The following is a 57,671-nucleotide window of genomic DNA, read 5'->3' as shown; positions in this document are numbered from 1 at the left end:
CCTCAAGTCCGAGACCATTGGGCTGGGCGTCTCGCTCGAGCTCCCCCTCGTCATCGTCGACGTGCAGCGCGGCGGCCCCTCGACGGGTCTGCCGACCAAGACCGAGCAGTCCGACCTGCTTCAGGCGATGTTCGGCCGCAACGGCGAGTCGCCGGTGCCGATCATCGCCCCGAAGTCGCCGGCGGACTGCTTCGACGCAGCCGTCGAGGCGGTGCGCATCGCGACGGCCTACCGCACCCCGGTCTTCCTGCTGTCCGACGGCTACCTCGCCAACGGTTCCGAGCCGTGGTCGATCCCCTCGGTGGCCGAGCTCCCCGACCTGACCGTCGAGTTCGCCACGGAGCCCAACGACACCGACGACTCGGGTCAGCCGGTCTTCCACCCGTTCCTGCGCGACGAGGCGACCCTCGCCCGGCCGTGGGCGGTCCCCGGCACTCCCGGTCTCGAGCACCGCATCGGGGGCATCGAGAAGGCCAACATCACCGGCAACATCTCCTACGACCCCGACAACCACGACCTGATGACCCGGCTGCGGGCCGCCAAGGTCGAACGCATCGCCGACACCATCGGCGACCTCGAGGTCGACGACCCGAGCGGCGCGGCACGGGTGCTCGTCCTCGGCTGGGGCTCGACCTACGGCCCGATCGCCGCTGCGGCCCGCAACGTCCGCAACTCCGGCACCGACGTCGCCACCGCCCACCTGCGGCACCTCAACCCGTTCCCGGCCAACACCGGCGAGGTGCTGCGGCGCTATGACAAGGTCCTTGTCCCCGAGATGAACATGGGCCAGCTCGCCCTGCTGCTGCGCGCCAAGTTCCTCGTCGACGTGCACTCCTTCACCCAGGTGCGTGGCCTGCCGTTCACCACCGTCGAGCTCGCCGACGCCATCGTGTCGCTCGCCGCCGGCGACGATCACCCAGCCCCCGACGCGGTGGCTGTCAAGGGAGGTCACGCATGACCACCGAACTCGGTATGCCGTCCATCGGCGTCCGCAGCGGCACCGCCGGGGTGCCGCGCCTCGCCGACGACGACCCCAAGCAGACGAAGAAGGAGTTCACCTCCGACCAGGAGGTGCGCTGGTGCCCGGGCTGCGGCGACTACGCGATCCTCGCCGCCGTGCAGGGCTTCCTGCCCGAGCTCGGCCTCAAGCGCGAGAACACCGTGTTCGTCTCCGGGATCGGCTGCTCGTCACGCTTCCCCTACTACCTCGACACCTACGGCCTGCACTCGATCCACGGCCGCGCCCCCGCGATCGCCACCGGGCTCGCGACGAGCCGTCCGGACCTGTCGGTGTGGGTCGTGACCGGCGACGGCGACGCCCTGTCGATCGGTGGCAACCACCTCATCCACGCGCTGCGCCGCAACGTCAACCTCACGATCCTGTTGTTCAACAACCAGATCTATGGACTGACCAAGGGGCAGTACTCGCCCACCTCCGAGGTCGGCAAGATCACCAAGTCCACCCCGATGGGTTCGGTCGACCACCCCTTCAACCCGGTGTCACTGGCCCTGGGAGCCGAGGCCAGCTTCGTCGCCCGGACGACCGACACGGACCGCAAGCACCTCACCGGGATCCTGCGCGCGGCAGCCGAGCACCGCGGCACCTCCCTCGTCGAGATCTACCAGAACTGCCCGATCTTCAACGACGGCGCGTTCGACCTGATCAAGGACCGCTCCGAGCAGGAGGCCCGCATCGTCCACCTGGTCGACGGCGAGCCCGTGGCCCTCGGACCCGAGGACGACCGGCAGGTGCTGGTCCGCGGCGAGGGCGGCGCGATGGAGTTCGTGCCGCGGGCGGAGTCCTCGGGCCGTGACGTGGTCGTGCACGACGCCGGCGCGGCCGACCCCACCCAGGCTTTCGCGCTCTCGCGGCTCGACTCCCCCCAGATGACGCACGTCCCGATGGGCATCTTCCGCAGCGTCAACCGGCCGACCTACGACGACCTCGTCCGGGCTCAGGTGGACGCCGCGATCGACACCGCGGGCGGCCGCCCCACCGACGCCGACATCGACCAGCTCATCCACGGCCGAGACACCTGGACCGTGGCGTGATGACCCGGCCGGTTCAACCGGCAGTCGAGTGGGCGCGACACGCTGGCGAATCGGCTGCGGCGCCAGCGTGTCGCGCTCTCTCGACTTCTCCCTGCCCTGCCACCGCCTGAGGTGCCGCGGGACGACGAACAGCGCGGCGCGGCATACGGCCTGCTCGCCTATGCCATCTGGGGGATCTTCCCGCTCTACTTCGCGGCGCTGAAACCAGCCGGCGCCTGGGAGATCCTGTCGCACCGCATCCTGTGGACGCTGCTGCTCTGCGCCCTGGTCCTGGTCGTGCGCCGCGACCTCGGCTGGACCCGGCAGCTGTGGCAGCGACCTCGGCTGGGTCTTGGCGTCACGGCGGCCGCGCTGCTCATCGCCGCGAACTGGGTGATCTACGTGGCGGCGGTGCTGGGCGGCAGGACGACCGAGGCCGCGCTGGGCTACTTCCTCAACCCGATCGTCACGGTGGCGCTGGGCGTCGTCGTCCTGCGCGAACGGCTGCGCCCCCTGCAGTGGGTGGCCGTCGCCATCGGGGCGATCGCCGGCATCTACCTGAGCATCGCCGCGGGCGCGGTTCCGGTCGTCGCCGTCAGCCTCGCGATGTCGTTCGGGCTCTATGGCTTGGTGAAGAAGAAGGTCGGCGCGTCCCTGGAGGCCATGCACTCCCTCGCCGCCGAGACGGCGGTGCTCGGACCAGTCGCCGTGGTGATGCTGGTGGTGCTCACTGCCCGGGGAGACACCACCTTCACGACCGACGGCGGCTGGCACACCACGCTGCTCGTCGCGGCCGGTGTCGCGACGGCCACGCCGCTGCTGCTCTTCGCCGCCGCCGCACGCCGGGTGCCCTTGGTCACGATCGGGCTGCTGCAGTTCATCACGCCGGTGCTCCAGCTCCTCTGCGGGGTGCTGCTCCTCGACGAGCACATGTCCGGCACCCGCTGGATCGGCTTCGGCATCGTCTGGATTGCGTTGGCAGTGCTGAGTTTTGACTCGCTGCGCAACCTCCCGGGCCGCGGTCGCCCGGACGTCGAGGCCATCCTTCCCTGAGCGCCCCCTGACGAGGAGTCGACCTCGCGAGCGAGGGGTCCTCAGTCGGTGAAGACGTCGGCAAGGCCACCAGCCCACGCCTGAGCCCGCGCATAGACGGGGACGACGTCGATCGGCACTGCTCGGTCGACGACCTGGCCGCCGCTGACCGCCCCACCCGTCCACACGTCGACCCAGTCACCCTCGGGGAGGTAGGTCGCCCAGGAGTCGTGCCCGGGCTCGGTCACGGGGTTGACCAACAGGTCGGCCCCGAGCATCCACTGGCGCGGGTGCTGCCAGACGTACGAGTCGTCAGGGTGGTCGAAGAACAGCGGGCGCATCAGCGGCCGGTCCGTCGCGACCGTCACTGCGGCCTGCGCCGCGAGGTAGGAGACCAGGCGTTCCCGGAGCTTGGCGAAACGGCGGAAGACCGGCACGACGCGCTCGTCACCGGTCACGTCGGCGACGTGCCAGGGAGTGCGGTCGCGCAGCGGGAGCTGGTGGTGGTTGAACTCGGAGTGGTACTGCATGATCGGCATGAACGTCGACGCGCCCGCTGCCCGCAGGTAGAGCTCGGCATCGGGCACCGGTCCGGAGAAGCCTGCGAGGTCCCAGCCCCAGTAGACGATCCCGCACGATGCGGCCGTGAGCCCTGCGGTGATGGAGTTGCCGAAGGCCTCCCACGTCGAATCCTCGTCGCCCGCCCAGAACACGCCGTGCGCCTGCGATCCGGTGAACCCGCTGCGCGAGAACGTCACCGGCGCCTTGCCGTGCTTGCGCAGGAGGTCGCCGAAAGCCTTGGCGTAGTGCACCGGATACAGGTTGTTGCCCTCGTCGCCCCGGCGCCCGTCGGCGTACTCGAGGTCGTGGCCCCAGGCGTGCTCGCCGCCATCGGTCTTGAACCCGTCGATCCCCAGTCCCTCGACGAGGTAGTCCCGCTTCGCGGTCCACCAGTCGCGGGTGCGCTGGGTCGACAGGTCCGGCATCAGCGACTGGGGGAACCACCAGCCCCGGTTGAGGTATGCCGTGCCGTCGGCTTCGCGGACCGCGTGCCCGCCGTCGACCATCGCGACCCCCTCCGCGAGCACCTGCTCGTGCAGGCCCTCCTCGGAGCGCGCCGTCTTGAGCAGGGGGATCTGCCAGAGCAGCACCTTGACGTCCCGGCTGTGGAGCTCGTCCACCATCGCCTTGGGATCCGACCACGCACCACCCTCCGGGTAGGTGAAATCCGTTGCTGCGAAGGGTGTCCCGTCGGGACGAACGTCGTACGTCGCATCGCGGGGGATCATGATCCCCTCCTCGTCGCTCCACGCCTCGATCACCACGGCACCGACCGGGATGTCGAGCTCGCGATGCGTGTCCATCCGCGCCATGACGAGCTCCTGGGTGTTCCACTCGTTGCCTGAGGCCCAGAGCCGGAAGACCCAGTCGGGGAGCTCCTCGGCTCGGCCCGCCTCGTCCAGGAAGGCCGACAGCACCTCGGTCGGCGCCCCGTCATAGGTGGCCAGGTCGACCTGGGCCACGGGGCCGCCCCCCACCTCGACCTCGACGCGCAGCTCGTCCGGCGCACTGGCCCCGACGTCGTACCAGGAGCGACGGGTGGTGCGGAGGTGGAAGCCCCATCCCCCGCCATCCGTCCCGACCACGTGCGCGAAGGGCATGGGCAGGTAGGTGCGCCCATGAGCACCCTGCGATTTGTACTGCTCGAAGACGACGGCGTCGAGGCGACGGCCCTGCTGGTCGAGGTGGTCGAACCGCTCGCCGAACCCGACGACGTGGTCGCCTGGGGCCAGCGCCAGGGCGAACCTGGCCCGATGCACGCCGGTGGTCGTGACCAGCCACTCGACCGAGTCGGCCACCAGTCGCGTGCCGCCGCCCGAGAACCTCGCCTCGAGCCCATCGGGAAGCGTGCGGGTCCAGTGGGCCGGCCGCACCTCGAACCAGTCAGTGGCAACGGCTTCGTCACCCACCGCCGTGAAGCGGTAGGTGTAGCCCGCGTCGTCGTCGACGGTCGGGCTCTGGACCGCCCACCCGCCGTCGCCTCCCAGCGACGCGGCCTGGGCTTCGGCCAGGTGTCCCTCGCCGCCCGCAAGCGCCGCAGCCGAGGCTGCATCAGCGCGGCGCGGGGTCAGCGGCAGACTGGTGACGTGACCGGTCGCGTCCCGCCACTCACAGGTGACGCTGACGATGCGGGGATCGGCGACGACGCCGAGGAGCACGCTCTGGCCGGCCTCCGGAAGCACAGGGATGCGCTGGTCGAGCGTGGTTGCGTAGGGGTGCTCGATGCCGTGGGGTCGGTGCGTGAGCAGCGGATCTGAGCTTGTCACGGGTGAAGTCCTTCGAGGAGGCCGAGCTCGTCGGCGAGGATCAGGTACATGCCGTGGGACCACAGCAGCGGGGTCGCGACCGGGCCCCAGCGGTCGAGCCACTCCTGGCGAGCGTCCGGGTGCCGCAGGTCCTCAGGGACCTGCTCGGGGAAATCGCCCTCGGCGGTGGCGTGGCCGGCGATCCACCGCAGGTGATGCCAGGCGCCGGCGAGGTCTCCGGCGCTGGCCTTGTTCCAGCCGAGCAGGGCACTGAGCAGGAGCCACTGCCCGCCGCCGTAGAAGACGTCGTCGCGGAACCGGTGGACGCCACCGTCGACGTCGAGGTCGGTCCCGACTGCCGCGATGGTCGCGACAGCGATCGGGTCGTCGACTGCGACGACCCCGAACGGCACGATGCAGGCCGGCAGCGACCCGTCGACCGCGGCCGAGCCGAGCCACTTCGACAGCTGGCCGTCGACGACGCCCTCGCCCAGGATGAGGGCCCGTGCCTGCGCGGCCGTTTCGCGCGCCGCCACGGCGCGGTCCGGGTCGAGGACGTCCGAGTCGGCGATCGCAACGAGGCCGCCGTGGATGGCTCCCAAGGTCGAGGTGTGTCGGTGCTCGACGTGCTCCTCCCACCAGTCGTAGCAGGGGAGGCCCCAGAACGCAGCGGTGAAGTCGAGGGCGACCTCGATGCCGGGGAGCCACCGACCCAGGTCGCGCCCGTGCCGCTGAGCGTGCGTGACCACCGACCAGAGCCACATGCCGTAGCCGTCGGTCTGGAAGTCCCACCAGGGGTCCGACCCGTCCTTGCCCGCGAAGGTGAACCGCGTGGGCAGCATCCGGTCCAGCGGGACTGCGGCGCCGGAGGCCTTGAGCGCGAGCAGGTCGTCCACCTGGCCACGACGGCCGGCGAGCACCCGGCATACCCAGTCGTGGAACGCCTCGGCGGAGGCGACGTCGCCGAAGCGCGAGATTCCTTCGGCCGTAAAGGATCCGTCACGCAACCACGCATAGCCGCGATAGGCGGAGAAGGTCGGCGATGCCGGATAGGCGCCGCCCTCGTCCTGGTGCGCCGTGATGACGGCGTGGCTGTGGCGTGCCAGGTCCTGCAGGCGAGTGCGCTCACCGGGCGCCGGGAGCGCAGCGGTGTCGTGGAGAAGAGTCATGGGTCTCTCGTGGTCGAGGGGCTGCCGGGACCTCGTAGGGGGCCGAGGCCCCGGCAGCGACGGACGGGCTACTTGAGCAGCGCGTCGACGGCCTTCTGGGCGTCGGCCAGCGCCGCAGACACGTCCTTGCGCCCGGCAGCGGCCGCGGTGAGCTCCTTGTTGACCGCGTCCTGCATCTCCTGCTGCCGCTCGATGACGGGCGGGAGCGCGGTGGCCTCGAGCGAGTCGAAGACCGCCTTGCGGTTGGCCGGCTTGCCTGCATCGAGGTAGCTCGACAGCTTGGCCTGGTCGGCGACCGGCGGCAGCTCCCAGCTGGTCGCGAGACGTGCGGAGACCATGTCGTCGGACGACGTCAGGAAGGTGACCCACTTCTGCGCCGCGGCCTGGTTCTTGCTCTTGGCCGAGACGACCGCCCCGTTGGTGAACATCGCGGAGGCCTTGGTGGTGTTGCCCGGCTCGACCGCGATGTCCCAGGCGAACTTGGCATCGGCCATGCCGGAGAACATCCAGATCCCCGAGTGCCACATGGCCAGCTTGCCGTCMTTGAACAACTTCGAGTCGAAGTCGGGCGTGCCGGCGCCCTGGGCCTCGGTCGGCATCGTGGTGCCCGACTTGGCGACCAGGAAGGTCGCGGCCTGCTTGCCGGCGTCGGAGTTGAAGGTCGCGGCCTTCTTGTCAGCAGAGAGGAACTCGCCACCGGACTGCGCCAGCGCCTTGTAGAACTCGAAGAAGGACACCGGCTGGTAGTCGCCCCAGACACCCTTGGCCTTGTTGGTCAGCTTCTTGGCCGCGGCCTGCTCGTCAGCCCAGGTCCACGACGACGTGGGCTCGGCAACCCCGGCCGCCTTGAAGAGGTCCTTGTTGTAGAACAGGACGACGTTGGAGAACGACTCCGGCAACCCGTACTGCTTGCCGTCCGCGCTGAACGCGTCGAGCAGGGACTTCTTGTACGCCGCGCCCTTGACGCCCTTGAGCTCCGCGAGCGAGCCGTTGGAGGAGTACGTCACGAAGTTCTCGTAGTTGAGCTCGAAGGCGTCGCCCGCCGTCCCGCCCGCCACGGCGGTCTGAAGCTTGGTGAAGTAGGCGTCGTAGGGGGTGGTCTCGATCTGCACGGTGATGTCGGGGTTGGCCTTCTCGAAGGCTGCCTTGATCGCGTCGAGGTCCTTCTCGTGTCCGCCGTTGGCGGAGAAGTTCATGTAGCGGATGGTGGTCTTTCCACCGGACGCCGCGGCGTCGACCGACTTGGTGGCCGACCCCTGCGCGCAGGCGCCGAGCGCCAGCACCAGACCGGCAGCGATGACAGGCGCGACGCTGCGCCTGGCGATGTTCCTCATGGTGTTTCCTTTCGGGCCTGCCGCGTTCCGGGTGGCGCGCGGTCGGGACTGCTTGGGGGTGCGGGTGACTACTTGATGCCGGTGTGCGCGACGCCGGCGATGATGTGCCGCTGGGCCAGGAGATAGACCACGGCGATGGGGAGGATGGAGAAGACCGAGCCAGCCATGACGACGTCCCACTGCGTCGTGAACTGGCCCTGCAGGGTCGCCAGCCCGAGCGGCAGGGTCATGAACTCGGGAGAGCGGATGACGACCAGGGGCCACAGGAAGCTGTTCCAGCTGCCCATGAAGGCGAACACCGCGACCGTTGCCAGAGCGGGTCGGATGAGCGGCAGGATGATCGTGACGAAGATGCGCAGGTGTCCGGCACCGTCGATCGTGGCTGCCTCGTCGAGCTCACGCGGCACGGACTCCACTGCCTGCCGCAGCAGGAAGACCCCGAACGCCGAGGCGATCGACGGCGCGAGCAGCGCCATGTAGGTGTCCTGCAGGTTGAGCGACTTCATCTCGATGAACAGCGGCACGACCAGGACCTGCATCGGCACCATCAGCGTGGCGAGGTACAGCGCGAAGACGACGCCCTTGCCGCGGAACTTGAGCCGCGCGAAGCCATAGGCCGCCATCGACCCGGTCACGAGCTGCAGCAGCGTCGACACCACCGCGACCCACAGCGAGTTGGCGACGATGCGCCACATCGGCAGGGCGTCCAGGAGCGTCCGGTATGCCGCCAGCGTCGGGTTCTCGACGAACAGCTTGGGCCCACCGGCGAGACTTCCCGCCGGCGTGATCGAGGTGACGACGGTCCACAGGAACGGGAAGAGCATGACGACCGCGCCGGCCAGCACCGCGGCATACCGAAGGACGGTCCAGGCCGACAGCGGTCGGCGCGGTCGCGATGGCGGGGTGACCTGGGTGGCAGGCGGGGCCAACGGCGTCAGCGTGTCAGGCATAGTTCACCCACCGGCGCTGGCCGCGGATCTGGACCACGGTGATGAGCAGGATGACCGCGAACAGGATCCACGAGAGCGCGCTCGCCTCGCCGGCCCGGCCATAGCGGAAGGTGAGGTCGTAGACCTGGCCGACGACGACCTGGCTCGACCCGGACGGGCCCCCGCCCGTCATGACGTAGACCTGGTCGAAGACCTGGAAACCGTTGATCAGCGAGATGACCACGACGAAGAACGTCGACGGGGACAGCAACGGCAGGGTGATCCGCCAGAAGCGCTGCCACGAGTTGGCGCCGTCCGCCCAGGCCGCCTCGAGGACGTCCTGGGGGATCGCCTGCAGCCCGGCCAGCATGATGACCATGACGAAGCCCAGGTCCTTCCACGCCGAGGAGAGGATGACGGCGGGCAGCGCCCAGTTCGGGTCGGTCCACCACCCGGGCTGCGGCGCGCCGACGGCTCCGAGCAGCGTGTTGACCAGGCCGTTGGTGGGGTTGAGCAGCCACTTCCAGACCAGCGCCACGACCACCCAGCTCGTCACGACGGGCAGGAAGTAGGCCGCGCGGAAGAACGACCGTCCCGCGAGCTTCTGGTTGAGCGCGAGGGCGAGCGCCAGTCCGCCGGTGAACACCAGCGGCAGGTAGCCGGCGCAGTAGATCAACGTGTGCAGGAAGACGCTGCGCGTGCCGGGGTCGGTCAGCAGGCCGCGGTAGTTGTCGAGGCCCACCCAGCGCATCGGGGAGATGAGGTTCCACTCGTGCAGGCTGACCCAGATCGAGGAGGCCATCGGGGTCGCGGTGAACAGGACGAGGGGGATGGCGCTCGGCGCGAGGAAGAACACGACCCAGCCCAGGTTGCGCCACCGGGCCCGGCCGGTCACGAGACACCGCCCACGGCAGCCGTCTGCATGCGCTCGCGCACCAGCTCGCCCTGCGCCCCGGCCGTCTCGGCGTCGAATGGTGCTGCGAGGACGAGCGATGCGGCGCCGACCGCCCACTGGTCCTCGGTCCAGGACTCGACGGCACAACGGATTCCGCGACGAGTCGGCATCAGGCAGGCGCGGAAGGAGTCCTCGAAACCGTTCTCCCAGAACTCCCACTCGGTCATGCCCTCGCCCATGAGGAGGACCAACTCGGGATCGAGGACGTTCACGACGCCGGCGAGCGCGCTGCCGAGCATCCGGCCCGCCTCGCGATAGACGGCAAGGGCATCGGCGTTGCCTCCGCGGGCCTCGCGGACGAGGTCCTTGATGGTGTCACCGGCGTGGATCACACGACGCTCCGTGGCAGCGGCGACCAGCCCGGACTCGCCGATGTGCGCCTCGAGGCAGCCGGTGTTTCCGCAGCCGCACACGGGGCCGTCGACGGTCACGGGGATGTGGCCGATCTCGCCGGCTCCACCGTGGGCCCCCCGGCTGACCGATCCCTGCTGGACGATGCCGAGCCCGACCCCGAAACCGATCGTCACGACGAGGTAGGACTCGTGTGAGCGCCCGATCCCGTAGACGCTCTCCGCCGCCGCGAGCGTGTTCACGTCGTTGTCCACGAGGACGGGCACTCCGAGCGCCTCCCGCAGTCGAGGACCCACCGGCGCCCGGTCCCATCCGAGCGTGGGGGCGTCGACGATGCCCGATGCCTGGGAGTCGACCGCGCCGGGCAACCCGACGCCGACCCCGAGCAGTCGACCCTCGTGCTGCGCCACTGCCTCGCGCAGGATGTCCGCCAAGGCGTCCAGCGCGGCCGGTCGGGCGGCGTCGAACGGCACCGCCCTGGAGGAACGCACCGTGCCGTCGAGGTCGATGGACACGAGCGCGACGTGGTTCGGGGTGACCTTGGCGCCGATGGCACCGCCGGCACTGCGCACCAGTCCCAGGAGCGTGGCCGGACGACCGCCCTGGCTCGGCACCGACTCGAGCTCGGTCACGAGCTCGCGGGCGAGGAGCTCCTTGATCGTCTGGGTCACGGTCGCCGGGCTGACCCCCAGCACTCGGGCGATGTCGGCACGGGACGAGGGACCACGGGTGCCGAGGAGGCCGAGGACGGCGGCACGCACGAGGTTGCCACGTGCGGCAACTGGTCCGGTCGGAGACATCTTTGGCTCACCCTTTGTTTGATACTAAATTTAGGGTGAACCTAAGTCGCGATCACGCTGCTGTCAACCCCCTCGACGAAATTGCCGCAGGGGCGCAGGGTCAGCTCGGCACGTGGTGGCCGGTGCCGCCGTCGATCAGCTCGCGCAGGATGTCGGCGTGACCGGCATGGCGGACGGTGTCCTCGATCATGTGCACGAGCACCCAGCGCAGGCTCACCGTCCGACCGGTGTAGGCCGTGCCGGTGTGGTCGAGCGACAGCTCGTGGATCGCGGCGTCTGCGGCTGCCCAGGCCCGTCGGTAGAAGGCCACGATCTCCTCGGTGGCCTCGCCCTCAGCCGCCCGCATGTCGGCCTCGGGGTCGTCGGAGATGTCCGTGAGCGGCTCGGCGGCGCGCCCGAACGTCTCGCAGAACCAGCCGTACTCGGCGTTGGCGAGGTGCTTGACCAGCCCCACGAGGTTGGTGCCGCTGGGCACCATGGGTCGGCGGATGTCCTGGTCCGACAGGCCCTCCAGCTTCCACACCATCACGTCGCGGTGGCTCTGCAGCGCAGCGAGCAGGACGGCCTTCTCGTCGGCGACGAACGGAGAGGTCTCGGCGGAATCTGGCGTCATCACCCGAGGCTAGCGACGGTTGGTGTCACCCGAGCCGGCGACGGCTGCTGTCGCCCGAGCCGAGCCAGGCGATCGCAGACAGGACCCGACGGTTGGCGAACTGGTCGTCCGGCAGCTGCAGCTTGGCGAAGACGTGCTGGGCGTGCACCTCGACGGTGCGCTCACTGATGTCGAGTCGTCGGGCGATGCCAGCGTTGGTCATGCCCTCGGCAATCAGGCCGAGGACCTCGCGCTCACGATCCGTGAGCCCGCTCGGCCCTTGGTCCGGCCCGCCCGGCAACAGGTCGGCGACGATCGAGGGGTCGACGACGCACTCGCCGGCGGCGATGCGCCTCAGCGCGTCGACCAGGGTGCTCGCCTCGAGCACCCGGTCCTTGAGGAGGTAGCCCACCCCGCCGGACGCACCCTCGAGCAGGGGTAGGACGAACTCCACCTCGACGTGCTGGGACAGGACGAGCACCCCCGTCGAGGGGTACAGCGAACGGATCGTGGCAGCGGCCCGAAGTCCCTCGTCGGTGAACGTCGGGGGCAACCGGATGTCGAGCAGGGCCACGTCCGGCCGGTCCACCGCCACGACGGCCATCAGGCCCTCGAGGTCACCCACCTCGGCCACCACGTCGACGCCCGCACGCTCGAGGGTGCGCACGATCCCCTCGCGTGTCAGCAGCTGGTCCTCGACGACTACGACGCGCACGGCAGCACCACGGTCAGCACCCCGTCAGCACGGCCGACCCGTCCACCGAGCGCCTCCACCATGTCGGGGAGCACCCCGGCGAGGTCCGGGGGACCCCCCGCGACGCGCAGGGTCATCGCCGTGGCACCAACCCGCGCTTCGCTCGCCAGCTCCACGGCCCCTGCGAAAGTCACCTCGACCTCCACGGTGACCCCGCCGGGATCCCCCCGTGAGACCGAGTCGGACACCACGGCATACGCGGCACGCTCGACTGGCGCTGGGAGGCGTCCGTGGGGCAGCCCCTCGGGCACTGTGCCGACCACGAGCGGCACGGCCGACCGGCGGGCCAGGCTGCGCAGCGCGGGGCCCAGCCCGCTGGTGGCCAGCAGCGGGGGGTACAGCCCGTGCGACAGCTCGCGCAGGTCCTCCAGTGCCTGCTTGGCCTGACCCAGGCAGCTCTCGAGGACTGGTCGTTCGGGATGCCCGGGCGGCAGGTCCGCGAGCGCGCCGCGCAGATCGAGGCCGAGGGCGAGGAGCTGTTGCTGGACCCCGTCGTGAAGGTCCCGCTCGAGGCGGCGGCGCTCGCGGTCGCCCAGCTCGACCACCAGCGAGCGGGACCTCGACACCCGGCGGACGCGCGCTGCCAGCGCCGCGGACAGCCGCTCGTTGTCCAGGGTGAGCCGAGCAGGCACGTCGAGTGCGTGCTCGAGATCGGGGAGGGCATCGCGCGAACCCTGTTCGACGGCTGCGGTGACCGCGCCGGCCCAGCGCAACCGCGTCGCCCCCGGGGTCGGCGGGCGCCGGGCCACCCCCGCCGGCGTGACCCAGCCACCCTCGTCGGGCACCCAGTAGGACACCTCGACGTCGTCGTCGCCCCACGCCTCGCGAAGGACGTCCGCAAAGGGGCGCCCTGAGCGAAGGGTGTCCACGAGGCGCCTCAGCCGCCGCTGGGCGATCGCGCCGCGATAGTCCTCCACGGCGACCACGCCGGTGGCTGCCACGAGGGCAATGGCGCCCCCGACCTCGGCGCTACCGAGGGCGGCAACCAGGCCCGCGGCTACGAGGCCGGCTCCCGCCGACGATCCCCTCTGCCACCTCCTGGCCCACGCTCCCGTCCATGCTCCGGCCCGTCCCCCGGCCCACCTTCCGGCCCACCTTCCTGCCAGGTCTGGTCTCGCGGCGTGGACCCCCAGGGCAACGACCCCCAGCACCGGACCGACGGCCGACAACCATTCCGCCACGACCGGGTGTGGTGCGAGGACGACTCCGCTGGGACGGCAGTCGACACAGCCCAGCTGCAGGAAGGGGTCGTAGACGAGCGCGCGCACGGGTCCAGCGAGCAGGGCCCCCGACAGGGCGACCCACGCGCCCCGCCGCGGCACGAGCACGGCAGTCGCCCCCAACAGCCCCGCCATCGGGCCCAGGGCGATGCCGAGGTCACGCGCCCGCAGGGCCGTCGTGGGGTCGTCGACCGCCGAAAACGCAACGAGGGCAACGCCACCCACGACGAGGACGGCATACCGGCGCCGCTGTCGTCCGACCACGAGGCCGAGGGCGCCGGCCACCACGACGGCCACGCCCAGTCCCACGGTCATCGCGAAGTCAGCCATCAGCCACGTCCGGCGAGGGCTGGCCACGGTCGACCAGCCGAGCGGTTGGACCCGTGGTCGATGGCGCTACGGGGTGACACGGTGCATCCCTCCGGCGAAGAACGCCTGGTCGAGCGCGACGTCGTAGAACCTCTCGGCCAGCCACGTGAACGACACGACGTCTCCGTCACGGTGGTAGGTGCCGGCCATCAAGCCGTAGCACTCGGTGTTGCCGTCGACCCCGAAGTGCAGGGTCACCTTGTCACCCGCGGTGACGAACACGGCGGTGCAGTCGGCGCCATGGGGCTGGTCGACGGCCACCTGGCCGTTGCGGACCACGAAGGTCCACACCCCGGCGTTGCTGACGGCTTCGGCGTCCGAAACCCCAGCGGCCCGGAGGACCGCGATGTCGGCGTCGACCCGCCAGGTGCCGTCTAACAACGTCTGAGACCCTTGCGGCGCAAGGGAGTAGACGTCGGTGCCAGCAGCATGGAGGTTGTCGCAGGTGGCTCCCACCGGTGCGGGTTCCGATCCTCGGAGGGCCACGATCCGGTCCACCAGCTTCGCGACCGTGGCGTCCCGACGGGCCGCCGCGACGACGGGCGCGAGCGCGGCACCGAAAGCCTCGAGCTCGGTCGGCGTGAGCTGCACGGACGCCGCCGAGGGTGTGTTGCACCAGCGCTGCAGGCCACGCGCCTCGGTGTCCCGTCGCGCCACCCCAGCACGTATGCCGTCGCGCACGACTGCGCCTAGCCTTCGCCGTTGCTCGGCGGAGAGGGCGGCGTGCGCGCTACGACGCATGACCACGACGTCGAACTTGGTGTAGAGCGTGAGGTTCGAGGTGAGCACGGCGGGGAGGGTCACTGCTCCCACCTGTTGCAGCGACGTCTCGATCCCCGTCACCGCGCGCTTCTCCACCTTCCGGGTCCGGACCTCACCCACGCTGTGGTCGGTCCTGGCGCCCAGGGTCGTGACCATGGCCTCGACCCCGGGGCCGACGCGGGTGTTCACGACCCCCCCGCGGTAGTCGGCCGGAGTGCGGAACGCCTTGGCGCCGTGCGTGAACGGATGCCGCGCGCCACCCGGCACCAGCGCGAGCCCGACGAGCCCGATGCGGTCAAGGTCGGCCATCAGGGCCGCGGCGACCGGATCCGCGGCGACGCGAGCCGCGTGTTCCGGGGCCTCGACGAGCAGCGGGAGCTGGAGCGGTGTCAGTGACGCAACCCCGGCCCCGACGAGACGGTCGGCCCGGATCACGCTGATGTCCGCCCGCCCCGCCCGGAGGGCGGCCAGCGTGCCGCCTTCCTCGTCCTCTGACTGGGCGGCCGAGGGAAGCTGCGTCCCCGCGCCCAGGACCACCGACGAGCCGGCGGAGGCCCGGACCAGCTCCTCGAGCACGTCGGCGCCGATCCCGCCGGGTCCGTTGCCGTACATGGTCCGCAGCAGGACCGGGTCGGCATCGCGCCCGCTGCGGGCGGGCGGACCCGCGCACGCCGACAGCACCAGGGCAAGGCACAGACCCAGCAGTGCGACGACTCCTGACTGCGCGCGGCGCGTTGCGCGCGCCTGCGCGTCACGGTCCGATCGCCGGTCGTGCGACGTCGGACCCGATCCGTTCGACGTGACGGGGAGCCGGAGCTCGAGCTCCGAGCCGCCGCTCGCTCCGGACCGCGCGGTGAGGGTTCCCCCCAGGGCGGTCGCGCGCTCCACCAGGCCGCCCAGCCCGTGACCGCCCACGTCGACCCCACCCGGCCCGTCGTCGCGGACCAGCAACCAGAGCTGGTCACCGCTGAGCCGGGCGCTGATGACGACCGCGGCACCCGGAGCGTGCTTGGTCGCATTGGCCAGTCCCTCGGCGCACGTGAACCAGGCAGCGCGAGCCACCGAGGCCCGCGGCCGCCAGCAATGGGGCAGGTCGCAGGCCAGTCGCGCACCGGTGCCGCTGCGCGCGACGAGTCCGGTCAGCGCGTCCTCCAGGCTTTCCGCACCCACCGGGTCGACACCGCGGGCGACCCGCAGCAGCTCGTCGCGCGCGCCGGCCGCACGCGCAGACAGCCCTGACGGCGCATCGGGGAGCTCGGGTACGGATCGCCCACACCCCTCCAGGGCGGCAACCACCTGGTCCATCCGCGCGACCGGTCCCCGAGCCAGGCTGGCCACGAATCGCTCCCGCTCCGCCTCCGCCGCCCGCACCAACCGCTCCCTCGAGGCGGCGAGCTCGGTGGCCCGGTCCCTGAGCTCGGCCTGCAGCAGGGCGCCACGTCGGGCCAGCCGGAGCACCTCCCGGACCGAGTCGGCGACACCGGGGTCACCGCCGAGTCCGGGGGCGAGGACGGCCACCAGCCGGCCGTCAGGGTCCACCACCTCCTCACCGTCGGCGGGCGGAGTCGTCGGCGAACCACCGGAGTCCACGAAGGCGCCGGCCAACGGAAAGGCCACCTGCACCTGGTCCCACCCCAACGTCCTGGCCAGGGCGTCCTCCAGGCCGTGTGGCGCCTCCCCTTCCTGACCTGGTCGCCACTCCCGCGGCTCCGGACCGGCGGCCACCACGAGCGCTCCGAGCCCCAGCGCTCCCTCGAGCAGGGTGCTTGCCGTTGCCGCTGCGGCACCCCCCACCCCAGCGGTCACCAGACCCGCCAAAGCCAGGGCGCCGGCGACCCCCATGGCGATGGCGGCGGCGCCCCGGAGGGCGTCCTGCCCGGGACGACGCACGAGTGCGCCGTGACGAAGGTCTGTGCCGTGAGGGGGGACTGTGCCGTGAGGGGCTGTGCGCTGACGAAGGGCGAGCAGGACGAAGGCCACCCCCGCCGCGCCGGTGGCCGTGTGCGCCCACCGGCCGTAGCCGAGGGCCGCCACGCAGGCCGGCAGCAGCACCAGTCCCGGCGCCCAGCGCACCCAACGAGAGGGCACGTGCGTGGCGGCAGTCGAGAGCCTCGCGGCGGTCGACAGTCCGAGGAGGGCAGCCGCGACCACGAGGCCTCCGGGCAGGAGGCCGAGGCGCAGGACCGGTCCCTCGAGGGGAGTCGGGAGCAGACCCGCGAGCCCGACGACGACCCACAAGAGACCGGCTGCCAGCAGAAGCCAGGCCACCCGCAGCCGACCACGCCAGGCAGCACCGGCCCCGGCGGCGAGGAGGGCCCACCCGGCGAAACGATCGCCGAACAACGGCTGCGGCGCTTGGGCGACTCCCGGCGCCAGCCATCCCGCCAGGGCGACCACGCCGGCCACACCGCTCGCGACGAGCGGTGCGGTCAGCCCAGCAAGGCCGTGATCGCGTCGCATGCCAGGTCCTGCTTGGCGATGAAGCCCGCCACTGGCGCTGCGACGACCCGGGGATCGGAGGCCGCATCGGCGTCGCTCGAGATGATGATCAGGATTTGGCGGGGGTTGGCCTCGGCCAAGGTGCCCGCGAGCCTCAGACCAGCCTCGGAGTCGGGCAGGTTGAGGTCGAGCAGAACCACCTCGGGGTCCAGCTCCCGGGCCTGTTCCAAGGCCTCTGCGCTGCTGGCGGCGGCCCCGACGACCGTGAACCCCTCACGACTCAGCCACGCACTCGCCGACGCCCGGAACTGGGCGTGGTCGTCGACCAGGAGGACGCGGTGGCCCGTCATGAGCCAACGCTACGCGCGCGGAGACACCCTCACCTCGGGGTTTCCCCTTAGTCGCCTTTGCCCCTTTGCGATCCCGCGGTATGCCGGGTGCTCACCTCCCCAGGACGTGGTCCAGGTGTGCGTTGGCGAACAGGCGCTGCGGGTCCAGGCGGTCTCGCACCGCGAGGAAGTCACCGAACCGCGGATAGAGCTCCGCCAGCCGGTCGGCGTCGAGGGTGTGCAGCTTGCCCCAGTGGGGGCGACCGGCATGCTCGGCCACGATCGCCTCGAATGCGGCGAAGGCACCGTAGTCGTCCATCCGGTGGTACTGGTGGATCGCGAGGTAGGCGTTCTCCCGCTCGTAAGCGGTCGACAGCCAGATGTCGTCGGCGCCGATGAACCGGATCTCCAACGGAAAGGTCAGTGGCGCCCTGTGCTTCTCGAGCCAGTTGCGCACGGCCACAACGACATCCGCGACGGCGGCCCGGGGCACGGCATACTCGCTCTCCCTGAAGCGCACCGTACGCTCGGCGACGAAGACGCGCCACGAGTCGTCGGTGTACTCACGTGCGCCGAGCAGTCGCGCGCTCACCGCGTTGAGCCGCGGGACGATCCCCGGCCAGCGCCTCGCGCCGCGGTTGGTGAGCTCGAAGAGGCGGTTGGAGAGCAAGTCGTCGTCCAGGACCGCGCGCCACCGCGGCAGGGGGCTGCCAGGGTGGTCGTCGTCGATGCGGTCGTTGTGCTTGACGAGGACCCGGTCGGTCAACGGGAACCAGTGCATGTCGACGTGGTCGTGGCGCTCGACGTCCTCCTCGATGCGTTCCAGGACCTCGAACAGGTGGGCGCCGAACTCCTTGGCGTGCAAGCGAAAGGCCGGCACGCACTGGAGCTCCACCTCGGTGATCACCCCCAGGGCCCCCAGGCCCACCCGCGCAGCCTGGAACACCTCTGGCTCGACCTCGATCGAGCACTCCAGCAACGAACCGTCGGCCAGCGCCAGCACCAGCCCCGAGACCGCCGCGGCGATGCCCTGCAGTCGCAGGCCGGTGCCGTGCGTACCCGTCGAGATCGCCCCCGCGATCGACTGCCGGTCGATGTCGCCGAGGTTGGGGAGCGCCAGCCCGAGCGCCTGCAGCGCCGGGTTCAGGACGTGCAGAGGAGTCCCTGCGAGCACCCGGACCCGGCGGCGATCCCGGTCCACGTGGGTGATCCCGCTCAGCAGGTCGAGGCGCAGCTGGAGGCCGTCCGTGGCCGCAACGGCCGTGAACGAGTGCCCCGCCCCCACCGCCCTCACCGGTATGCCGCGTGCCTGCGCCCGCAGGATCGCCGCCGACACCTCGTCCGGACGTCGAGGGGTGGCAACCTCCGCCGGGTTGCTCGTCTGGTTGCCGGCCCAGTTGGTCCAGGCCGTCATCCGAAGTTCTTTCCCTCACCGCGGTAGGTCGGGACCGTCTCGACCAGCTGGTCCCCCCTCACCAGGTGGAGGGCGTCGAACCGCTCACACATCTCCCCTGCCTTGGCATACCGGAACCACACCCGGTCGCCCAGCTTGAGGCCACGAACTCCGTTGCCCTGCAAGGGGGTCTGCACCTCACCAACGCCCTCTGACCTGACCAGCTTGACGCCCCGACGGCCGAACGGCGAGGGCACCCGCGCCCACCCCGGCGGCCCCGACGCCACGTAGCCGCCGCCGAACGCCGTGACGAACCCCGCGCCGGGGTGTCGCACGACGGGGAGGGCAAAGGCCGCCGCGGGTCGCGGGGTGAAGTCGTCGTAGCCGTCGAACAAGGTCGGGCCGTACAACCCTGACCCGGCCGCGAGCTCGGTCACCGTAGGGTCCTGGCCCGTGATGTGCAGCGACCCGGTACCGCCACCGTTGACGAACTCGAGGTCCGCCACTTCGCGCACGGCAGCGACGACCTCGCCGCGGCGTTGGAGGAGGGACTCGGCCGAGCGCTTCTTCACGAGCCGCACGACAGGCGAGGAGTCGGGCAGCCCCGCGATCTGGGCGTCGTAGAACATCAGCCCCACCACCGAAAGGCCAGCAGCCGCAGCGGCTCGCGCCACGGCAACGGCGTCAGAGGGCTCCCGCAAGGGCGACCGCCGGACACCGAGGTGCACGCGCCCGACCCGGAGCGAGGCGTCGACGTCGAGGGCCACCCGCAGCCCGTGCGGCCGGTCGAGCCCGGCGAGGAAGTCCACGTGCTCGAGCGAGTCCGCGGTCACGGTGACCTGCGCAGCCTCCTGCTCGTCGGATGCCACCGCCGCGAGTGCAGCGCGGTCGACGCTGGGGTAGGCCACGAAGACGTCCTCGAAGCCTGCGGCGACCAGCCAGCGGGCTTCCGGCACGGCATACGCCATCACACCGGCGAAGCCGGGTTGCGCCAGCGCCCGGGACAAGAGGCTTCGACAACGCACCGACTTGGACGCCACGCGGATCGGCGTCCCCGCAGCACGCCGCACGAGGTCGGACGCGTTGGCGTCGAAGGCGTCGAGGTCGACGACGGCGAACGGAGGTTGCACGGCCGCGGTCGCCGCGTCCCACAGGAGGGTCACACACGCGACCCTATCGACGGCGTACCTCCTGTTCACCGAAAGTCACCGGACCTTCACCTGGGCGCCCCCGACAGTCGGCCGCGTGTTCCTAGGTTGGCCGGTGACCGCGCCTCCCGCGCGAGCCCGCGCCCAGTGCGCGACCCGAGACCCGGAGGAACCCTCAATGTCAGCAGTTTCGCCCGAGCGCAGCACCCTCCCCCTCCTGACTGTCCACCAGGGCGGCCGCAGCGCGATGACCTGCCACTTCAAGTGCGACGACGCGTGCAGCAAGCCCGTCCCGAACGAGACCCGCAACGGCTACTTCGGCGACCTCGTCGCGGCCGGAGCCTCTCGGCGAGCGGTCCTCAAGGGCAGCGGCGTGATCGCAGCGGTCGTCGGCCTCGGCACCCTGGCCGGAGTGCAGTCCGCCGCCGCCGCGCCCGCGTCGACTCCCCCGGCGCCGTCCACCGCCGGCGGCACCAAGTCCCCCTTCGGCTTCACGGCCATCGCGCCCCAGCCCGCGGGCACCGACAAGGTCGTCATCCCCGACGGCTTCGAGTGGTCGACGATCATCGCGTGGGGCGACCCGATCCTGGCCGATGCTCCCGACTTCGACTTCGAGCACCAGAGCGCGGCCGCGCAGGAGGGGCAGTTCGGCTACAACAACGACTACACGACGTTGGTTCGCGGCCGCGACGAGAACCACGCGACCCTGGTGTGCAACAACGAGTACACCAACGACGAGCTCATGTTCCGGGGCTACACCGGGTCTGCCTCCCTCACCCCCGAACAGATCCGCATCACCATGGCCGCGCACGGGATGTCGGTCGTCGAGCTGCGCCGCACGAACGCCACCGCACCGTGGAGCCACGTGAAGGGCGCCGCGGCGAACCGTCGCGTCACCGCCACCACGCCGTTCCACTTCGACGGCCCTGCTGCCGCCCACCGGCTCCTCCGGACCAGCAAGGACGTCTCCGGCACCAGGGTGCTCGGCACGTTCGGCAACTGCTCGGGGGGCCTCACCCCGTGGGGCACCGTGCTGTCCGGCGAGGAGAACTTCAACGGGTACTTCTCCGCGGCAGCTGCCCCGGCCGACCAGGCAGACGCCTACAAGCGCTACGGCCTCACGGGTTCCAAGGGGCGCGGCTGGGAGCGGGTGGACAGCCGTTTCGATGCGACCCAGGAACCCAATGAGGTCAACAGGTTTGGCTGGATCGTCGAGCTCGACCCGTCGGATCCCTCCTCGACCCCGGTCAAGCACACCGCGCTGGGCCGGCTCAAGCACGAGGGAGCCAACGTCACCGTCGCCCCCGACGGCCGCGTGGTCGCCTACCTCGGCGACGACGAGCGGTTCGACTACCTCTACAAGTTCGTCTCGCACGGCCGGTTCCGCCCGGGCAGCTCCCCCAAGGCACGGGCGCACAACCTGACGCTGCTGTCCTCGGGCGACCTCTACGTCGCGAAGTTCACCGGGGACGGTTTCGAGGACGGCATCAGCGACGGCTCCGGCCAGTGGCTGCCCCTGGTCGTCGACAACCAGAGCCAGGTCGCCGGGTTCACTGCCGAGGAGGTGCTCATCTGGACGCGGCTCGCCGCAGACAAGGTGGGCCCCACGAAGATGGACCGGCCCGAGGACGTCGAGCCCAACCTGGTCAACGGCCGCACGTATGTCGTCTGCACGAACAACACCAGCCGCCAGCCGAGCCAGATCGACGAGGCCAACCCGCGCGCCAACAACAAGCACGGCCACATCATCGAGATCACGCCGGCCCTGGGCGACGACACGACGACCACGTTCACCTGGAAGATCGTCCTCATCGCCGGTGACCCGAACGACCCGACGACCTACTTCAACGGCTACGACCGCTCCGAGGTCTCGCCGATCTCGTGCCCCGACAACGTCGCCTTCGACAATGACGGCAACATGTGGATCGCCACGGACGGCAACGCCCTCGGCGCCTGCGACGGCATGTACCTCTTCCCGCTGTCGGGGCCGCACCAGGGCCACCTGCAGCAGTTCCTGTCGGTGCCGGCCTACTCCGAGTGCTGCGGACCACTGGTCACCTGGGACCAGCAGACGGTGCTGGCCGCCATCCAGCACCCGGGTGAGACGACCGGCGCCTCACCCGCCGTGCCGCGCAGCCAGTTCCCCTACCTCGGCGGGGGCCAGCCCCGCCCGGCAGTCATCCAGATCCACCGCGCCTGACCACCTCGGCAAGGAGGTATGCCGCGGACTCAGGTCCGCGGCATACCTCAGCCGACGCGGGAGACGACGCTCGTCGCCAGGGCCCGCAGCGCCGCCTTGGCCTCGCTGTTGGGCAACGGGTCGAGGACGTCCTGGGCGGCTCTGGCCACGGCGGCGGTGTGTTCGCGGGCCTGCTCCATGGCCGGGTGCACGCGCAACAGCCCGAGCGCCTCGTCGAGCAGCGCCTGGTCGCGCAGCTCGGTCCGCACCAGCTCGCGGAGCCGGTCGTCCGCGGGGTCGGTCGAGGCGAGGGCATAGAGCACCGGAAGGGTCCGCTTGCCTTCGCGCAGGTCCGTGCCGGGGGTCTTGCCCAGGTCCTCGGCCTCCGACGAGACATCGATGAGGTCGTCGGCGAGCTGGAAGGCCATGCCGAGCCGTTCGCCGTACTCGCGCATGATCTCGACGGTCTGCTCGTCACACCCCGAGAACATCGCGCCGTAGCGCGCGGCCGTCGCGATCAGGACGCCGGTCTTGTCGGCCAGCACCCCGAGGTAGTAGTCGACGGGGTCCTGCCCGCTGGGGCTGGGGCGGTCGTCCCGGATCTGTCCGGCGCACAGGCGCACGAAGGTCTCGGCCTGGATCTTCACCGCGTCGGCGCCGAGGTCGGCGATGATCGACGACGCGGTGCCGAAGAGCATGTCGCCGACGAGGATCGCGGTGGAGTTGCCGTACTTCGCATTGGCGCTGGGGGCGCCACGACGGACCTCGGCCTCGTCCATGACGTCGTCGTGGCACAGCGAAGCGACGTGGGTCAGCTCCACCCCGGCCGCGGCGGCGACGACGTCCGCGTTGATGCCGGTCCCCAGCTCGGAGGCCAGCAGGGTCAGCAGCGGACGGAACCGCTTGCCCCCGGCCTCGATGAGGTGGGTGTTCGCCTCGGCGATGAAGTCGTCGTCGTGGTCGACCTCGCGGCGCAACAGCGCGTCGACCTCGTCGAGGCCGACCTGCAGGCGCGCTGAAAGGCGTTCCGACGTGCCGGGCAGGACGATGACGGGAGGAGTCGAGCTCGCCCGGCGAGGTTGTGTCATTTCACCAAGAACTGCGACGACCGCTCGGCGAGGTCGAGGGCCTGCGACGGGAGCACCCCGAGGGCGAGCGTCACGAGCGTCCCGATCGTGATCGCGATCGTGGTGAACGGCGAGGCCGTCTCGGCGACCACTGCCTCACCCGCCGGCGGGTCGGTGAAGTACATGAGCACGATCAGGCGGACGTAGACGAACGCCGTGATCACGCTGCACAGGACACCGATGATGACCAGGGCCAGCCCCGAACGCCCGCCGAAGCTGATCGCCGGCGAGAAGGCGGCATACTTCGCGGCGAAGCCGGAGGTCAGGGGGATCCCCGCGAACGCCAGCAGCAGGAAGGCGAAGACCCCGGCGACCACGGGGTGGTTGCGACCCAGACCCGCCCACTGCGAGAGGTGGGAGGCCTCGGAGCCGCCCTGGCGTACGAGGGACACCACGGCGAAACCGGCGATCGTCATGAAGCCGTAGGCGACGAGGTAGAACATCGTGCCCGAGACGCCGGTGCGGTCGAAGGACAGCACGGCGACGAGGATGAAGCCCGCGTGCGCGATGGAGGAGTAGGCGAGCAGCCGCTTGACGTCGGTCTGGGTGACCGACAGGACCGCGCCCACGACCATCGTCAGGGCGGCGACGGCGATGACTCCACCACGCCAGTCCCAGCGGTTGGCCTCGATGCCCACGTAGACGACGCGCAGGATCGCGCCGAAGGCGGCGACCTTGGTGCACGCCGCCATGAAGCCGGTCACCGGGGTTGGCGCACCCTGGTAGACGTCGGGGGTCCACGAGTGGAACGGCACCGCGCCTACCTTGAACAGCAGGCCGATCAGTACGAGAAGCACCCCGGGCAGCAGCAGGCCCTCGAGCGCTCCGTTGGCCGCGCTGACCGCGGTCGCGATGTCGGCGAGGTAGAGCGATCCGGCGTAGCCGTAGAGCAGTGCCGCACCGAAGAGGAAGAACGCGGAGCTGAAGGCGCCGAGCAGGAAGTACTTGAGCGAGGCCTCCTGGGACAGGAGCCGGCGACGACGGGCCAACCCGCACAGCAGGTAGAGCGGGAGGGACAGGACCTCGAGCGCGACGAACATCGTCAGGAGGTCGCCCGCGGAAGGGAACAGCAGCATGCCGACGACCGAGAACAGGGTCAGCGGGAAGACCTCGCTGGTCGCCAGCCCTGCGCGCAGTGCTGCTGCCTCGTGGGGCGACCCGGGGACGGCCGCACCCATGGGGGTGAACGCATCCGCACCCTGGCCGCCGAACTTCTCGGCCATCGTGAGGATGCCGAGGGCAGCCATCGCCAGGATCGCGCCCTGGAGGAACAGCGCGGGGCCGTCGATGATGACCGCCTGGGCCAGCGTGCCCCCGCGGTGGCTCGCCTGGGTCGACACCGCCACGAGGACGACGAAGGCCGCGACGAGCGTCACGAGGGCCAGGCTGACCTGGATCGCGTGCCGCAGCCGACGCGGGGCGAAGGCCTCGACGAGCACGCCGATCATGGCTCCCGCGACCACGATGAGCATCGGCGCGATGGCGCCGTAGTCGACGTCGGCAGCCTTGAAGGCGGACGTGAGCATCGGCGGGGACAGGACCGTCATGGCGGGCATTACTTCGTGCTCCCGTCAGCAGCGGAGGTGGGGTTCGGGTCGGTCACGCCGACGTGCTTCAACGTGGCGGTCACCGCCGGGTTGAGCATGTCGAGGGCGGGCTTGGGGTAGAACCCGAGCACCAGGAACGCCGCGATGAGTGGGGCCACGACGAGCTTCTCCCGCACCGTGATGTCGCGGACCGGCGCATCGAGCTCCGGCCGGGGACCGGTCATCATCCGCTTGTACATGAGCAGGATGTAGAGCGCCGCCAGCACGATGCCTGCCGTCGCGATGACCGCGGGGACCGGGTAACGCTGGAACGTCCCGACGAGCACCATGATCTCGGAGATGAACGAGCTCAGTCCGGGCAGGGCCAGGCCCGACAGGCCGGCCACCAGGAAGACACCGGCCAGTCCGGGCGTGATCCGTTGCCAGCCACCGAAGTCGGGGATCCGCTTGCTGCCCCGACGGGCGACCAGCATGGCTCCGATGAGGAACAGGGCGGCCGTCGAGAACCCGTGGTTCAGCATGTAGAGCGTGGAACCCGCCCCGCCGGTCTTCGTGAGGGCGAAGATGCCCAGGACGATGAAGCCGAAGTGGCTGATCGAGGTGTAGGCGATCAGTCGCATGATGTCGGTCTGGCCGATCGCCAGCAGCGCACCGTAGAGGATCGAGATGACCGCCAGCGTCAGCACCACCGGGGTCGCCCACTTGGACGCCTCAGGGAACAGCTGGAGGCAGAACCGGATCATCCCGTAGGTGCCGACCTTGTCGAGCACGCCGACGAGCAGCACTGCTGTCGCGGGGCGCGCCTCGGTGGCGGCGTCGGGCAGCCAGGTGTGAACGGGCCACATCGGAGCCTTGACGGCGAACGCGATGAAGAACGCCACGAACATCAGCCGCTCCGGCGTCGCACCCAGCGACAGGCCGGTGAGCTTGGACACGAGGAAGCCGTCGGACCCACCCGGGCCGTAGTGGTAGAGCGCGATGACGCCCACCAGCATGACCAGCCCACCCGCGAGCGAGAAGAGCAGGAACTTGACGGCGGCATACTGCCTGCGCGATCCCCCGAAGGAGCCGATCAGGAAGTACACCGGGATGAGCATCGCCTCGAAGAAGACGTAGAAGAGGAAGACGTCGGTGGCGGCGAAGACCCCGACCATGAACGTGGCCAGCACCAGCATCAGCGCGAAGTAGTTCTTCTCGCGCTTGCCGCCCTCGGGCACGTCGTGCCAGGCGGCCAGGATGCAGACGGGGGTCAGCACCAGGGCCATCAGGATCATGACGAGCGCGATGCCGTCGACGCCCAGCGCGTAGGACACCCCGAACTGCGGGATCCACTCGTGCTGCTCGGTGAGCTGGAACTGCGCGCCCGAACCGTTGTCGAACTGGAGCGCGGCGGCGATGCCGAACACCAGCGTGACCAGCGAGAAGCCCAGGGCGACGTGCTTGGCCCGGTCGGTCAGCCCGGCCGGGAGCCCGGCCACGACGGCAGCACCGATGAGCGGGATCAGCCCGATCACGGTCAGCCAGGGGAAGTTCGTCATCACTGGATCACCCACATGGCACCGAGGATCACGACGACGCCGGCGAGCATCGTCAGGGCGTACGAGCGTGCAAAGCCGTTCTGGAGGCGACGCAGGCGGCTGGACGTGCCACCGACGAGGGCGGCCAGACCACCGACCGCGCCGTCGACGCCGCGGTTGTCGGCGAAGACCAGCGCCCGGGTCAGGTGGACACCGGGTCGCATGAAGACTCCTTCGTTGACGTCGTCCTGGTAGAGGTCTCGGCGCGCGGCACGGGTGACGAGCGAGCCCGCGGGCTGGGCGTGCGGCACCTCGTCGCGCCAGTAGCGCATCCACGCGAGGGCGATGCCGCCGGCGACCAGCAGCAGGGTCAGCGTCATGAGCAGCCACACCGGCAGGACCGGCTCCTCCCCCTCGTGTGCCCCCACCACCGGCTCGAGCCAGGAGGTGAACGTCCCGCCGATCGACAGGACGAGGCCGAGCAGGGCCGAGCCCACCGCGAGCACGATCATCGGGACGGTCATGGTGAGGGGCGACTCGTGGGGGTGCACGTCGTCGGTCCAGCGCTTCTTGCCGTGGAAGGTCATGAAGAACAGGCGGGACATGTAGAAGGCCGTGATGCCGGCACCGATGAGAGCGGCACCGCCGAACACCCACGGCCGCCAGCCCTCGCCGACGAAGGCCGCCTCGATGATCTTGTCCTTGGACCAGAAGCCCGAGAACGGCGGCACCCCGAGGATCGCGAGCCAGCCGAGCCCGAAGGTCAGCCAGGTGATCTTCATCGCGCCGGACAGCCCACCGAAGCGGCGCATGTCGACCTGGTCGTTCATGCCGTGCATGACCGAGCCTGCGCCGAGGAACATGCCGGCCTTGAAGAAGCCGTGGGTCAGCAGGTGGAAGATCGCGAAGGCGTAGCCGACCGGGCCGAGGCCGGCGGCGAGCATCATGTAGCCGATCTGCGACATGGTCGAAGCAGCCAGTGCCTTCTTGATGTCGTCCTTGGCGCAACCGACGATGGCTCCGAAGATCAGCGTCACGGCACCCACGGCGACGACCGCCAGCTGGGCGTTGGGCGCGTTGTCGAAGATGAAGCTGCTGCGCACCACGAGGTAGACGCCGGCGGTGACCATGGTCGCCGCGTGGATCAGCGCGGACACCGGGGTCGGGCCGGCCATGGCGTCGCCGAGCCAGCTCTGCAGCGGGAACTGAGCCGACTTGCCGCAGGCACCGAGCAGCAGCAGCAGGCCGATGGCCGTGAGCACGCCCTCGCCCGCACCGCCCTTGGCGGCCTCCTGGACGCCCGCGAAGGTGACCGTGCCGAAGGCCGCGAACATGACCATGATCCCCACGGACAGGCCGAAGTCACCGACGCGGTTGACCACGAACGCCTTGTTGGCGGCGGTGGCGTAGGTCGGGTTGTGGTTCCAGAACCCGATGAGCAGGTAGGACGCCAGACCCACGCCTTCCCAGCCAACGTAGAGCAGCAGGTAGGAGTCGGCCAGCACCAGCAGCAGCATCGCGGCCACGAACAGGTTGAGGTAGGCGAAGAACCGGCGCTTGTCGGGGTCGTGATCCATGTAGCCGAGCGAGTACACGTGGATCAGCGACCCGACGAAGGTCACCAGCAGCACGAAGGTCACCGACAGCTGGTCGACGAGCATCCCTGCGTCCAGGTTGAACGACCCCGCCGGCACCCAGTTGAACAGGTGCAGGTGCGCGGCCCGCTCCTCGGCACCGCGACCGAGCATCGAGATCCAGACGACGAGGCCGACGACGAAGGCCGCCCACGACATCGCGACGGCGAACAGCGGCCCCCACTTGTCGGTGGCGCGGCCACCGAACAGCAGCACGGCAGCACCGAGCAGCGGAAGGGCTACCAAGAGCCAGGCGTATGCCGTGACGCCGGTGGCCGCTGTTGCGGCCCCATCAGCGGCGGCGAGGTGGGCGAGGGAGGTCACCTGGTGGCTCCTTCTACAGCTTCAGCAGGTTGGCGTCGTCGACCGAGGCCGACCGGCGGGCACGGAAGATGGCCATGATGATGGCCAGGCCCACGACGACCTCGGCAGCGGCGACCACCATGACGAACAGGGCGATCACCTGGCCGTCGAGGTTGCCGCGCATCCGGGAGAACGTCACGAACATCAGGTTGGTCGAGTTGAGCATCAGCTCGACACCCATGAACACGATGATGGCGTTGCGCCGCATGAGGACTGCCGCACCACCGATCGCGAACAGCAGGGTCGCGAGGTAGATGTAGTTGACGAGGTTCATCGCTGCGAGCCCTCCTCGATCTCGTGCTCCGTGTCGTGTTCGAACTCGATGTGGCGTGCAGGCGCGACGTTCTGCTCACGGGCGGTGAGCACCCGCGACACGGACAGCTCGCTCGGCGACCCGTCGGGCAGCAGCGCCGGGGTGTCGACCGCGTTGCTGCGGGCGTAGACACCCGGAGCAGGAAGGCCTGCGACGTTGCGGTTCTCGAGGACGCGGCGCTCGGACCACGCGCGCTGGCTGGGCTTGGTGCCGATGCGCTCGCGGTGGGCCAGCACCATGGCACCCAGGGCGGCCGTGATGAGCAGGGCCGACGTGATCTCGAACGTCCAGACGTACTTGCCGAAGATCAGGTCCGCGACGCCCGAGACGTTGCCCGTGCTGTCGTTGACGCCTGACAGGCCCTTCATCGGTCCGAACTCGGCCCGGCCGATGGCGGTGAAGAGCAGGCCGGCCAGTCCGAACGCGAGCAGGAGGCTCGCCCACTTCTGGCCCTTGAGGGTCTCGACGAGGGAGTCCGAGGAGTCGACACCGACGAGCATCAGCACGAAGAGGAACAGCATCATGACCGCGCCGGTGTAGACGAAGATCTGGATGATGCCGAGGAACTCCGCCTCCTCCGCGATGTAGAAGATGCCGAGGTTGATCATCACCAGAGCCATGCCGAGCGCGGCGTGGACGGCCTTCTTGGCAAAGATCAGGCCGAGTGCGCCGAGCACGCTGATCGGCGCGAGGACCCAGAACATGATCTGCTCACCGAGGCTGGTCATGCGGACTCACCACCCTCGGCGGCGTGTGCTGCCGCCCACTCCTCCTGGTCGGGCGTGGCGCGGGCCACCTTGCCCAGGTAGTAGTCGCGCTCCTCGAGGCCCTCGACCATCGGGTGCGGAGCCGGGAGCATGCCCTCGGAGAGCGGCGCGAGCAGCTGCTCCTTCGTGAAGATGAGGTCGGCACGGTTGTTGTCGGCCAGCTCGTAGAAGTTGGTCATCGTCAGCGCCCGGGTTGGGCAGGCCTCGATGCACAGCCCGCAGAAGATGCAGCGCAGGTAGTTGATCTGGTAGACGCGGCCGTAACGCTCACCGGGGGAGAACCGGCCGGAGCCGCCTTCGGAGTCGTCGTTCGAGGCGCCTTCGACGAGGATCGCGTCAGCCGGGCAGGCCCAGGCGCACAGCTCGCACCCGACGCACTTCTCGAGCCCGTCGGCGTGCCGGTTGAGCTGGTGACGTCCGTGGAACCGCGGCTGGGTCGGCCGCTTCTCCTCGGGGTACTCCTCGGTCTCCAGCTTGCGGAACATCGTGGCGAACGTGACGCCGAACCCGCCGACGGGAGCGAAGAGGTCCGCGAGGAACCCGGGCTTCTTCTGGTCGTCAGCCACGAGTGGCCTCCTCCTTGTCGGTGGCGCGCTCGCCGATCGCGAGCGACGGCTCCTTGAGCCGCTGCCCGGGCAGCGGGGGCACCGGGTAGCCGCCGGCGAAGGGGTCGATCTCCTCCGGCGGGGGCATGTTGCGGATGGCGTCCTGTTCGATCTTGCGGTTGTCGCGCAGCCAGGCGATGACCAGGACCGCCCCGGCGAGGATGACGACGAAGGCGATGCTGAGGACGGGGAACTCCCGGCCGCGGAAGGTGACGCTCGGCCCGTGGATGAAGCCGAGCTGGCTGGCCTTCATGAACGAAGCGACCACCACCCAGGTGAGCGTGACGGGGATGAGGAACTTCCAGCCGAACCGCATGAACTGGTCGTAGCGGACACGGGGCAGCGAGCCGCGCAGCCAGACGAAGAAGAACATGAAGAGCCAGAGCTTGATGACGAACCAGAGCAGGCCCCACCAGCCGTGGTTGAACATGCCGTCGTTGATGGCGGCGATGCCGGGAGGGGCCATCCAGCCCCCGAGGAACATCGTCGTGGCCAGGGCCGAGACGGTGAACATGTTGACGTACTCACCGAGGAAGAACATGGCGAACTTCAGCGACGAGTACTCGGTGTGGAAGCCACCGGTCAGCTCGCCCTCGCCCTCGGCGAGGTCGAACGGCAGACGGTTGGTCTCGCCGACCATGGTGACGACGTAGACCAGGAAGCTGGGCACCAGCGGCAGGATGTACCAGAGGCTCTTCTGGGCACCGACGATCTGCGAGGTCGACATCGACCCGCTGTAGAGGAAGACCGCGACGAGCGACAGGCCCATGGCGATCTCGTAGGAGATGACCTGGGCCGTGGAGCGCAGCCCACCGAGCAGCGGGTAGGTCGAGCCCGAGGACCAGCCGGCCAGCACGATGCCGTAGACCCCGACACCGGCCACCGCGAGCACCAGCAGCACGGCAACGGGGATGTCGGTCAGCTGCAACGGAGTCCGGTGACCGAACATCGAGACGGTCGGCCCCATGGGGATGATCGCGAACGACACGAAGGCCATCGCACCCGCGATGGCGGGGGCCAGCGCGAAGACGACCTTGTCGGCGTTCTTGGGCGTGAGGTCCTCCTTGAGGGCCAGCTTCACGCCGTCGGCGAGGGTCTGCAGCAGGCCGAACGGCCCGGTGCGGTTGGGGCCCGGACGCTGTTGCATCCGGCCGATCACGCGGCGCTCGAACCAGATGACGACGAGGGTGTTGACCAGCAGGAAGACGAAGACGAGCAGCGCCTTCACCAGGTGCAGCCACCACGGGGTGTCGCTGAAGTCCGCGCTCGGGTTGTCGGCGAAGGGCGCCGAGGCCCCGAGCCCGACCGCGAGGTGCGGTATGCCGGCGACGGCGTCCGCGGCATACGTCAGGGTGCTCACTGGGCGCCTCCCTTCGTGAGGGTCACGACGTCACCGGCGACCGCCCCCAGGGCGGCACGGACGGTGGAGCCGTCGGAGTTGGTCGGCAGCCAGACGACGTGGTCGACCATGCCTGCGGTGACCGCGACCGGCGCCGACACCGAGCCGGCGGCGGTGGACACGGTGACCGTGTCGCCGTCGACGAGGTCGAAGGACTCGGCGGTCGCGGCGGACACGCGGGCGAACGCCTTGGCAGCCGTGCCTGCGAGGAACGGCTCGCCGTCCTGCAGCGAACCACGGTCGAGCAGGTGGTGCCAGGTCGCCAGCACGAGCTCGCCCGCCCCTGCACTCGGCAGGTCGCCGACCTGCACCGACGGGGCAGCGGCGCGCTCGCCCGTCGCCGGGCCGAGTGCCGTCATCTCGCGGCGGATCTCCCCGAGCGTGCGGGTGCCCAGGAAGGCACCCATCTCGGAGGCGAGCATGTCCAGGACGCGGAAGTCGGACTGGGCGGCGCTGTCCAGCGCAGCCTCGAAGGCCCGCGGACGTCCCTCCCAGTCGACGAACGTCCCGCCCTTCTCCGCGTGCGGAGCGACCGGGAGCACGACGTCGGCCACGGCGGTCACCGACGAGGGCCGGAAGTCGAGCGAGACCACGAAGGTCTTGGCGAGGGCTTCCTCGGTGTGCGGGCTGGCCAGGTCGGCTGCATCCACGCCACCGACGACCAAGGCGTTGACCGAGCCGGTCGTGGCGGCTCGGAGGATGCCGGCACCGTCGCGGCCGGGCACGTCCGGGAGGCCGACGACGTCCCACAGTTCGGCGACCCGCTCACGAGCGGCTGCGTCGGCGACCAGGCGGCCGCCGGGCAGCATGGTCGGCAACGCGCCGGCCTCGAGCGCGCCGCGCTCACCGGCCCGACGCGGCACCCAGGCCAGGCGGACGTTGTCCGACGTGGCCAGCGCGGCTGCCGCTGACAGTGCGCCGGGGACGGTGGCGAGGCGCTCGCCCACGATCACGATGGCGCCCGGCTGCTCGAGGGCCTGGGCCGCGCGTGCGGCTGCCCCGTCACCGGTGACCCCGTCGGCCAGGGCACGCAGCACCTCGGCCTCGGTGCCCGGTGCGGCCGGGATGAGGGTGCCGTTCAGCTTGGTGAGGCCGCGCGTCTCGAAGGGCGCCACGGCATACACGGCCGTCTTGGTGCGGCGCACTGCCTTGCGCAGCCGCAGGAAGACGATCGGGCTCTCCTCCTCGGGCTCGAAGCCGACCAGGACGACGGTCTTGGCGGCCTCGAGGTCGGCGTAGGTGACCGCGTCGCCCTCCGGACCGGTGGCGACCACCGTGGACGCGAGGAAGTCGGCCTCCTCCGCCGAGTGCGGGCGGGCACGGAAGTCGATGTCGTTGGTCGCGAGCACGGCGCGGGCGAACTTGCCGTAGGCGTAGGCGTCCTCGACGGACAGGCGTCCACCGGTCAGCACCCCGACACCCTTGGAGGCGCGCAGTCCTGCGGCAGCGGCGGCCAGCGCCTCGGGCCACGAGGCGACCTGCAGCTCGCCGTCCTGGTCGCGCACCATCGGGTAGTCGAACCTGTCGCCGGTGCTGGCGTACTGGAAGGCCCAGCGACCCTTGTCGCAGTTCCACTCCTCGTTGACCGCCACGTCGTTGATGGCCATCCGCCGCAGCACCGCACCGCGGCGGTGGTCGGTGCGGATCGAGCAGCCGGACGCGCAGTGCTCACAGACGCTCTTGGTCGACATCAGGTCGAACGGGCGGCTGCGGAAGCGGTAGGCAGCACCGGTCAGCGCGCCCACGGGGCAGATCTGGACGGTGTTGCCCGAGAAGTAGGACTCGAACGGCTGCTCCTCGTAGATGCCGACCTGCTGGAGGGCACCGCGTTCGACCAGGGCGATGAACGGGTCACCCGCGATCTGGTCGGAGAAGCGGGTGCAGCGGGCGCACAGGACACAGCGTTCGCGGTCGAGCAGCACCTGCGAGGAGATGTTGATCGGCTTGGGATAGGTGCGCTTGACGTCCTCGAAACGGGACTTCGCGCGACCGTTGCTCATGGCCTGGTTCTGCAGGGGGCACTCGCCACCCTTGTCGCAGACCGGGCAGTCGAGCGGGTGGTTGATGAGCAGCAGCTCCATCACGCCCTGCTGCGCCTTGTCGGCGACCGGGGAGGTCATCTGGGTCTTGACCTCCATGCCCTCGGTGGCCGTGATGGTGCAGGAGGCCTGCGGCTTGGGCATCGGTCGGAGGGTGCCGTCCGGACCGGGGGTGGCGATGTCGACGAGGCACTGGCGGCAGGCGCCGACCGGCTCGAGGAGCGGGTGGTCGCAGAACCGCGGGATCTCGACGCCGACCTCCTCGGCGGCCCGGATCACCAGCGTGTTCTTGGGGACCGACACCGAGACACCGTCGATGGTGAGGGTCACCAGGTCGGCGGCCGGGGGTGCCGAGGCGTTGCCCCCGGTGCTGACGGCGTTGCCGCCGGCGCTGGGGCTCGTGGTCACGCTCATGCGGACACCGCATCCTTTGCGAACAGGGTGGAGTCTCGTGGGTCGAACGGGCAGCCGCCGTGCGTCAGGTGGGCGAGGTACTCCTCGCGGAAGTACTGGATGCTGCTGGTGATCGGGCTGGTCGCGCCGTCACCCAGCGCGCAGAAGCTGCGGCCGAGGATGTTGTCACAGATGTCGAGCAGCTTCTCGAGGTCCTCCTCGGACCCCTGTCCGTGCTCGAGCCGGCCGAGGATCTGCTTGAGCCACCAGGTGCCCTCACGGCACGGGGTGCACTTGCCACAGGACTCGTGCTTGTAGAAGTCGGTCCAGCGGTCGACCGCCCGGACCACGCAGGTCGTCTCGTCGAAGATCTGCAGGGCCCTGGTGCCGAGCATCGAGCCGGCGGCGGCCACTGACTCGAAGTCGAGCGGGGTGTCGAGGTGCTCGTCGGTGAACAACGGCGTGGACGAACCACCCGGCGTCCAGAACTTGAGCTTCTTGTTGGGGTCGCGCATGCCACCGGCCAGGTCGAGCAGCTCGCGCAGCGTGATGCCGAGCGGTGCTTCGTACTGGCCGGGACGCTTGACGTGGCCGGAGAGGCTGAAGATGCCGAAGCCCTGCGACTTCTCCGTGCCCATGCCCGAGAACCAGTCCGCGCCGTGGAGCAGGATCGGCGGCACCGAGGCGATCGACTCGACGTTGTTGACCACGGTCGGGCGGGCGTAGAGACCCGCCACGGCCGGGAACGGCGGCTTGAGGCGCGGTTGGCCGCGACGGCCCTCGAGGCTGTCGAGCAGCGCAGTCTCCTCGCCACAGATGTAGGCACCGGCACCGGCGTGCACGGTCACGTCGAGGTCGAACCCCGAACCCTGGATGTTCTTGCCGAGGTAGCCCGCGGCATACGCCTCCTCCACCGCGCGCAGCAGGCGGCGGTAGACGTGCACGACCTCGCCGCGCAGGTAGATGAAGGCGTGGTTGCAGCCGATCGCGAACGACGTGATCGCCACGCCCTCGATGAGGAACTGCGGCGCCGCCATCATCAGCGGGATGTCCTTGCAGGTGCCCGGCTCGGACTCGTCGGCGTTGACCACGAGGTAGCGGGGGCCGCCGTCCGGCGGGGGCAGGAAGCCCCACTTCATGCCGGTCGGGAAGCCTGCGCCGCCACGGCCGCGCAGGCCGGAGTCCTTGGTCATCTGGACGAGGTCGGCGGGCTTCATGCCGAGCGCCTTCTTCAGCGCCTGGTAGCCCTCGTTGCGCTCGTAGGTCTCGAGCGTCCACGACTGGGGGTCATCCCAGAACTTCGTGAGGATCGGGGTCAGCGTGGTGCTCATGCCTCGTCCTTTCCATCTGCCTTGGTGGTCTCGTCGAAGAGGGTGGCCGGCTTGTCGTCGACCACCTCGTCGGGCTCGTTGGCCGTCGAGTCGGTGGAGGTATGCCGTCCCGGCGCCACCTCGTCGGACGTCGCCTCGGGGGCGTGCTCCTCCTTGGGCGCCTCTCGGGCCTCGCCGGCCTCGCCGGCCTCGCCGGCGTCACCGTCCGGCGCGGTCCAGCCGCGCTCGTTGGCGATCCTCAGGCCCTCCAGCGATGCGGGCCCGGCGCCCACGCCCTCATCCGCGAGCCCGTCGTGGAAACCGGCGAGGACGCGCGAGACCTGCTTGAAGGAACACACTTTGTCGGGGCCGCGGCTGGGCTTGACGTCCTTGCCGGAGCGCAGGTCGTCCACCAGCTGCTTGGTCGACTCGGGAGTCTGGTTGTCGAAGAACTCCCAGTTGGCCATCACCACCGGGGCGAAGTCGCAGGCCGCGTTGCACTCGACCCGCTCGAGGGTGACTTTGCCGTCCGGCGTCGTCTCGTCATGGCCGATGCCGAGGTGCTCGGAGACCTCGTCCCAGATCTGGTCACCGCCCATGATCGCGCAGAGGGTGTTGGTGCAGATGCCGACGGTGTACTCGCCGTTGGGGTGCCGCTTGTACTGCGTGTAGAACGTCGCGACACCCGAGACCTCGGCGGTGCTCAGGTCGAGGACCTCGGCGCAGAAGTCGATGCCCCGACCCGTGACGTAGCCGTCGACCGACTGCACGAGGTGCAGCAGCGGCAGCAGCGCCGAACGCTTCTGCGGGTACTTCGCGACGACCAGCGCAGCGTCCTCGTGGAGACCGGCCAGCACGTCGGCGGCATACGGCTCCTTGGACTCTGGAGCGACGGTCAGGTGCCCTGCCGCCGTCTGGATCCCGTAGTGCTCCATCAGCGGTCCACGCCTCCCATGACGGGGTCGATCGAGGCGACGGCGACGATGACGTCGGCGATCTGGCTGCCTTCGCACATCACGGCCGTGGCCTGAAGGTTGTTGAACGACGGGTCGCGGAAGTGCGCGCGGTAGGGGCGCGTGCCGCCGTCGGACACCACGTGGCAGCCGAGCTCGCCCTTGGGGCTCTCCACCGCGGCATACGCCTGGCCCGGGGGGACCCGGAAGCCCTCGGTCACCAGCTTGAAGTGGTGAATGAGGGACTCCATCGAGGTGCCCATGATCTCGCGGATGTGGTCGAGGCTGTTGCCCATGCCGTCGCCGCCGATGGCCAGCTGTGCGGGCCAGGCGATCTTCTTGTCCTCGACCATGACCGGGCCGGCCTCGGACTGGAGCCGGTCGATGCACTGCTCGGCGATCTTGAGGGACTCGTACATCTCGTCGATGCGGATCCGCAGCCGGGCGTAGGCGTCGGACTCCGTGCGCGTGATGACCTCGAAGTCGTAGGTCTCGTAGCCGCAGTAGGGGTCCAGCTTGCGCAGGTCGTGGGGCAGACCGGTCGAACGCAGCATCGGGCCCGTGATGCCCAGCGCCATGCAGCCCGACAGGTCGAGGTAGCCGACGTCGACGGTGCGGCCCTTGAGGATGGGGTTCTCGTTGAGCAGGAGCTCCAGCTCGCCAAGTCCCTTGCGCACCAACGGAATCGTGTCGCGCACCTTGTCGATGGCGCCAGGCGGCAGGTCTTGGGCGACACCGCCGGGACGGATGAACGCGTTGTTCATGCGCAGGCCGGTGACCATCTCGAAGATCGACAGGATCCGCTCGCGCTCGCGGAACCCGACCGTCATGACGGTGGTGGCACCCATCTCCATGCCACCGGTCGCCAGGGCGACGAGGTGGGAGGTGATCCGGTTGAGCTCCATCATGAGGACCCGGATGACGCTGGCGCGCTCGGGGATCTGGTCGGTGATGCCGAGCAGCTTCTCGACCCCGAGGCAGAACACGGCCTCGTTGAAGAACGGCGTGAGGTAGTCCATGCGGGTGCAGAACGTCACGCCCTGGGTCCAGGTGCGGAACTCCATGTTCTTCTCGATGCCGGTGTGCAGGTAGCCGATCCCCGCGCGGGTCTCGGTCACCGTCTCGCCGTCGAGCTCGAGGATGAGGCGGAGCACGCCGTGCGTCGACGGGTGCTGCGGACCCATGTTGACGACGATCCGCTCCTCGTGGAGGGCCGCCGCCTCGTCGACCAGCTGGTCCCAGTCGCCACCGGTGGCGTTGAAGACGTGCGCACCCGCTGAGGCCGCCGCGTCCGCGCCCGAGGTGGCGTAGATGTCCTTGTCCTTGAGTGAGTTGGCAGTCATCAGCTGTAAGACCTCCGCTGGTCCGGCGGCGGGACGGTGGCGCCCTTGTACTCGACGGGGATGCCGCCGAGGGGGTAGTCCTTCCGCTGCGGGTGGCCCGGCCAGTCGTCGGGCATGAGGATGCGGGTGAGTGACGGGTGACCGTCGAACTTGATGCCGAACATGTCCCAGGTCTCGCGCTCGTGCCAGTCGTTCGCCGGGTAGATCTCGACGATCGACGGGATGTGCGGGTCGTCGTCGGGTGCGGTGACCTCGACGCGGACCCGGCGACCGCCGTGGGTGATGGACAGGAAGTGGTAGACGGCGTGCAGCTCGCGACCGGACTCGTGCGGGTAGTGCACACCGGAGACGCCCGTGCACATCTCGAAGCGCAGCGACGGGTCGTCGCGCAGGGAGCGGGCGACGGCCGGCAGGTGCTCGCGTCGGACGAAGAGGGTCATCTCGCCGCGGTCGACGACGACCCGCTCGACGGCCTCGGCATAGGAGGCGGTGCCGCCGTTCAGGCCACGCTCGAGCTGGTCGGCGATGGTGTCGAAGTAGCTGCCGTAGGGACGGACCGCCGCACCGGGGAACAGGATCGGGCTGACCATGCCGCCGTAGCCGGTGGTGTCACCGGTGTCGGTCGCGCCGAACATGCCGCGGCGCTCGCCGACGACGACGGGGTCGGGAGTGGTGCCGGGGGCGGCAGGCAGGCGCTCGTCGTCCGCGCGGTCGACGACCTCGCCGGGCTGGACGCCGATCGTGGCCGCAGCCGCTTCGGGGGCCGGCTGGTCGGGAGCGTCCTTCTTCTCTTCGCTCATGCGACACCGCCCTGCGTCACGTCGGTCCCGTGCAGGTGGCCGTGCGCGTGGGTGTGGCCGCTGCCGGCGCCCTGGGCGAGCAGGCCGGTCATCTGGTGGGTCGGCGTAGCGGACAGCGCAGCCGCCTCAGCAGCACGCGCGGCGGCCACGCGGTTGACGCCCAGCTTGGAGTTCTGGATCTGCTCGTGCAGCGTGATGATCGCGTTGAGCAGCATCTCGGGGCGGGGCGGACAGCCGGGCAGGTAGACGTCGACGGGGATGATGTGGTCGACGCCCTGCACGATCGCGTAGTTGTTGAACATGCCGCCGGAGCTCGCGCAGACGCCCATCGAGATGACCCACTTGGGCTCGGGCATCTGGTCGTAGACCTGGCGGACGACGGGTGCCATCTTCTGGCTCACGCGACCGGCGACGATCATCAGGTCGGCCTGGCGCGGCGTCGCGGAGAACCGCTCCATCCCGAACCGGGCGATGTCGTAGTCGGGTGTGCCGACGGCCATCATCTCGATGGCGCAGCAGGCGAGGCCGAACGTGGCCGGCCAGACCGAGCTCTTGCGCATGTAGCCGGCGACCTGCTCGACCGTGGTCAGCAGGAAGCCGGCGGGCAGCTTCTCTTCGATTCCCATTGGTTGGTCCTAGTCCCTCGTCAGTCCCACTCGAGGCCGCCGCGGCGCCACACGTACGCGTAGGCCACGAACACGGTCAGGATGAACAGCACCATCTCCACGAGCGCGAACAGGCCGAGCTGGTTGAAGGCCACCGCGAACGGGTAGAGGAACACCGACTCGATGTCGAAGATGATGAAGAGCATTGCGGTCAGGTAGTACTTGATCGGCACGCGTCCACCGCCGACGGCGTGGGGGGTCGGCTCGATGCCGCACTCGTAGGCGTCCAGCTTGGCGCGGTTGTAGCGCTTGGGGCCCGAGACGGCCGCGGCGCCGACCGAGAAGACGGCGAAGCCGCCACCGATGGCCAACAGGAAAAGCAACGGGACGTAGGGGTTGCTCATCGCCGTGCCACTCCCTTTCTGTGGTTGCTACTGCCGTGGGTGCTGCCGTCGTCGTCCCTGCCGACTGTGGCACCGGTCACATCCTTGCGGTGCGGCCCAATCCTAGGGGCGCCGCCAGAGAATGCACGCCGGGTCATGCGTCCGGCGCCATCTTGGACAGGGCGGTGATCAGGCGGTCGCTCGCGTCGCCGCCGTGCGGCTCGGCGAGGTTGGCCATCACCTTCAGGAGGAACTTCATCAAGGTGGTGCGGGGCAGCCCGTACTTGGTGGCCAGACGCATGATCTCGGGGTTGCCGATCATCTTCGCGAAGTAGCGGCCGAGCGTGTAGTAGCCGCCCAGCGCGTCAGCCATGACCTTGGGGTAGGACTGGAGGACGCGCTCGCGCTGGGCGTCGGTGCCGCGCGCGAACGCCTGCGCGATCACCTCGGCGGCCAGGCGCCCGGACTCCATCGCGTAGGCGATGCCCTCGCCGTTGAACGGGTTGACCATGCCGCCGGCGTCACCGACGAGCAGCAGCCCGTTGTCGTAGTGCGGCTGCCGGTTGAAGCCCATCGGCAAGGCTGCGCCGCGGATCGGGCCGACCATCGTCGCGTCGTTGTAGGTCCAGTCCTCGGGCATCGTCGCGACCCAACGACGCATGACGTCCTTGTAGTCGGTCTTGCCGAAGGCGCTGGAGGTGTTAAGGATCCCGAGGCCGACGTTGGAGGTCCCGTCGCCGACGCCGAAGATCCAGCCGTACCCGGGCAGCAGCACCTTCTTGCCGTTGTCGTCGGTGGACCACAGCTCGAGCCAGGACTCGAGGTAGTCGTCGTCGTGGCGGGGGCTCGTGTAGTAGGTGCGCACGGCCACGCCCATCGGACGGTCCTCGCGCTTCTCGCGGCCCATCGACAGGGACAACCTCGAGGAGTTGCCATCGGCAGCGACGACCAGCGGCGCGGCATACCGGAGCTCGGGGCCGGTCGACCGGCCCTTCTCGTCGACCGCCTTGGCGGTCACGCCCACGATCGCGCCCTTGGAGTCGAGAATGGGACCGGTCACGTTCGTGGACTCGCGCAGCCGCGCACCGTGCTTCACCGCGTGCTTGGCGAGGATGTCGTCGAAGTCCTGCCGCGTGCGCACCAGGCCGTAGGGCGGGAAGCTCGCGAGGTCGGGCCAGGGCAGGGACAGCCGCATGCCGCCGCCGATGATCCGCAGGCCGTGGTTCTTGATCCAGCCGTCGTCCTCGGGCGTGGGGATGCCGAGGGTGATCAGCTCCTTCACGGCGCGCGGAGTGAGCCCGTCGCCACACACCTTCTCGCGGGGGAAGCTCGTCTTCTCGAGGACGAGGACGTCGAGCCCCGCCATGGCGAGGTATGCCGCGGTGGCCGACCCCGCAGGACCGGCACCGACGACGATGACGTCGGCCGTCTCCGTGGGAGCCCCGCTCGCAGAGATGCCTCCGGCGGCCTCGCTGATGGTGTCTGTCACGCCTGCCTCACCCGCTTGTGAACGTCTTCACGAACTTCAACTGCGGAGTCTATTCCCGACCCGCCGTCCGGTCACCAGTAAGGCGACCCTTACCCCTCGCCCGTCACGCCGGCTTCGTCGCTCGGTGCAGCGCGACGATGCCGCCCGTCAGGTTGCGCCAGCCGACCTCGCTCCACCCGGCCGCGGCGATGCGCTCCCCCAGCTCGCGCTGCGCGGGCCAGGCCTGGATCGACTCGGCCAGGTAGACGTAGGACTCGGGGTTGCTGCTGACCTTGCGCGCGATGGGGGGCAGCGACCGCATGAGGTACTCGCTGTAGACCTTGCGGAACGCGCCGTTGACCGGCTGGCTGAACTCGCAGACCACGAGCCTGCCACCGGGCCTGGTCACCCGCAGGAACTCCGCCAGCGCCCCCTCGACCCCTGAGACGTTGCGCAGGCCGAACGACATCGTCACCGCGTCGAAGCTGTTGTCCGCGAAGGGAAGCCGCATCGCGTCGGCCGCCGTGAAGCCCAGGTCGGGACGCCGCCGGTTGCCCACCCTCAGCATGCCGAGGGAGAAGTCGGCCGGCACGACGTTGACACCGTGGTCGGCGAACGGCTCGCTGCTCGTGCCCGTGCCCGCGGCGATGTCCAGCACGGTCTCGCCGGGCTGGGCGGCCACCGCCTTGAGGACTGCCCGTCGCCACAGCCGGTCCTGGCCCAGGGAGAGGACGTCGTTGGTGAGGTCGTACTTGCCGGCCACGTCGTCGAACATCGCGGCGACGTCGCGGGGATCCTTGTCGAGGCTGGCGCGGGTCATGGTCGCCATCCTCCCATCCGGCCCGGCGCCCTCTCCCCGCGGCTGCTGTCGCCCATCCCGCGCGGGCTCACGCCCACCTCCCGCCGGGTGGAGGTGGGTGCGCCGTAGGCTTTCCCCGACATGACCAGCCTTCCCACGCCCCAGCCTGCGAGCCGACCCCACGGCTCGCCCGTGGTCGCCCGAACCGTGGCACTGCACGACCCCGGCATGCTGCTCTCCCTCCTGCCCGACCGCGTCGACCCGACCGAGCTGTTCAGCTGGGTGCGCCGCGGTGAGGGTCTGGTCGGGTGGGGTCGCGCGCTGGAGTTCACCGCTGTGGGCCCCGACCGGTTCGAGCTGGCCGAGGCGTGGTGGCGCGACGTCGTCGACGGAGCGGTCGTGCGCAACGACGTCGCCCTGCCCGGCACCGGACCGGTCGCCTTCGGGTCCATCTCGTATGCCGCGGACTCACCGTCCGGCGCCACCCTCGTCGTCCCCGAGGTGGTCGTGGGTGCGCGGGACGGTCGATGGTGGGTGACCACCATCGGGACCGGCGACGAGCTGCCCACGCCCGTCATACCGCAGCAGTCACAGCCTCGTGAGCCGTCCGGGGTGGCGTTCGCGGACGGTGCGCTGCCTCCGGCGCAGTGGGCCGGCGCCGTGGAGCGCGCGGTCGAGCGCATCACCGGCGGCAGCCTCGACAAGGTGGTTCTGGCGCGTGACCTCAGGGTCAGCGCCGAGGCGCCGATCGACCCGCGCTGGCTGCTGACCCGGCTGGCCGAGCGCTACGACACGACCTGGGTCTTTGCCGTCGACGGGCTCGTGGGCGCGACGCCCGAGATGCTCGTTCGCCTCGAGAAGGGCCTGGTCACGTCGCGGGTCCTCGCCGGGACCATCCGCCGCACCGGTGACGACGAGCACGACCTCGCCCTGGCGGCGTCGCTGGCGCGCTCGAGCAAGGACCTCGAGGAGCACGAGTACGCCGTCCGGTCCGTCGCCGACGCCCTGCGCCCGCACTGCTCGTCGATGAACGTGCCCGAGGCGCCGTTCGTCCTCCACCTGTCGAACGTCATGCACCTGGCGACCGATGTCGCCGGTGTGCTCGCCGACCACGCGACGTCGCTGACCCTCGCCGCGTCGCTGCACCCGAGCGCCGCCGTCTGCGGCACGCCCTCGGCCGCTGCCGACGCCCTCATCACCGAGCTCGAGGAGATGGACCGCGGACGCTATGCCGGTCCGGTCGGCTGGATGGACGCGACCGGCGACGGGGAATGGGGTATCGCCCTGCGGTGCGGTGCCTTCGAGCGCGAGGACGCCTCGGCCATGCGGCTGTTCGCTGGCTGCGGGATCGTCGCGGGTTCGGACCCGGAGTCCGAGGTCGCCGAGTCCGACGCCAAGCTCGTCCCGATGCGCGACGCACTCACCGCCGAATGACCATGTCCTCCGACCTCGTCCCCCGACCCGCCGACGCGGTCGTGTTCGACCTGGGCAACGTCCTGATCTCCTGGGACCCGGTGCGGGCCGTCGAGGTCGCGGTCGGTCCCGAGAGGGCTCGCGCCTTCGTGGCGGACCATGACTTCGACTTCGCCGCCTGGAACCACGCCAACGACGCCGGGCGGGGGCTCGACGAGGCGGAGCAGGTCGCGCTGGCGTCACACCCGCAGTACGCCGAGGAGATCGTCGCCTACCGCGAGCACTTCGGCGCCTCGCTCGTCGGCGAGATCGCAGGCAGCGTGCAGATCCTGCGCGAGCTGCACGCGGCCGAGGTGCCCCTGTTCGCGCTGACGAACTGGTCCGCCGACCTGTTCCCGGTGGCCCTGGACCGGTTCGACTTCCTCGAGCTGTTCGAGGACATCGTCGTGTCGGGCGAGGAGGGCGTGGCCAAGCCCGACCCCGAGATCTTCGAGGTCCTGGAGGAACGCGTCAGCCACCGCGCCGGCCTCGACGACTGCATCTTCATCGACGACAGCCTCGCCAACGTCGTCGCCGCGGCCGAGACCGGGATGGACGCGGTCCACTTCACGGGTCCCGACCACCTCCGCGAGGACCTCATCGCCCGCGGTATGCCGCTGCGCCGCCACCCCTGAGCGCCACGTGCCGCACGTGGCGGTCCTCACCGCACCTGCGCCCCGCGTCCTCACCGGATCTGACCATGATGATTCGTGATCCGACCACGGTGACTCGTGGCAGAAGTGGCACAGATCGCCCCTGATCTCCCTCGGCGGAGTCGATCCGCGCCACTTCTGTCGCGATTCGCCTTGAGCGGTCGGCCGTATGAGAGCTGCGGGCCCGAACCGCGCCGAGAGCTCAGGTCGCGATGGCGGCGGCGGCGCGCTCGCGCAGCCGGGCGTGGAGGTCGCGGTGGCCGTCGCGGTCGACCCTCACCTCGAGGACGGTGAGGCCGGACGGCCGTGCTCCGAGGGCCGTGACGAGCTCGTCACGGGTCGAGACCTGCTGGTGCCTGACGTGGTGTGCGGCGCACAGTGCGGCCAGGTCGGCGCCGGTCGGAGTGCCGAAGAGGCGCTCGAACTCGGCGGCCCGCGCCGACTCTCCCGGCTCGAGCAGGGTGAAGATGCCGCCCCCGTCGTCGTTCGTGACGACCACGGTGAGGTCCGGTCGACGCTCCAGTGGTCCGACGAGCAACCCGTTGGCGTCGTGGAGGAACGTCAGGTCACCCATCAGGGCGTAGGTCGGCGTCCCGTCGGCCAGGGCCAGGCCGCTCGCGGTGGACACGCAGCCGTCGATGCCCGCGAGCCCGCGGCTGGCCACCACACGCAGCGATTCGGACCGAGGGGCCGCGAGGTCGACGTCGCGAGCGGTGTTCGACGAGCCGAGGAAGAGGGTGGCACCAGCCGGTAGACCCTCCATGACTGCGTTGGCCACGGCCGCGCCACTGGGCCAGGGCGACTTCTCGCCGGCCAGGGCGCCGGCCACACGCTTGCCCGCTGAGCGCCACGCGTCGCTCCACGCCTCGTCGCCGGCTTCGCCGTCGAGGTCGTCTAGGTCGTCAGTGGGAGCGACGAGCGCGACCGTCGCGACGGGCGCCTCGAACACCGAGACCGGGTGGACGACCTGGACATCGGGACGCGACATGATCCAGGCGTGGGCACCCACGGCCTCCACCCGGACGCCGGGTCGGCGCAGGAGAGCCGCGACCGGCCGCGACAGGGTCAGCCGTCCGACCGCGATCACGCGGTCCGGGGTGTGCTCGTCGAGCCATCGCGGGTCGGACAGGACCAGCGGGCCGTGCGGCAGCGCGTCGCCCCGCGGGTGGGTGCCGAACGGTTCGGCGAGGACCGGCCAGCCCCTGGCCGTTGCCCAACGGACGGCGCGGTCGAACTGGTCGGGCTCAGGGAGGTCGCCCACCACGACCAGGGTCCGTGCAGGCTGACGCGCGACGTCGTACGCCGCGTCCGGCCCGGGCACCCCGGAGGACGGCGTGGAGGTCGGCGTGGGGGTCGAGGGCGCAGTCACCGTCGGAGTCGCTGTCGGCGTCGCCGCCATGGAGTCGTCGGCAGCTTCGGGCAGCACGCCATCGAGGGACTCCGGCCAAGGTCCCTCGTCGCCGGTCGGGACCAGCGGTTCGCGCAGCTGGACGTTGACGTGGACCGGTCCCGGCTCGCCGACGTCGGTGGCGCCGGTGGCATGCCGGACGGCGTCGGCAGCGATCCGCCGCCAGCGCGCGACCTCGCCTGGCGCGCGCCGCGGGGCGGCGGCGTCCACGGACCAGCGGACGGCCCCGGCGAAGATGCCCGGCTGCACGGTGGTCTGGTTGGCACCAGTGCCGCGCAGCTCGACCGGCCGGTCGGCCGAGAGAACGACAAGCGGGACGACCCCGTGGTGCGCCTCGAGGACGGCGGGGTGGAGGTTCGCGACCGCCGTGCCCGAGGTGGTCACGACGACCGCCGGCACCCGGGTGAGCTTGGCCAGTCCCAACGCCACGAAGCCTGCCGACCGCTCGTCGACGCGCACGTGCAGCTCGATCAGGCCGGCGCGCTCGGCCTCGCGCAAGGCATAGGCCAAGGGAGCCGAGCGGGAGCCCGGGCAGAGCACGGCGTGGCGGACCCCTTGTCGGACCAGCTCGTCCACCAGGACCGTCGCGAGCGCGGTGGACGGGTTCACGGGTCGGATTGTGCCACCCGCTGACCGGCCGGACCGCGCCTCATGGCACGACCCGCTCGATGGCGTAGTCGCGGACGACCGGATCGCCATGCGCGTCACCGGCGAAGAAGCGTGCGCTGCCGGCCCGCCAGGTGGACACCGACGGATCGGTGGAGTCGTCGACGAGCGCTGCGGTGGCGGCATACAACCGGGCGTCGTGGGCCTCGCTCGCCCGGTCCAGCTCAGCCCGGTCCAGCTCAGCCCTGTCCAGCTGCGTCCGGTCGCGCTCTGCCGGCGCCGGGTCCGCCCGACCCGAGTCAGTGGCGCCCAGGTCGCGCGACACGGTGACCCACGTCGAGCGATCGGGGTTGGGCGCACCGTCAAGGCGAGGCACGGCGTCCTGCGAGTGTTCGAGGGAGAGGACGGCGATGTCGTCCGGCACGGGCATCCGTCCCACGGGTGAGCCCATCGTCACGACGTGGGTCACCGGGTGGGCCTCGGTGAACCGTGGCGACGAGGCGAGCCCGGCCGCGGCGATCCCGCCGAGGCTGTGCCCGACGAGCATGACCGGTCCATCGCTCCGGTCGCGACCGCCCGTCCCCGTGGCCGTCGCCGCCGATGCGGCCTGCGCCTGCTCCAGTGCGCGGTGGACACCGTCGGCGAGAACCGTCGCGTCCTGGGCCATCGAACGGACGTCGGTCGTGACGTCGAACGGGTTGGCGCCGGCCGTGGGATCCCACGCCTGGGTGCCACTGATCTCGACGATCCAGGCAGAGCCTTGGGGCTGCGGGACCTCGATCACCCGAACGTGCCCGGCGTAGTCCTCGCCGTCGCCCACGTTGCGTTGGTCCACCGCCAGGTCCCGGAGGGTGCGAGGGACGCTGGCTCCGGGGCGTGGCCGGGCTTCTGCGGTGACCCGCGCGCGACCACCGTCGGACAGCAACCCCCACAGGGCAGCTGAGTCCGCGAGAAGGCGCAGAGCCACCTCGTAGTCCAGGTCCGCCTCGTGGTCCTGCTCGGAACCGACACGCTCGGAACCGTCAGGCTCGGAACGGCCACCCGCGGGGCCGTCTGCCCCGGAGGCGAGCCCGTCAGCGCGCGGGCGCGCGGGCACGAAGGGGGCGGTCAGCGGGTTGGACCGAAGTCCCACCACGAGCCCCTCCACTCCCCCGGCCAGATCCGCGATGGCCGGCTCGTCGAACACGGCCCGGTCCAGCAGACCCGCCACGTCGACGCCGAGCGCGTCGAGGGCAAGCACCCCGACGAGGAGCTGAGGGGCCAGCTCGCCCACGACCAGCATCACGGTGTCCTGGGCGAGCTCGACAGCCCTGGCCGCCTCCGCCTCTGCCCGACGGTAGGACGCGGAAGCAGCCATCACGGCGGAGGAGAGCGAGACCATCGACGCGACGTCGCCCAGGAGGCCGCGCGGCCCGACGGCCTCCGCGAGCGCCGCGTCGGCCCGCAACCCCGTGCCGGGGCTGAGCAGGGACCCTGCGACCAGGTCGGGATCTGCCGCGGCAGCGACCGCTCGACAGGCCACGAGAGCCACGTCCCCCGCCACGTCGGCGAGGGCAGCGGCAGCGGCGTCCAGCGAGTCCAACCCGACGGAGGTCCCCGCGGAGCCACCGCGGACGTGGAGGAGGTCGCGGCTCATGCGCGGCCCGCGGCCCGCGTAGCAGCCTCACCGGCGGCGCGGGCAAAGTCGGCGCCGAGCGCAGCGACGCGGAGCACCTCCGCCCGGGCGGCTTCGACACCGTCGGCGTGGGCCTGAACCCGTCCGGCCGCCTCGTCGAGCTGCTGCGCCGAGCGTTGTAGCGCGTGCGCACGCTCGCCAACGCGCTCGCGGAACAGCGTCGCCGCCCTCGACCGCCAGGCGAGGTCGCGCGTGCGCCCCACCCTCACGGCGAGGTGACGAAGCCGGTCCGCGTCGGCGTGCAGCCGCGTCGCCATGGCCCTGATCTCGTGCGGGTGTCCGATCATGCGACCACGGTGCCGCGCGGACGAATCGTGCGCAGCGCGCTCTTCGAGCCCTGTGGGCCGGTCGCCTTCGAGGTCGAGGCATGTGGACAAATCAGTCCGCAGCGGCCCCATCACTGAGCGGAGCCGGCCCCACCGCCTCGGCCACAGCCTCGCGCGGAGCCGGCCCCACCGCCTCGGCCACAGCCTCGCGCTCAGGCTCGTCCTCAGGCTCGAGCAGCCCACCGAGGTCGGCGAGGAACAACGCCTGGGTGAGCGCGGTCCGCCGCAGCTCCTCGGGGTCGACGCTCTCTCCGGGCGAGTGGATCCGGGACTCCGGCTCCTCCACCCCGAGCAGCATGATCTCGGCGTCGGGAACGAGCTCGGCCAGGGCGGTCGCGAGCGGGATCGATCCACCTTGCCCGGTGGTGACCGCGTCGCGGCCGAACGCCGTCCGCATCGCCCGCCGCATGGCCGTGTATGCCGGTCCGTCGGTCCTCGCGCGGAACCCGTGCCCCAGCGAGACCGGCTTGATCTCCACCTGTGCCCCGAAGGGTGTGTGTGCCCGCAGGTGCGCGATGAGCAGCTGCTGGGCGGCAGCCGCATCGGTGTCGGCGGGCACCCGGAGGTTGACCACGGCCCGCGCCTCGCCCTGGGCTGCGGCCGTCACCTGCGAGATGGGAGGGCAGTCGATGGCCAGCACGGTGGCTGCCGGTCGCGCCCACAGGAGGTCGGCCACGGAGCCGGTGCCCGTCAACGGCTCGACACCGTCGAGGAGTCCTGCGTCGCCGCGAAACCTGTTGGTGTCAAAGGGCGCCCCGTCCCACAGTCCGTCGTGGTCGAGCCCGTCGATCGTCGTCTCGCCGCTCGCGTCGCGCAGGCTGGCCAGAGAGGTGAGCAGGGCCTGGAGGGCGTCTGGCGCGGCGCCGCCGAACATGCCGGAGTGCGCCGCGTGCCGCATCGTGCGCACCGTCATCAGGACGCTGCCGGTGCCGCGCAACGAGGTCGTGAGGGTCGGGAGCCCGGCCTCGACGTTGCCGGTGTCTGCGAGCAGCAGGGCATCGCACTGCACGAGCTCGGGGTGGGCCCGCGCGAGCCCCTCCATCCCCCCACTCGACTGCTCCTCGGACCCCTCGCAGACGACGGCCACCTCGACCGGCCACCCGCCGAGCACCTCGCGAAGGGCCCGCAGGGCCAGGACGCTGGCCATGAGATTGCCCTTGCAGTCGGCTGATCCCCTTCCATACCAACGCCCATCGAGCTCGGTGAGCTCCCACGGCGGGGTCTGCCAGGCGGCCGGGTCACCGACCGGCACGACGTCGTAGTGCGAGTACAGCAGCACTCGCGGAGCCCCGTCCGGGCCAGCCGAGCGCCCGACCACGGCGAGCGACCCGTCCGGTGTCTCGTGCGCGCGTATGCCGTCCACGCCGGCTTCGGCGAAGAGGTCAGCGACCAGCGCGGCTGCGGCCCGGCACTCGCTCTCGGGCTCGATCGCCGGGTTCGCCACGGAACGCAACGCAACCAGGCGCGCGAGGTCCTCGCGGACCCGCGGCATACCTGCGTCGACGGCGGCCGCGAGCCTCGCGGCGAGGGAGGCTCCCCCCGGAGCGCCAGCCGGAGACGCTTCGCTCACGGCACCAGGTCGTCGAGGTAGAGCGGGAGCATCTCCCACCAGGTCGGCCAGTCGTGGTCGTAGCGGTCGCCCCAGTCGTCGACCCGATTGGGAACTCCCTTGCGGCCCAACGCATCCCCGGCCGCCCAGGACTCTCCGACGTCCTCCCAGCGCCCACTACCCGAGGCGAGGACGACGTAGCGACGGCGCAGCATCTCCAGCGCCGGGCCCTCGAGCCCGGGGAGGAACTGCAGCGGCGACGCGAAGTACCAGTCCTGGGTGGTGTCGCCGCCGATGAACTTCTCCACCCGGAAGGTGCCGCTCATGCAGACGGCCGCGGCGAACAGGTGGGGGTAGCGGCAGATCATGGCGTAGGAGTTGAAGGCACCGATGGAGGCGCCGGCCAGGACCACGGCCTGGGGGGAGCTGTCTGCGTGGATGGCGGGCACGACCTCCTCGGCGACGGCCTGGTGGTACTGGTTGAACAGCCACATCCGGTGCTCTGGCGACCCCTCGTTGCGCTGCAGCGCCTGACCGGCCGCACTGTCGCACGAGTAGACCTTGATCCGGCCGGCCTCGATCAGCGGGGCGAGCGTCCCGACCAGGTGGTGACGCTCCACCTCCTCGGCGTCTCCGCCGGCGGTCGGGAACAGCAGCACGGGCACGCCGTAGTGGCCCCAGCGGACCAGGGTGATGTCGCGCCCCATCCGCTCCGAATGCCAGCGTTCGGTGACCTTCATGCCGTCCTCCAGGGGGTGGGGAGTGAGGTGGGGTGCATCTACTCGTACACGAACTTCTGGGGTCCGGGGAACAGCCAGGACAGCCCGTCGCGCAGCCGGTCCCGCCAGTCCTCCCAGTTGTGGCCGTCCCGCGCCTCGACGTACTTGACGGTCATGCCCGCGCCACGGAACACCGGCACCATGGACCGGTTGGGCGTGATGAGCGGCTCGTAGATGCCGCAGCTCATGAACAGCCGCTCGACGGGTGCGGTGGGCTTGGCCCGGTAGCGGTTGACGAACTTCACGACGGGGTCGAACGCCGGCCCGCCGCCGTGGTCCGTGCCGATGTCGGTGAACACCAGCGACGCGGACTGCAGGAACAGTGACCCGAACACGCCCGGATAGCGCACCGCGGTGGACAGCGACGCGATGCCGCCGAAGCTCGATCCCATCAGGGCTCGAGCGTGCGGGTCGTCGATGAGCGGCAGCCGTTCGGCCAGCATCGGGAGGAGCTCGCGGGCGACGAAGCGCGCATGCGGCGCGTGGTTGGGGTACTCCCGCAGCCGGTCCCGGGGTGGCACGAAGGCAACGATCAGCGGTGCGACGTCGAGCCTATGGATGAGGTTGTCCAGCACGGTCTTCATCGCGGCGTAGTCGAGGTAGTCGGTGCCGTCGTGGACGACGAGCAGCGGGTAGCGAAGAGCAGGGTTGTAGCGAGCCGGCAGGTAGAGCTTGACGTGCTGCTCGCGGCGCAGCGCCTTCGACTGCAACGTGTCCTCGATGATCTCGCCCGGTCTGGCCTCGGGGTCGTGGTGCACCCAGTCCGGCACCTCGTAGCCCGTGGCCGCACACACCGAGCTCGACCCCATCGGGGAGTGAGCCAGCCGCTGGTTCAGCGGGTCGTTGAACGTCGCGTAGTGCTCGCCGTTGCGGGTCTCGAGCTGGTACTCCACTCGCGAGCCGCTGGGCAGGACCGTCGTGACCGCCCAGAGGTCGGTGTCGGGCAGCCGCTTCATGACCAACGGGTCGGGCAGTCCCACGACCCGGTGCCGGACCCTCACCTCGTCGGCCTCGCCGCGGAAGAGGAACGTCGCCCGCTCGTTCTCGATGATCGGCGCCCCGTGCCGGGCGATGAACCGGTCGATCACCGCGCCGTCCACCGGCAGGCGCTCGCGCAGCCGGTTGATCGCCAGCCGTCCCTCGCTCACGAGCCGGCCCCCCTGCCGTCCATGACCTGCGTGCCGGTCGCCGGCGAACCATTCGCGCCGCCCAGCTCGTGGACCGCTCCGTCGATGCCCAGGATCCGCGCACCCAGGGGCAGCCCACCGGACTCCGTGAGCTCGAGGGCGGTCCCGTCGTCGAGCAGCACACAGTGCTGGTCGGTGAACCGCCGAGCCATGACGGCGCACCGGTCCCGGTCGTCGAGGCGCAGCCGGCGGCGGGCGTGCGGCAGTGCGACGATCCCCCGCACCCGACCCAGGCCGCGGTCGAAGACCTCGGCCTCGGTGTTGCCCTCGGGACCGTGGTCGTGGAAGAGCACGACCCGCTCGGTCAACGCCATCGCGCCGGCCGACCACGCGATCACCGGCACCTCGTCGGGCAGGCGGATCGCGAAGAGCCGCAAGGTCCGCAGCAGGGTGCCGACGTGTCCGCCGGTGAGCACGACCGCGGCCGACTGGCGGAGCAGGTCGGCGAGCTCGCCGCGGTGCCAGCCGATCACCCCGCTGGCGTCGATCGGCGCCGCCTCGTCGAGCTCGGCGTACAGCGCCTTGAGCTGCGCGGCGTACCACTGGTCGACGTGGCGCACGACCTCGATCGAGTCGTCGAGCGCCGAGTATGCCGTGGCCTCGCCGCGGACGCGGCCCTCGCCTTCGCCCGTGCGTCGCTGCACGGCATACACCCCGTCCATGGCGTTCTGGAGGCGCAGGCGGTAGAGCGAGAGGAGGGCGTCGTGGCGGTCGCGGAAGGCGAGCGCCGCGGAGCCGAACGCCTCGTCCTTGGTGATGACGTCGAGGCTGCGGTGGTAGAGACGCAGGTGGCGGGTGTCGCCCCCGAGGACGGTGTCGATCTCGTCGACATCGTCCTCGCGCTCCTCCCAGCCCGCGTTGATCGTCGCCACGGGTCCCTCGACACCGAGGGAACGCAGGGCGGTGCCGGCCGTGGTCATGAACCGTTGCGGCCCGAGGAGGACGGTGCGCATCAGGGGACGGCGGTCAGCCTGCGTGGACGTGGACGGTCTGGCCCACGTCGTCGAGCATGCTGCGGAGGGTGTCGTAGTCGGGGTGGCGCATGCGCACATAGGCGTTGGCCATGTAGCCGGCCTCGACGGGCTGGGTGTGGTGACCCTGCGGAGGGAAGTGGCCGTCGATGATCCACTGGCCGTGTCGGGACTGGATCTCGTCGATGCCGGTGTAGCCGGTGATGTGGCCGTCGGCCTCCGGACGCAGCGCGATGATCCCGGCGGAGTAAGGACGCCGCATGGGCTGCTCCGGGACGCCGTGGGTGATGATGTGGGCCCACTCGCGGTAGACGTCGACGTCGTTGCTCGCGGAGTAGAGGTCCCAGCACCCCACGCCGGGCGGGCGGCACCCGATCTCGGAGAACTTGAGCCCCTTCGGGCCGTGGAACCACTCCATGTGGGTGGCGCTCGTCCCGATGCCGAGGGCCTCGATGACACGGGCGCCCATCGCCGCGACCTCTGCGTAGAAGGGTGAGTCGGACATCCGGTTCGTCGTGGCGAACTGGGGCGAGATCCAGCGGCTGCGCATCGCCTCCAGGACGTTGGGGTAGTAGTGCGTGGTCCAGTCGTGGACCACCCGGCCGTCCTTGGCGATGGTGTCGTAGAAGCCCTCGTGGCCCTCGACGAACTCCTCGATCGCGATGGACGCGGCACCGTGCGACCCGAACTCGGTCAGCGCGTGCGCCAGCTCGGTGTCGTTGTCGACCCGCATCGTGTCCTTGGCGCCGGCTCCGTCGCGCGGCTTGAGGATGAGCGGGTAGCCGACGCGCTCGGCGAAGGCCCAGGCCTCGTGGGCGTGGTCGACGGCCGCCGAGGCAGCCGTCGGCACCCCTGCCCCACGCAGCGCCTGCTTCATCGACGGCTTGTCGCGGCAGAGCCACGTGGTGCGGACCGAGGTGCCCGGGACGCCGGTGGCCTCGCGGACCTGCGCGGCGACCATGGTGTGCGCCTCGACGGTCGCTTCGAGGCCGTCGACCCACACCTTGGACTGGATGAACCGCACCGCCTCGACCATCGCCTTCAGGTCGGTGACGGATCCGACCTTGTAGTAGCCGCTCATCGCGCTGCGCAGCTCGTCGTCGAGGGTGTACTCGTCGGACTCCCCGATGCCGATGACATTGGCCCCCACGGAGGCCAGGGCGAGGGCGAAGCGGCGCTGGTTGGCGGGGAACCCCGGCTCGACGAAGACGATGTTCACGGACCCGACCCTATGCCCGCCCCGGGCCCGAGTGCTCGTCGTGGTGCAAGGAGGTGGGCGTACGCTGCCTCGACCCGCTCGCGCCACCATTGCTCCCGCTCGGCCGTCGCCGCCCACCGGGTCAGCAGGGCCTCGTCCGGCGCGACCCGGCCGACTGGCAGGAAACCTCCCCGGGGCACCAGGGGGTCTGCGCACACGTCCCCTTCCAGCAGCGCCACGGTGCCCAGCCCGCACGCGAAGGGCAGGTCGGGCAGCGCGGCCGCCAGCGCGACCCCCGCCGCCATCCCGACTGACGTGTCGAGCGCCGAGGACACGACGGCCGGGAGTCCACAGTCCGCGACCACCTCCAGGGCGCGCTGGACGCCCCCCAGCGGCGCCACCTTGACGACCACGAGGTCGGCGGCCTCCTCGCGCGCCACCCGCGCAGGGTCCTCCGCCTTGCGGATCGACTCGTCGGCGGCGACGAGGACGTCGATCCCGTTGCGTGCCAGCGCCAGGCGCAGCTCTCGCAGCTCGCTCACCTCCGCGCACGGCTGCTCTGCATACTCCAGCCCGTATGCCGCGAGCCGGCGCAGCGCGTCCGTCGCCTCGGCCACGGACCACCCGCCGTTGGCGTCCACCCGGATCCGGCCGTCAGGTCCCATCGCGTCGCGAACCGCGGCCACGCGGCATACGTCGTCCTCGATGCTCTGGCCGTGCTCGGCGACCTTGACCTTCGCCGTCGTCGCGCCGTCGAACCGGGCGAGGACGCCCACGACCTGGTCGGCGGCCACGGCGGGCACGGTCGCGTTGACGGGGATGCTGTCGCGCTTAGGTGACGGCCACTGGCCCCAGCCCGCCTCGACGGCGGCGGACAGCCACCGGGCGGACTCGTCCGTGGCGTACTCGAGGAAGGGCGAGAACTCACCCCAGCCCGACGGGCCGTGCAGCAGCGCCGCCTCTCGCACGGTGACGCCACGAAAGCGCACCCGCATCGGGATCGAGACCACGCGCATCCCCGCGAGCAGCTCCTCCAGTGGGGGCAGCAGCAGCGCGGGCACCGGCGGGGTGGTCATGCGCCCCATTGCAGCAGACGCGCCCGGACCGCCGGCGGCGGGCCGGGCGCGACCCCTGCGGTCAGTGGTCGTGCGGGGTGAGCTGGTTGCGGATCTCGCCCCCGGGGTACTTCGTGCTGTGGACGTTGGCATAGGTCGAGTCGGCCCGGATCGCCGCAAGCAGCTCGGCGAACTCTCCCGCCACGATGCCCTGCCCGCTCGGGCCGATCACGTCAGCGGCCCGCAACGTCCCGCTCACTTCGCCCGGGTTGGTCGTAGGGCATGCGGGCGTGACGATTCCGGGAGGAGCGCCCACGTTGCTGCAGAGGAAGACGCTGACCCCGCCCGTCTGGGACGGGGAACCGAAGTGGATGTGCGACTGCGTGACGGTGCCCTCGAGGTTGGCGTACCGCACCCGGTAGTCGATGGTGCCAGCGTCGGGGTTGATCCGCAGCCGGATCGACCCCGACCCGCTGGTCGACAGGGCGAGCGGTGTCTCGTGGTAGCCGCTGAGCCGCTCGGTGACCGTGAACGACTTGTGGCTGCCGTCGCCTGCAGAGGCGACCGCGCCAGCTCCGAGGATGCCGACGGCACCGAGCCCCACGGCCGACGCGATGACGCCCCACTGCTTGAGTGTGTTCATGCAGACCTCCTGAAAAAGGGGGCGAGACGGGAATCCGCCCGCCCTTCTGCTACGAATCCCCATCCACAAACGTTCATCGACGGTGCCCAGAAGCCGTCCGACGAGAGGGCACCCGTGCCGACCCTGTCCGATTTCTCCGCAACCACCCTGTCCGGCGAGGACCAGCCGCTGTCGACCTATGCCGGTCAGGTGGCCCTGGTCGTGAACACGGCGAGCGAGTGCGGCTACACGCCGCAGTTCGCCGGTCTGGAGGAGCTGTACGCGGCGTACTCCGAGCAGGGCCTGGTCGTGCTCGGGTTCCCGTGCAACCAGTTCGGCGGCCAGGAGCCCGGTCACGAGGACCAGATCGGCGAGTTCTGTCAGCGCAACTACGGAGTGACCTTCCCGATGTTCGCCAAGGTCCAGGTGAACGGCGCCGAGGCGCACCCGCTGTACGACTGGCTGAAGTCGGAGAAGCGTGGCCTGATGGGCGCCAAGATCAAGTGGAACTTCACCAAGTTCCTCGTCGGCCGTGACGGCGCCGTTCTCAAGCGCTACGGCTCGAGCACCAAGCCCGAGGCCATCGCCAAGGACATCGAGGACGCCCTCGCCGCCTGAGCCCCCGTGGCCAGGGCCCGCTCAGCCTTCGCGTGGACGAACCGCCTCGAGGTCAGCCAGGGCACGCTGCACCATCAGGAAGTTCCTGAACCTGCCGACCAACAGGTCGGCACTCCCCAGTCGCCACACGTCCGGTGCACGGTGCGGGTGGCCAAGCCGCACGTCCACACCGTCCGGGCCGGACACCGCGTGGGCGAACCTGCGTGCCCTGTCGTGGGGAGACGACCTCAGCCCCATGTGCGTCCACAGTGCGGTCGACGTGAGGGCGCGGCCGGGGCCGAGCAGGTCGTTGGCCATGGCCACCGCATGGATCACGGCACCTGCCGCGATGTCGTCGCGGTCGTACCCGCGCAGCAAGGCTGGCTCAGCGGCCACCGCACGGGCCAGGAGACGTCGACAGGCGGTGCGGCCCTCGACGCCGATCAACGACTTCGCCACGGCGTCGGTGCGCGCGGCGATCGCGGCCACTCGATCTCGCAGGTCCGCCGGTACCAGACCCAGGTCGAGCGGCTCGTCGGGCAGGGGCTCCCTGGTCAGGGCATCCAGCTCTTCCGCACCGCCGACCAGGGAACGCAGCCAGGTCCTCGCCAGCTCGTGTCGCGGTTGCATCGGCACGTGGATCACCGCGGGCGGTGGCGCAGGTCGAGTCGCGCCACGTCCGAGCTTGAGGGCGGCGCACTCGTAGCCACTTCCCTCGACGGGTCGGCGAACGGTGTCCACGACCTTGTCGTCCATCATGACGACCATCGTCAGCTGACCGAGATCACGCCCATATCCCCGACCGAAGCCGTCGTCGTCGTCGTCGAAGCTGTCATCAGCCAACAGGTCCTCGTACCGGCGCTCGTCCCTGCCCACTCGGCCGAACGGCAGCACGGCTGCCTCGTCCCCCCACTGCCCTGCGCCGTCCCACTGATCTGCGCCGTCCCACTGGTCTGCGCCCTCCCACTGGTTGGCGCCCTCAACCTGACCCATCTCCTGCCCCCCTCTGCCGGTGCGGCCCAACCCGGGCCACCGCTCTGAGATCACCCTGACAGCCCCTGGTGACACTGCAGACGACTTGTCCACAGGGTCGCCCGGGCAGGCTTTCATCGCACTTGCATCATGATGCAGAACGTGATGCACTGATGCAGTGCGTACCACCATCACGATCGACGAAGACCTGTTGAGGGAGGCAAAGGTCATGGCGGCCCGGACCGACCGCACCGTCAGCAGCGTCCTCGAGGAGGCCCTGCGCGAGATGCTCGCGCGGCATACCGAGGCGGAGGAACGACGCCGGCGGGACTTCACCCTGCCCAGCTATCACGGCGGCGGCTTCCTCGTCGACATCCTCGACAAGGAAGCCCTGGCCGACGCGTTGGGCGACAACGACCGACTGTGATCATCTTCGACGTCAACGTCTTCGTGACCGCGATGGACCTCGACGCCGCAAGCCACTCGGTGGCGAACCAGGCCCTGGTCCGAGCGCTGACGGGTAGCGAGCCCGTCGGCGTGATCGACGACACCCTGACGGCGACAATGCGCATCTGCACCAACCGGCGCATCAAGACCCAGCCTGCGTCGACCGAGAAGGCACTGGCCTTCTGCGAGCGCATCCGATCCGCGCCCATGGCCGAGCGCGTGGAGTCGGGCGCTGCCGCCTGGCAACGCTTCGTTGGGCTGGTCACCGCCTTGGAGCTGCGCGGCAACGACGTTCCTGATGCGTGGCTGGCGGCACAGGCGATCGAGCTCGGCGCGCACTTCGTCACCTTCGACAAGGGCTTTGAACGATTCCCCGGCCTGCACGTCACGATCCTCGGCAAGCCGTCACAAGGGTGAGGTATGCCGCGTGGCGACCACGCGGCATACCTCGTCGTGTGCCCGGACATGACAGCTGATATGTAGCGACTTCCTGTCAAGAGGGCAGGGCGAGGCGCCGTCCGGATGGCTTTCCGGGCGGCGCCTCTGTGTTGGCTCATGGACCTGCCTGGGCGAGCGTGTCGTTGGCGACGCACGGTCAGGCTGATATGCGCGGGTTGAATACCGCAGGACGGGCTGTTCGGCTGGAGCGGTACCGCGTGTCTAGGATCGAGCGTCGCGCCGGGATGCGAGTCCTGTTGCTGCTCATAGCTGTTCCGC

Annotated in this window: 50 protein-coding genes (1 of these 50 running past the window's edge); 9 read left to right on the top strand and 41 right to left on the bottom strand. The window is 70.4% G+C overall.

The annotated features are described in order from the left end of the window. From AC1DWR_RS05810 to rarD, 3 genes are all read left to right on the top strand, one after another. Positions 1-958: the final stretch of a 2-oxoacid:acceptor oxidoreductase subunit alpha gene (locus AC1DWR_RS05810; RefSeq protein ID WP_477623862.1), read on the top strand. Its footprint begins 971 nt before the window's first position; the window shows 958 of its 1,929 coding nt (coding positions 972-1,929); its start codon lies off the left edge, out of view; its stop codon occupies positions 956-958. Continuing rightward, complete coding sequence (locus AC1DWR_RS05805; protein WP_477623861.1) at positions 955-2,052, top strand: 2-oxoacid:ferredoxin oxidoreductase subunit beta; 1,098 nt, start codon at positions 955-957, stop codon at positions 2,050-2,052. The genes AC1DWR_RS05810 and AC1DWR_RS05805 overlap by 4 nt, the downstream gene beginning before the upstream one ends. A gap of 111 nt (positions 2,053-2,163) precedes the next feature. Next, on the top strand, positions 2,164-3,084 hold the full coding sequence (rarD, locus tag AC1DWR_RS05800; RefSeq protein ID WP_477623860.1) for an EamA family transporter RarD: 921 nt from the start codon (positions 2,164-2,166) through the stop codon (positions 3,082-3,084). A gap of 41 nt (positions 3,085-3,125) precedes the next feature. Here rarD and AC1DWR_RS05795 read toward each other — a convergent pair whose 3' ends face one another. The 13 genes from AC1DWR_RS05795 to AC1DWR_RS05735 form a co-directional block, all read right to left on the bottom strand. Next, the gene (locus AC1DWR_RS05795) at positions 3,126-5,390 is read right to left on the bottom strand and encodes a glycoside hydrolase family 31 protein (RefSeq protein WP_477623859.1); all 2,265 of its coding nucleotides are present in this window, start codon (positions 5,388-5,390) and stop codon (positions 3,126-3,128) included. Then, complete coding sequence (locus AC1DWR_RS05790) at positions 5,387-6,538, bottom strand: glycoside hydrolase family 15 protein (protein ID WP_477623858.1); 1,152 nt, start codon at positions 6,536-6,538, stop codon at positions 5,387-5,389. Before AC1DWR_RS05790 ends, AC1DWR_RS05795 begins: the two co-directional genes overlap by 4 nt. A gap of 68 nt (positions 6,539-6,606) precedes the next feature. Then, a complete protein-coding gene (locus AC1DWR_RS05785; RefSeq protein ID WP_477623857.1) occupies positions 6,607-7,872 on the bottom strand; it encodes an ABC transporter substrate-binding protein in 1,266 nt (421 codons plus the stop codon). 68 nt (positions 7,873-7,940) lie between these two features. Beyond that, the gene (locus AC1DWR_RS05780; protein ID WP_477623856.1) at positions 7,941-8,822 is read right to left on the bottom strand and encodes a carbohydrate ABC transporter permease; all 882 of its coding nucleotides are present in this window, start codon (positions 8,820-8,822) and stop codon (positions 7,941-7,943) included. Beyond that, complete coding sequence (locus AC1DWR_RS05775; protein WP_477613697.1) at positions 8,815-9,696, bottom strand: carbohydrate ABC transporter permease; 882 nt, start codon at positions 9,694-9,696, stop codon at positions 8,815-8,817. Before AC1DWR_RS05775 ends, AC1DWR_RS05780 begins: the two co-directional genes overlap by 8 nt. Continuing rightward, on the bottom strand, positions 9,693-10,907 hold the full coding sequence (locus tag AC1DWR_RS05770) for an ROK family protein (RefSeq protein WP_477623855.1): 1,215 nt from the start codon (positions 10,905-10,907) through the stop codon (positions 9,693-9,695). The genes AC1DWR_RS05775 and AC1DWR_RS05770 overlap by 4 nt, the downstream gene beginning before the upstream one ends. Before the next feature lie 100 nt (positions 10,908-11,007). Then, positions 11,008-11,520: a DinB family protein gene (locus tag AC1DWR_RS05765; protein ID WP_477623854.1), complete on the bottom strand. Its 513-nt coding sequence runs from the start codon at positions 11,518-11,520 to the stop codon at positions 11,008-11,010. Positions 11,521-11,545: 25 nt separating this feature from the next. Continuing rightward, on the bottom strand, positions 11,546-12,214 hold the full coding sequence (locus AC1DWR_RS05760; RefSeq protein ID WP_477623853.1) for a response regulator transcription factor: 669 nt from the start codon (positions 12,212-12,214) through the stop codon (positions 11,546-11,548). After that, positions 12,202-13,803, bottom strand: coding sequence for a histidine kinase (locus tag AC1DWR_RS05755; RefSeq protein ID WP_477623852.1), 1,602 nt, complete (start codon positions 13,801-13,803; stop codon positions 12,202-12,204). Before AC1DWR_RS05755 ends, AC1DWR_RS05760 begins: the two co-directional genes overlap by 13 nt. A 66-nt stretch (positions 13,804-13,869) precedes the next feature. Continuing rightward, positions 13,870-17,064 carry a hypothetical protein gene (locus AC1DWR_RS05750; RefSeq protein WP_477623851.1) on the bottom strand — a complete coding sequence of 1,065 codons (3,195 nt, stop codon included), beginning with the start codon at positions 17,062-17,064 and terminating at the stop codon, positions 13,870-13,872. Continuing rightward, entirely contained in the window at positions 17,034-17,393 is a 360-nt protein-coding gene (locus AC1DWR_RS05745) for a response regulator (protein WP_477623850.1), read from the bottom strand. The genes AC1DWR_RS05750 and AC1DWR_RS05745 overlap by 31 nt, the downstream gene beginning before the upstream one ends. A 91-nt stretch (positions 17,394-17,484) precedes the next feature. Then, entirely contained in the window at positions 17,485-18,786 is a 1,302-nt protein-coding gene (locus AC1DWR_RS05740) for a D-arabinono-1,4-lactone oxidase (RefSeq protein WP_477623849.1), read from the bottom strand. Next, entirely contained in the window at positions 18,783-19,928 is a 1,146-nt protein-coding gene (locus tag AC1DWR_RS05735) for an amino acid deaminase/aldolase (RefSeq protein ID WP_477623848.1), read from the bottom strand. Before AC1DWR_RS05735 ends, AC1DWR_RS05740 begins: the two co-directional genes overlap by 4 nt. Before the next feature lie 163 nt (positions 19,929-20,091). Between AC1DWR_RS05735 and AC1DWR_RS05730 the strand changes: the two genes are divergently transcribed. Further along, positions 20,092-22,113 carry a PhoX family protein gene (locus AC1DWR_RS05730; RefSeq protein ID WP_477623847.1) on the top strand — a complete coding sequence of 674 codons (2,022 nt, stop codon included), beginning with the start codon at positions 20,092-20,094 and terminating at the stop codon, positions 22,111-22,113. A 47-nt stretch (positions 22,114-22,160) separates the two neighbouring features. Here the strand turns inward: AC1DWR_RS05730 and AC1DWR_RS05725 are convergent, their stop codons facing one another. The 17 genes from AC1DWR_RS05725 to AC1DWR_RS05645 form a co-directional block, all read right to left on the bottom strand. After that, the gene (locus AC1DWR_RS05725) at positions 22,161-23,180 is read right to left on the bottom strand and encodes a polyprenyl synthetase family protein (RefSeq protein ID WP_477623846.1); all 1,020 of its coding nucleotides are present in this window, start codon (positions 23,178-23,180) and stop codon (positions 22,161-22,163) included. Beyond that, positions 23,177-24,766, bottom strand: a complete 1,590-nt coding sequence (nuoN, locus tag AC1DWR_RS05720) for an NADH-quinone oxidoreductase subunit NuoN (protein ID WP_477623845.1) — start codon at positions 24,764-24,766, stop codon at positions 23,177-23,179. The genes AC1DWR_RS05725 and nuoN overlap by 4 nt, the downstream gene beginning before the upstream one ends. 8 nt (positions 24,767-24,774) lie before the next feature. After that, on the bottom strand, positions 24,775-26,304 hold the full coding sequence (locus AC1DWR_RS05715; protein WP_477623844.1) for an NADH-quinone oxidoreductase subunit M: 1,530 nt from the start codon (positions 26,302-26,304) through the stop codon (positions 24,775-24,777). Beyond that, positions 26,304-28,241 (bottom strand): NADH-quinone oxidoreductase subunit L, encoded by a 1,938-nt coding sequence (gene nuoL, locus AC1DWR_RS05710; RefSeq protein ID WP_477623843.1) that lies wholly within the window; start codon positions 28,239-28,241, stop codon positions 26,304-26,306. Before nuoL ends, AC1DWR_RS05715 begins: the two co-directional genes overlap by 1 nt. A 13-nt stretch (positions 28,242-28,254) precedes the next feature. Beyond that, positions 28,255-28,554, bottom strand: a complete 300-nt coding sequence (gene nuoK / locus AC1DWR_RS05705) for an NADH-quinone oxidoreductase subunit NuoK (RefSeq protein ID WP_140741957.1) — start codon at positions 28,552-28,554, stop codon at positions 28,255-28,257. Then, positions 28,551-29,321, bottom strand: coding sequence for an NADH-quinone oxidoreductase subunit J (locus AC1DWR_RS05700; protein WP_477623842.1), 771 nt, complete (start codon positions 29,319-29,321; stop codon positions 28,551-28,553). Before AC1DWR_RS05700 ends, nuoK begins: the two co-directional genes overlap by 4 nt. Continuing rightward, a complete protein-coding gene (nuoI, locus tag AC1DWR_RS05695; RefSeq protein WP_477613712.1) occupies positions 29,318-29,926 on the bottom strand; it encodes an NADH-quinone oxidoreductase subunit NuoI in 609 nt (202 codons plus the stop codon). Before nuoI ends, AC1DWR_RS05700 begins: the two co-directional genes overlap by 4 nt. After that, positions 29,919-31,286, bottom strand: a complete 1,368-nt coding sequence (nuoH, locus tag AC1DWR_RS05690; protein WP_477613911.1) for an NADH-quinone oxidoreductase subunit NuoH — start codon at positions 31,284-31,286, stop codon at positions 29,919-29,921. Before nuoH ends, nuoI begins: the two co-directional genes overlap by 8 nt. 35 nt (positions 31,287-31,321) lie before the next feature. Continuing rightward, a complete protein-coding gene (locus AC1DWR_RS05685; RefSeq protein ID WP_477623841.1) occupies positions 31,322-33,817 on the bottom strand; it encodes an NADH-quinone oxidoreductase subunit G in 2,496 nt (831 codons plus the stop codon). After that, a complete protein-coding gene (gene nuoF, locus AC1DWR_RS05680; protein ID WP_477613714.1) occupies positions 33,814-35,127 on the bottom strand; it encodes an NADH-quinone oxidoreductase subunit NuoF in 1,314 nt (437 codons plus the stop codon). The genes AC1DWR_RS05685 and nuoF overlap by 4 nt, the downstream gene beginning before the upstream one ends. Beyond that, entirely contained in the window at positions 35,124-36,041 is a 918-nt protein-coding gene (nuoE, locus tag AC1DWR_RS05675) for an NADH-quinone oxidoreductase subunit NuoE (RefSeq protein WP_477623840.1), read from the bottom strand. Before nuoE ends, nuoF begins: the two co-directional genes overlap by 4 nt. Further along, complete coding sequence (locus AC1DWR_RS05670; protein ID WP_477613716.1) at positions 36,041-37,402, bottom strand: NADH-quinone oxidoreductase subunit D; 1,362 nt, start codon at positions 37,400-37,402, stop codon at positions 36,041-36,043. Before AC1DWR_RS05670 ends, nuoE begins: the two co-directional genes overlap by 1 nt. Continuing rightward, positions 37,402-38,202, bottom strand: a complete 801-nt coding sequence (locus tag AC1DWR_RS05665) for an NADH-quinone oxidoreductase subunit C (protein WP_477623839.1) — start codon at positions 38,200-38,202, stop codon at positions 37,402-37,404. Before AC1DWR_RS05665 ends, AC1DWR_RS05670 begins: the two co-directional genes overlap by 1 nt. Beyond that, positions 38,199-38,828 carry a NuoB/complex I 20 kDa subunit family protein gene (locus tag AC1DWR_RS05660; RefSeq protein ID WP_477623838.1) on the bottom strand — a complete coding sequence of 210 codons (630 nt, stop codon included), beginning with the start codon at positions 38,826-38,828 and terminating at the stop codon, positions 38,199-38,201. The genes AC1DWR_RS05665 and AC1DWR_RS05660 overlap by 4 nt, the downstream gene beginning before the upstream one ends. A gap of 20 nt (positions 38,829-38,848) precedes the next feature. After that, positions 38,849-39,211, bottom strand: coding sequence for an NADH-quinone oxidoreductase subunit A (locus tag AC1DWR_RS05655; RefSeq protein WP_477613719.1), 363 nt, complete (start codon positions 39,209-39,211; stop codon positions 38,849-38,851). Between the two features lie 133 nt (positions 39,212-39,344). Then, the gene (locus AC1DWR_RS05650) at positions 39,345-40,679 is read right to left on the bottom strand and encodes a geranylgeranyl reductase family protein (protein ID WP_477623837.1); all 1,335 of its coding nucleotides are present in this window, start codon (positions 40,677-40,679) and stop codon (positions 39,345-39,347) included. 103 nt (positions 40,680-40,782) lie between these two features. Further along, positions 40,783-41,478: a demethylmenaquinone methyltransferase gene (locus tag AC1DWR_RS05645; protein ID WP_477623836.1), complete on the bottom strand. Its 696-nt coding sequence runs from the start codon at positions 41,476-41,478 to the stop codon at positions 40,783-40,785. A gap of 120 nt (positions 41,479-41,598) precedes the next feature. Between AC1DWR_RS05645 and AC1DWR_RS05640 the strand changes: the two genes are divergently transcribed. Next, positions 41,599-42,891 (top strand): isochorismate synthase, encoded by a 1,293-nt coding sequence (locus tag AC1DWR_RS05640; protein ID WP_477623835.1) that lies wholly within the window; start codon positions 41,599-41,601, stop codon positions 42,889-42,891. Further along, positions 42,888-43,544 (top strand): HAD family hydrolase, encoded by a 657-nt coding sequence (locus AC1DWR_RS05635; RefSeq protein WP_477623834.1) that lies wholly within the window; start codon positions 42,888-42,890, stop codon positions 43,542-43,544. The genes AC1DWR_RS05640 and AC1DWR_RS05635 overlap by 4 nt, the downstream gene beginning before the upstream one ends. Before the next feature lie 220 nt (positions 43,545-43,764). Here AC1DWR_RS05635 and menD read toward each other — a convergent pair whose 3' ends face one another. The 10 genes from menD to AC1DWR_RS05585 all read right to left on the bottom strand — a co-directional run bounded on the left by menD (position 43,765) and on the right by AC1DWR_RS05585 (position 54,959). Further along, positions 43,765-45,579 carry a 2-succinyl-5-enolpyruvyl-6-hydroxy-3-cyclohexene-1-carboxylic-acid synthase gene (menD, locus tag AC1DWR_RS05630; protein WP_477623833.1) on the bottom strand — a complete coding sequence of 605 codons (1,815 nt, stop codon included), beginning with the start codon at positions 45,577-45,579 and terminating at the stop codon, positions 43,765-43,767. Positions 45,580-45,619: 40 nt separating this feature from the next. Then, positions 45,620-47,212 carry a PGAP1-like alpha/beta domain-containing protein gene (locus AC1DWR_RS05625; RefSeq protein WP_477623832.1) on the bottom strand — a complete coding sequence of 531 codons (1,593 nt, stop codon included), beginning with the start codon at positions 47,210-47,212 and terminating at the stop codon, positions 45,620-45,622. Beyond that, positions 47,209-47,538, bottom strand: coding sequence for a hypothetical protein (locus tag AC1DWR_RS05620; protein WP_477623831.1), 330 nt, complete (start codon positions 47,536-47,538; stop codon positions 47,209-47,211). Before AC1DWR_RS05620 ends, AC1DWR_RS05625 begins: the two co-directional genes overlap by 4 nt. A 91-nt stretch (positions 47,539-47,629) precedes the next feature. Next, positions 47,630-49,147: a M20/M25/M40 family metallo-hydrolase gene (locus AC1DWR_RS05615; protein WP_477623830.1), complete on the bottom strand. Its 1,518-nt coding sequence runs from the start codon at positions 49,145-49,147 to the stop codon at positions 47,630-47,632. Further along, positions 49,144-49,866 carry an esterase family protein gene (locus tag AC1DWR_RS05610; protein WP_477623829.1) on the bottom strand — a complete coding sequence of 241 codons (723 nt, stop codon included), beginning with the start codon at positions 49,864-49,866 and terminating at the stop codon, positions 49,144-49,146. The genes AC1DWR_RS05615 and AC1DWR_RS05610 overlap by 4 nt, the downstream gene beginning before the upstream one ends. 38 nt (positions 49,867-49,904) lie before the next feature. Next, complete coding sequence (locus tag AC1DWR_RS05605; RefSeq protein WP_477623828.1) at positions 49,905-51,053, bottom strand: alpha/beta hydrolase; 1,149 nt, start codon at positions 51,051-51,053, stop codon at positions 49,905-49,907. Next, positions 51,050-52,045 (bottom strand): type 1 glutamine amidotransferase family protein, encoded by a 996-nt coding sequence (locus tag AC1DWR_RS05600; RefSeq protein WP_477623827.1) that lies wholly within the window; start codon positions 52,043-52,045, stop codon positions 51,050-51,052. Before AC1DWR_RS05600 ends, AC1DWR_RS05605 begins: the two co-directional genes overlap by 4 nt. A 13-nt stretch (positions 52,046-52,058) precedes the next feature. Then, on the bottom strand, positions 52,059-53,282 hold the full coding sequence (locus AC1DWR_RS05595; RefSeq protein WP_477623826.1) for an ATP-grasp domain-containing protein: 1,224 nt from the start codon (positions 53,280-53,282) through the stop codon (positions 52,059-52,061). Next, positions 53,279-54,337 carry an o-succinylbenzoate synthase gene (locus AC1DWR_RS05590; protein ID WP_477623825.1) on the bottom strand — a complete coding sequence of 353 codons (1,059 nt, stop codon included), beginning with the start codon at positions 54,335-54,337 and terminating at the stop codon, positions 53,279-53,281. The genes AC1DWR_RS05595 and AC1DWR_RS05590 overlap by 4 nt, the downstream gene beginning before the upstream one ends. Positions 54,338-54,398: 61 nt before the next feature. Next, complete coding sequence (locus AC1DWR_RS05585; protein WP_477613733.1) at positions 54,399-54,959, bottom strand: CHRD domain-containing protein; 561 nt, start codon at positions 54,957-54,959, stop codon at positions 54,399-54,401. A 114-nt stretch (positions 54,960-55,073) separates the two neighbouring features. Between AC1DWR_RS05585 and AC1DWR_RS05580 the strand changes: the two genes are divergently transcribed. Next, on the top strand, positions 55,074-55,556 hold the full coding sequence (locus AC1DWR_RS05580; RefSeq protein WP_477613734.1) for a glutathione peroxidase: 483 nt from the start codon (positions 55,074-55,076) through the stop codon (positions 55,554-55,556). Positions 55,557-55,577: 21 nt separating this feature from the next. On the opposite strand, the gene AC1DWR_RS05575 is transcribed toward AC1DWR_RS05580, so the two are convergent. Then, positions 55,578-56,528 (bottom strand): hypothetical protein, encoded by a 951-nt coding sequence (locus AC1DWR_RS05575; protein ID WP_477623824.1) that lies wholly within the window; start codon positions 56,526-56,528, stop codon positions 55,578-55,580. A gap of 157 nt (positions 56,529-56,685) precedes the next feature. Between AC1DWR_RS05575 and AC1DWR_RS05570 the strand changes: the two genes are divergently transcribed. Both AC1DWR_RS05570 and AC1DWR_RS05565 read left to right on the top strand, forming a co-directional pair. Next, complete coding sequence (locus AC1DWR_RS05570; RefSeq protein ID WP_477623823.1) at positions 56,686-56,934, top strand: CopG family ribbon-helix-helix protein; 249 nt, start codon at positions 56,686-56,688, stop codon at positions 56,932-56,934. After that, complete coding sequence (locus AC1DWR_RS05565; RefSeq protein WP_477623822.1) at positions 56,931-57,371, top strand: TA system VapC family ribonuclease toxin; 441 nt, start codon at positions 56,931-56,933, stop codon at positions 57,369-57,371. Before AC1DWR_RS05570 ends, AC1DWR_RS05565 begins: the two co-directional genes overlap by 4 nt. Positions 57,372-57,671 lie beyond the last annotated feature (300 nt).

Source organism: Pedococcus sp. P2_E2, assembly GCF_056403955.1.
Note: the sequence above shows the minus strand (reverse complement) of the source record. Positions and strands in the feature narration are given on the sequence as shown.

What these genes read in the sequence shown, in the direction of transcription:
- AC1DWR_RS05805 (WP_477623861.1), top strand. Translation starts at nt 955, where the DNA reads ATGACCACCGAACTCGGTATGCCGTCCATCGGCGTCCGCAGCGGCACC.
- AC1DWR_RS05790 (WP_477623858.1), bottom strand. Translation starts at nt 6,538, where the DNA reads ATGACTCTTCTCCACGACACCGCTGCGCTCCCGGCGCCCGGTGAGCGC.
- AC1DWR_RS05780 (WP_477623856.1), bottom strand. Translation starts at nt 8,822, where the DNA reads ATGCCTGACACGCTGACGCCGTTGGCCCCGCCTGCCACCCAGGTCACC.
- AC1DWR_RS05770 (WP_477623855.1), bottom strand. Translation starts at nt 10,907, where the DNA reads ATGTCTCCGACCGGACCAGTTGCCGCACGTGGCAACCTCGTGCGTGCC.
- AC1DWR_RS05765 (WP_477623854.1), bottom strand. Translation starts at nt 11,520, where the DNA reads ATGACGCCAGATTCCGCCGAGACCTCTCCGTTCGTCGCCGACGAGAAG.
- AC1DWR_RS05755 (WP_477623852.1), bottom strand. Translation starts at nt 13,803, where the DNA reads ATGGCTGACTTCGCGATGACCGTGGGACTGGGCGTGGCCGTCGTGGTG.
- AC1DWR_RS05750 (WP_477623851.1), bottom strand. Translation starts at nt 17,064, where the DNA reads ATGCGACGCGATCACGGCCTTGCTGGGCTGACCGCACCGCTCGTCGCG.
- AC1DWR_RS05745 (WP_477623850.1), bottom strand. Translation starts at nt 17,393, where the DNA reads ATGACGGGCCACCGCGTCCTCCTGGTCGACGACCACGCCCAGTTCCGG.
- AC1DWR_RS05740 (WP_477623849.1), bottom strand. Translation starts at nt 18,786, where the DNA reads ATGACGGCCTGGACCAACTGGGCCGGCAACCAGACGAGCAACCCGGCG.
- AC1DWR_RS05730 (WP_477623847.1), top strand. Translation starts at nt 20,092, where the DNA reads ATGTCAGCAGTTTCGCCCGAGCGCAGCACCCTCCCCCTCCTGACTGTC.
- AC1DWR_RS05725 (WP_477623846.1), bottom strand. Translation starts at nt 23,180, where the DNA reads ATGACACAACCTCGCCGGGCGAGCTCGACTCCTCCCGTCATCGTCCTG.
- nuoN (WP_477623845.1), bottom strand. Translation starts at nt 24,766, where the DNA reads ATGACGGTCCTGTCCCCGCCGATGCTCACGTCCGCCTTCAAGGCTGCC.
- AC1DWR_RS05715 (WP_477623844.1), bottom strand. Translation starts at nt 26,304, where the DNA reads ATGACGAACTTCCCCTGGCTGACCGTGATCGGGCTGATCCCGCTCATC.
- nuoK (WP_140741957.1), bottom strand. Translation starts at nt 28,554, where the DNA reads ATGAACCTCGTCAACTACATCTACCTCGCGACCCTGCTGTTCGCGATC.
- AC1DWR_RS05700 (WP_477623842.1), bottom strand. Translation starts at nt 29,321, where the DNA reads ATGACCAGCCTCGGTGAGCAGATCATGTTCTGGGTCCTCGCGCCGATC.
- AC1DWR_RS05685 (WP_477623841.1), bottom strand. Translation starts at nt 33,817, where the DNA reads ATGAGCGTGACCACGAGCCCCAGCGCCGGCGGCAACGCCGTCAGCACC.
- nuoF (WP_477613714.1), bottom strand. Translation starts at nt 35,127, where the DNA reads ATGAGCACCACGCTGACCCCGATCCTCACGAAGTTCTGGGATGACCCC.
- nuoE (WP_477623840.1), bottom strand. Translation starts at nt 36,041, where the DNA reads ATGGAGCACTACGGGATCCAGACGGCGGCAGGGCACCTGACCGTCGCT.
- AC1DWR_RS05670 (WP_477613716.1), bottom strand. Translation starts at nt 37,402, where the DNA reads ATGACTGCCAACTCACTCAAGGACAAGGACATCTACGCCACCTCGGGC.
- AC1DWR_RS05665 (WP_477623839.1), bottom strand. Translation starts at nt 38,202, where the DNA reads ATGAGCGAAGAGAAGAAGGACGCTCCCGACCAGCCGGCCCCCGAAGCG.
- AC1DWR_RS05660 (WP_477623838.1), bottom strand. Translation starts at nt 38,828, where the DNA reads ATGGGAATCGAAGAGAAGCTGCCCGCCGGCTTCCTGCTGACCACGGTC.
- AC1DWR_RS05655 (WP_477613719.1), bottom strand. Translation starts at nt 39,211, where the DNA reads ATGAGCAACCCCTACGTCCCGTTGCTTTTCCTGTTGGCCATCGGTGGC.
- AC1DWR_RS05645 (WP_477623836.1), bottom strand. Translation starts at nt 41,478, where the DNA reads ATGACCCGCGCCAGCCTCGACAAGGATCCCCGCGACGTCGCCGCGATG.
- AC1DWR_RS05640 (WP_477623835.1), top strand. Translation starts at nt 41,599, where the DNA reads ATGACCAGCCTTCCCACGCCCCAGCCTGCGAGCCGACCCCACGGCTCG.
- AC1DWR_RS05635 (WP_477623834.1), top strand. Translation starts at nt 42,888, where the DNA reads ATGACCATGTCCTCCGACCTCGTCCCCCGACCCGCCGACGCGGTCGTG.
- AC1DWR_RS05625 (WP_477623832.1), bottom strand. Translation starts at nt 47,212, where the DNA reads ATGAGCCGCGACCTCCTCCACGTCCGCGGTGGCTCCGCGGGGACCTCC.
- AC1DWR_RS05620 (WP_477623831.1), bottom strand. Translation starts at nt 47,538, where the DNA reads ATGATCGGACACCCGCACGAGATCAGGGCCATGGCGACGCGGCTGCAC.
- AC1DWR_RS05610 (WP_477623829.1), bottom strand. Translation starts at nt 49,866, where the DNA reads ATGAAGGTCACCGAACGCTGGCATTCGGAGCGGATGGGGCGCGACATC.
- AC1DWR_RS05600 (WP_477623827.1), bottom strand. Translation starts at nt 52,045, where the DNA reads ATGCGCACCGTCCTCCTCGGGCCGCAACGGTTCATGACCACGGCCGGC.
- AC1DWR_RS05590 (WP_477623825.1), bottom strand. Translation starts at nt 54,337, where the DNA reads ATGACCACCCCGCCGGTGCCCGCGCTGCTGCTGCCCCCACTGGAGGAG.
- AC1DWR_RS05585 (WP_477613733.1), bottom strand. Translation starts at nt 54,959, where the DNA reads ATGAACACACTCAAGCAGTGGGGCGTCATCGCGTCGGCCGTGGGGCTC.
- AC1DWR_RS05575 (WP_477623824.1), bottom strand. Translation starts at nt 56,528, where the DNA reads ATGGGTCAGGTTGAGGGCGCCAACCAGTGGGAGGGCGCAGACCAGTGG.